Below are 47,232 nucleotides of genomic sequence, written 5' to 3'. Positions count from 1 at the left end.
TAACAGGTGGTTATCGTTTTAATGAGAAGTGACCTGTTAATTCTTTGTTTAATCCTGTTTTTGGATCTATATACTCTGCCTTGAACCAGTAGTCGGTTGATGGTAATGGTTGGCCGTTGAAGGTTCCGTCCCATCCTGCGCCTGCAGGGCTTAACTGTTTTATCAGTTTTCCAAAGCGGTCAAAGATATAAATCTTCGTATCTGGCTGATTCTTTAACGACCAGATATTCCATGTATCGTTATAACCGTCGTTATTCGGTGTAAAGAATTTAGGATAATCCATTACCGTGATTACTTTACTTGACTCACATGACAAAGCATCTTTTGCACGTACGTAAACTGTATGCTCTCCTGGGGTTACATTTAAGAATATGTTTGAATCCTGCCATGCGCCGTTATCTAACTTATATTCTAATAATACCCCTGCTCCTGCATAAGCCATTACTTCGATTGCATTAGTGTCGCCAAAACTGTCGGTTAACTTCACTTCATCAATTGTAATACTTGTTGCTTGTTGTACTACCGCACTACGTGTAGTAGTACATCCGTTAGTACCTGTTACTGTTACTGTGTAAGTTCCAGGCGTTCTAACATATAATCTGCGTCCACCGTCTAGTACATCAGCATCATTTGCTCCTAAAGCCCCTCCGTTTTTAGTCCATATAAAGGTATAGTTTACATCTAAAGGAATACCGGTTTCTAAATAATGACCTGTGATTAATCTTTGCGAATCGCGGTACTCGTAACAAATTACTCCGTCTACTAGTGGTTTTACTTCCGGAGCATCTTTTAAACGTACAGTAAATTCAACACTACTAGTACATAAGATAGCCGGATTATTATTACGAACTATGGCACGTATTACTTCTCCATTATATACTTGCACACTATTTGCAGGGTTTGGTATCGATGTTCTATCCCAACGCTCATATGTTACTACTAAATCTGGCGTTAATGGTTGGTTTCCTATAATTTCAGTGTCTAATACTGTTAAATCTATTAACGATACACCGTCGTTTACATAATCTGTTTCACAGAACTCTGTATCACTTGGGGTAAATGCATATACTGCTTGTTCTATCTGTAAAGCGAAACTTGCAACATCAAAACATCCTGTATCTTTATTCTCTACACGCACCCAGATTACCTGTTGTCTTGCAGTGGTATTCATGTATGTATAAGGAAGCGGGTTTACATTGTCTTCTGCGTTTGCCTGACTTAAGAAATATCGTACTATGAAATCTGCCGGGTTGCCTCCTGCCACTGCTTCTAAATCTTTATCATGTAAATTAAATGTTGTGAAATCTACAGGAGTATCCATACAAGCTAACAGTGCTGTCATTGGTCCTACTGTTGGCCATGGATTCACTATCAATTCTAAAGGCACAACTACATAACATCTCTGATTGGTATCGGTAAATGAATTTTCTACACGCACATAAACTGTTGAGCTGCCGCTAAAGAAATTTGTAGGTGTATTGATAAAACTTATATCACTAGGCCCAATATGTGCCCCTACTTCAGAAACATAGTAACTATATGTATAGTTTGAAAAGTTACTTAAATTAGGTTGCGCTAAAGTTAAATCGAATGTTGCCATTCCTGATCCTAATGTTTCTTCACACAGTTCCAGTGGTGTTGGTGTCATGTTTGGCTCCGGCAATGGCAATACACGTACTGTTAATGACACAATACTTCTACATCCATATTGGTTTACTACTGCTACATAAACTGTTTGTGGATTTACTGTATTATAGAACTGTTTTGGGTTACCTATGTTATTAAATCCGTTTTGTGCATCCTGTTCTGTTCGGTAGTAAGTTACTACGGCTCCAAATGGTGGCTGTCCTCCAAATATCTGCTGCTCTCTTACAGTTAAATCAATTTCCATTTTACCATCGTTTGGTAGTTCTGTATCACACAATACAATTGGTAATGGCTGGCTTAATACCAATGGTGCATTAACTTCTATTACAAAGCTCATTATTCGTGCACAACTTCCCGGTTTTGAAGTATCTTCTATACGTACCCAGATTGTTTGAGGGTTTACCGTATTTTGGAACTGCGTTGGACTTACAATCCAGTTGATATTACTACTAGCTAAAGCTTGTGTAGTAAAGTAACGGATTTGATAGGTACCTTGAGTTGTTTGCGCTGCCAATAATAAAGGATTTTGAACTGTTAGATCAAAAACTCCCAAGCCGTCTTGTGTTCCTCCTAAGGTATCACATACTGTTACTTTTGGTAAACTTGCAGGTAATTTTGGAGGGACTACCAATTGGAATGAAATTGGGTACACAGAAGAACATCCTGACACTGGATCTTGGATTCTGATCCAAATAGTTGAATTTCCTGGCGTTAAATTGTTATATGCTACTGGGTTTGAAATAATATTGATGTTATTCTCTGCATCTGACTTTGTTTCAAAAAACTGGAATGTATAATTTTGACCGGTTGCATCTACTAATGCTTTTCCGTATAAATAGATATTGATGGTTCCAAAACCTGAATCGCTACAAATAACATACGGGGTACTTGGTAAAATAATTACTGGGTTTGCTTTTACTTCTAATTTTAAAGTACTCACAACATAACAGTCTGAACTTGCATTAAACACACGTACATAAATGGTTTGTACGTTAGCAGATACATTTTGGTATTGGTTTGCTAATGGGTTTGCTCCCGTTTGGGCATCGGCATTAGTATAATGGAATGTTACATCCAATCCTTGCTGTGTTCCAACAATACCTGCTTTTAAACTTGCTAAATCAAATATCTCGAAGCCGTTACCGTCTGTATCACATTTGTAATAAGTTGGTAATGGATTAGCTACTACAGGCATTGCTATTAATTCTAAATCTATTCTGTTTATCGCAAAACACCCTGTTACATTATCGGTTACACGAACAAACACTACTTTTGAAACATTCGTTGAAAAACTTGTCGGGTTACCAATAACACCTGTTCCTGCCATCGCTGCTGATGAACTTATGTGATAAGTTATTGTATAGTTCGCCGCATTTAAGCCAGTTAACATTACAGATTCTTTACTACGTAAGTTTACCATCTCTACTCCATCGTTATTGATATCACATACTTTTAAACTGCGAATCGGGGTGATTGACGGAGTTTTATTCACTTTCAACAACAACGTTACTGTATTATAACAACTTGAATTAGTAAAACCTACACGTACATATATTGTTTGCTGGTCTTTTACTTTGTTGATGTATACTCCTGTGTTAACAATAGCATTTACATTTGCATCTGCATCGTTTTGTGTTTCATGGAACGTAACTACTGAATTTGCAGGCATCGGATTTCCTGCAATCAATACACGGGTTACATCTAAATTGAACTCACCGAAACCGTCATTGTTTAAATCACAATAGGTTAACGGCGCCAAACTGTTTGCAGTTGGCGTATTGATAATTTGTAACTGCAAAGGAACTACCTTGAAACAATCTCCATCTAAATTACGTACACGTACATATATAGTACCTGCAGCTCCCGTATAATTCACAGGCAACATTAAAGCAGTATTTCCTAAAAGAGCATCCTGCTGGGTGCTGTAAAATTCTAAAGATACACCTACAGCACTTACTGGTACAGTAGTATAAGCTATATTCAGATTAAAATCCGCCAAACCTGTATTACCTTTTTCACATGCTGTCACAGGTAAAATATTCGTTTGAGTTAATGGTAACAGATTTCTGAATAAATAAAAAGATGTTACCCCAAATGACAACGGATTAGTGTTACTTGTTACACGTACCCAAATACGCTGACCATTAGTACCGTTATAAGTTGCAAGATTACCCGCAGGTATAGGGCTTTGATTAGTGTCTGCATCCGGTTTACTTAAATGATAACTTACCGTATAACCTGCAGCATTATTGTATACTAAAGGTGTCTGTACTGTTAAGTCAAATGTCTGAACACTTTCCCCTTCACAGATCGATAAGTCTGCCAGTGGATTTAATGCTAATGTACAATTCAGGAAACTCAATGTAAACGATGCTATATAAGGACATGGATTATTCAACTCATACGCACGAACCCAAATTGTTACAGGCGTTACTGCATTGTTTGCTAAAGTATACAAATCAGGTATCGAATTGGTATCATTCTGCGCATCCTGTTGGCTTGTATAAAAACTATATAAAATATTTGGATTTGTTGTTTTACCAACTAAAGCATCTTTTAAATCAAAACGGGTCGTAGCTCCTGCACTAGGACATACTGACAAATTCTGGGGTGCTAATATACTTACATAATCGAAAAACTCTACTCGTACTGGGTTTGCTGTAAAATCACAATTTACATTAGGAACAAAAGCTTTTACATAATAATCACCTGTTGTAGTAACTACTAAGTTTGGGCCGGTTTGTCCAGGAATCTTTATTCCGTCTTTAAACCATTCGAAAGTAAATAATAATGGATCTAAACCTGCTTCTAATGTATAGCTATCACCTACACATAAACCATTTCCTTCTCCAATTAACACAGGATCTCCTAAATCTAAATTACCTATATTAAAACTTCCTCCTTCAATAAATACGGATGAATCAAGAGCTGCATCTCCTCTGTCCTGAATAACCATTTTTATATGGTATTTTGTAAAAGGAACCACGGGAGATTGAGCCGTCATTTTTACTGTTTGCCCATTAAAATTTATGGCATTAGTAGTACTACCTGCATTGTAACTTCCAAAAAACTGCTGATTAACAGAAGCACAATTTGCATTATTGACAGCGTCTCGTATTGTTACAACAGAAATAGGGTCAGTAGTATTTGGCACTAATGCTAGATTTGTAGTAGTATTAGCAACTGTATTTGTTAGAAAAAATGCAAATGCATCTGAAAAATCACATTGGTAAGTACCATACTCTTCAGAAGCAAAGATAAAATTAAAACTCATGTCCGCAGTAAAAGGCACAAAATCAAATTCTAATATCGTTGCATTGTGATATCTATCTGTATTTCCCAACACATTATTCATATAAGTTGTTAGCTGGGGATCATGAGGCCATGAATCTTGAGTACCACTACTTGAACCTCCATTTAAACCACGTGGTCCTGGGGCATCAATAGCTTTTCCTGTGCTAAGTACGATACCATCAGCCATATCAAAAGCTGGATTGGTATTTTGAAAATAACCAATACCATTTGATTGATCCCCTGTTGGAAAACTATTTCCTGTTGACCAGCTTATATTGGTAATTTGTGCACAAGGCGTTTTAATTAAAACATCTCTTACTAGCTGATCTACCGTATAAGTTGTTGTACTCACAGTTATAGGTTGACTAAAACCATACAAGCAAATGAATAGAAAAAGTACCGTAAACCAACTAGTTCTTTTTAAATGTAAATTCCTTTTCATATTTTAGAATATAAATTTCACACAAATATTCTTTTTAGAATATTTTCAGTGCAATATACATCATTACATTTTAAAATTAATAAAATTTTATGAAAATATTTAAAACGTAAAAAGAGGAAGCAGTTGCTTCCTCTTTTGTTTGGTTATTATCTAACAGGTGGTTATCGTTTTAATGAGAAGTGACCTGTTAATTCTTTGTTTAATCCTGTTTTTGGATCTATATACTCTGCCTTGAACCAGTAGTCGGTTGATGGTAATGGTTGGCCGTTGAAGGTTCCGTCCCATCCTGCGCCTGCAGGGCTTAACTGTTTTATCAGTTTTCCAAAGCGGTCAAAGATATAAATCTTCGTATCTGGCTGATTCTTTAACGACCAGATATTCCATGTATCGTTATAACCGTCGTTATTCGGTGTAAAGAATTTAGGATAATCCATTACCGTGATTACTTTACTTGACTCACATGACAAAGCATCTTTTGCACGTACGTAAACTGTATGCTCTCCTGGGGTTACATTTAAGAATATGTTTGAATCCTGCCATGCGCCGTTATCTAACTTATATTCTAATAATACCCCTGCTCCTGCATAAGCCATTACTTCGATTGCATTAGTGTCGCCAAAACTGTCGGTTAACTTCACTTCATCAATTGTAATACTTGTTGCTTGTTGTACTACCGCACTACGTGTAGTAGTACATCCGTTAGTACCTGTTACTGTTACTGTGTAAGTTCCAGGCGTTCTAACATATAATCTGCGTCCACCGTCTAGTACATCAGCATCATTTGCTCCTAAAGCCCCTCCGTTTTTAGTCCATATAAAGGTATAGTTTACATCTAAAGGAATACCGGTTTCTAAATAATGACCTGTGATTAATCTTTGCGAATCGCGGTACTCGTAACAAATTACTCCGTCTACTAGTGGTTTTACTTCCGGAGCATCTTTTAAACGTACAGTAAATTCAACACTACTAGTACATAAGATAGCCGGATTATTATTACGAACTATGGCACGTATTACTTCTCCATTATATACTTGCACACTATTTGCAGGGTTTGGTATCGATGTTCTATCCCAACGCTCATATGTTACTACTAAATCTGGCGTTAATGGTTGGTTTCCTATAATTTCAGTGTCTAATACTGTTAAATCTATTAACGATACACCGTCGTTTACATAATCTGTTTCACAGAACTCTGTATCACTTGGGGTAAATGCATATACTGCTTGTTCTATCTGTAAAGCGAAACTTGCAACATCAAAACATCCTGTATCTTTATTCTCTACACGCACCCAGATTACCTGTTGTCTTGCAGTGGTATTCATGTATGTATAAGGAAGCGGGTTTACATTGTCTTCTGCGTTTGCCTGACTTAAGAAATATCGTACTATGAAATCTGCCGGGTTGCCTCCTGCCACTGCTTCTAAATCTTTATCATGTAAATTAAATGTTGTGAAATCTACAGGAGTATCCATACAAGCTAACAGTGCTGTCATTGGTCCTACTGTTGGCCATGGATTCACTATCAATTCTAAAGGCACAACTACATAACATCTCTGATTGGTATCGGTAAATGAATTTTCTACACGCACATAAACTGTTGAGCTGCCGCTAAAGAAATTTGTAGGTGTATTGATAAAACTTATATCACTAGGCCCAATATGTGCCCCTACTTCAGAAACATAGTAACTATATGTATAGTTTGAAAAGTTACTTAAATTAGGTTGCGCTAAAGTTAAATCGAATGTTGCCATTCCTGATCCTAATGTTTCTTCACACAGTTCCAGTGGTGTTGGTGTCATGTTTGGCTCCGGCAATGGCAATACACGTACTGTTAATGACACAATACTTCTACATCCATATTGGTTTACTACTGCTACATAAACTGTTTGTGGATTTACTGTATTATAGAACTGTTTTGGGTTACCTATGTTATTAAATCCGTTTTGTGCATCCTGTTCTGTTCGGTAGTAAGTTACTACGGCTCCAAATGGTGGCTGTCCTCCAAATATCTGCTGCTCTCTTACAGTTAAATCAATTTCCATTTTACCATCGTTTGGTAGTTCTGTATCACACAATACAATTGGTAATGGCTGGCTTAATACCAATGGTGCATTAACTTCTATTACAAAGCTCATTATTCGTGCACAACTTCCCGGTTTTGAAGTATCTTCTATACGTACCCAGATTGTTTGAGGGTTTACCGTATTTTGGAACTGCGTTGGACTTACAATCCAGTTGATATTACTACTAGCTAAAGCTTGTGTAGTAAAGTAACGGATTTGATAGGTACCTTGAGTTGTTTGCGCTGCCAATAATAAAGGATTTTGAACTGTTAGATCAAAAACTCCCAAGCCGTCTTGTGTTCCTCCTAAGGTATCACATACTGTTACTTTTGGTAAACTTGCAGGTAATTTTGGAGGGACTACCAATTGGAATGAAATTGGGTACACAGAAGAACATCCTGACACTGGATCTTGGATTCTGATCCAAATAGTTGAATTTCCTGGCGTTAAATTGTTATATGCTACTGGGTTTGAAATAATATTGATGTTATTCTCTGCATCTGACTTTGTTTCAAAAAACTGGAATGTATAATTTTGACCGGTTGCATCTACTAATGCTTTTCCGTATAAATAGATATTGATGGTTCCAAAACCTGAATCGCTACAAATAACATACGGGGTACTTGGTAAAATAATTACTGGGTTTGCTTTTACTTCTAATTTTAAAGTACTCACAACATAACAGTCTGAACTTGCATTAAACACACGTACATAAATGGTTTGTACGTTAGCAGATACATTTTGGTATTGGTTTGCTAATGGGTTTGCTCCCGTTTGGGCATCGGCATTAGTATAATGGAATGTTACATCCAATCCTTGCTGTGTTCCAACAATACCTGCTTTTAAACTTGCTAAATCAAATATCTCGAAGCCGTTACCGTCTGTATCACATTTGTAATAAGTTGGTAATGGATTAGCTACTACAGGCATTGCTATTAATTCTAAATCTATTCTGTTTATCGCAAAACACCCTGTTACATTATCGGTTACACGAACAAACACTACTTTTGAAACATTCGTTGAAAAACTTGTCGGGTTACCAATAACACCTGTTCCTGCCATCGCTGCTGATGAACTTATGTGATAAGTTATTGTATAGTTCGCCGCATTTAAGCCAGTTAACATTACAGATTCTTTACTACGTAAGTTTACCATCTCTACTCCATCGTTATTGATATCACATACTTTTAAACTGCGAATCGGGGTGATTGACGGAGTTTTATTCACTTTCAACAACAACGTTACTGTATTATAACAACTTGAATTAGTAAAACCTACACGTACATATATTGTTTGCTGGTCTTTTACTTTGTTGATGTATACTCCTGTGTTAACAATAGCATTTACATTTGCATCTGCATCGTTTTGTGTTTCATGGAACGTAACTACTGAATTTGCAGGCATCGGATTTCCTGCAATCAATACACGGGTTACATCTAAATTGAACTCACCGAAACCGTCATTGTTTAAATCACAATAGGTTAACGGCGCCAAACTGTTTGCAGTTGGCGTATTGATAATTTGTAACTGCAAAGGAACTACCTTGAAACAATCTCCATCTAAATTACGTACACGTACATATATAGTACCTGCAGCTCCCGTATAATTCACAGGCAACATTAAAGCAGTATTTCCTAAAAGAGCATCCTGCTGGGTGCTGTAAAATTCTAAAGATACACCTACAGCACTTACTGGTACAGTAGTATAAGCTATATTCAGATTAAAATCCGCCAAACCTGTATTACCTTTTTCACATGCTGTCACAGGTAAAATATTCGTTTGAGTTAATGGTAACAGATTTCTGAATAAATAAAAAGATGTTACCCCAAATGACAACGGATTAGTGTTACTTGTTACACGTACCCAAATACGCTGACCATTAGTACCGTTATAAGTTGCAAGATTACCCGCAGGTATAGGGCTTTGATTAGTGTCTGCATCCGGTTTACTTAAATGATAACTTACCGTATAACCTGCAGCATTATTGTATACTAAAGGTGTCTGTACTGTTAAGTCAAATGTCTGAACACTTTCCCCTTCACAGATCGATAAGTCTGCCAGTGGATTTAATGCTAATGTACAATTCAGGAAACTCAATGTAAACGATGCTATATAAGGACATGGATTATTCAACTCATACGCACGAACCCAAATTGTTACAGGCGTTACTGCATTGTTTGCTAAAGTATACAAATCAGGTATCGAATTGGTATCATTCTGCGCATCCTGTTGGCTTGTATAAAAACTATATAAAATATTTGGATTTGTTGTTTTACCAACTAAAGCATCTTTTAAATCAAAACGGGTCGTAGCTCCTGCACTAGGACATACTGACAAATTCTGGGGTGCTAATATACTTACATAATCGAAAAACTCTACTCGTACTGGATCCGATTCCATTATACAACTTGTTACAGTCGGTATGAATGCCTTTACATGATAATCACCTGTTGTAGTAACTACTAAGTTTGGGCCGGTTTGTCCAGGAATCTTTATTCCGTCTTTAAACCATTCGAAAGTAAACAAAATTGGATCTAAGCCTGATTCTAATGTATGAGTATCACCTACGCATAAGCCATCACCCGCACCAATTAACACAGGATCTCCTAAATCTAAATTACCAATATCGAAACTTCCTGCTTTGAAAAAAGCAGCACTACTATGAGAATCATTTGGACAAAAGTCAACAACAGCTAATTTAATCGTATACTTTCTACCAACAATAACATTTGCTGTTAATGAAGTCATAGGTACTGTATGCCCAATATAGTTGATCGGAGCAGATAGAGCCGGAACCGTTGATGGAGCAGCATACACATTTCCCATGAACTGCGGATTAATACTTGCACAAGTCCCCCCTGACTTGGTAACATCCCGAACTGTATTAATAGAAATTGGGTCAGTAGTATTTGGCACTAATGCTAAATTTTGCCCTATTCCAGTAGTAGTATCAATTAACCACGCTGCAAACATAGCTCCATTTGCACACCACTCACCACATTGATTATGATAACTATTTGAAGCAAATAAATAATCAAAAGTAACACTACTTTGAACCGGAATAAAGTCAAACTGCAACTGAGTCGATCTATAAGTAGGTTGTGAACCCCCACCAGCATCATTAATAGCATCATTCAAATCCTTATCGCCCCCCCAACGTTGGCCATTTACTCCGGTAGTCCCTCTAAGCGAAGGTCCTGGTATTTCCTGCGGGGAATCCGTACATAAAACCACCCCGTCTTCAAACGGAAAAGTCGAACCATTTTTATTGAAATACGCTAAATTGTAAAATTGCTGTGCTTGTACCGAACCATCTCCATTTTGATACTTTACATTAGATACCAAATCACATTTTGATCGAACCAAGACATTCTTAACAAGATTATCTGCTGTATAAGTAGGATCAACAGAAACATAATTGTACTGCTGACTGAACCCTAAAATACCAGTTAACAAAAACAGTATTAATAAATATTTGTTTCTCATAGTTAGTTAATATAAATTTTTATGAGTTAAATAAAGCATAAAACGCCTTAAGTTTAAAAAGCGAAATTTACATAAAATTAAGAAACTATTAAGTTTTTTTTGTAAAAAAATTTAAACAACTTAAACTTTAACACATAAGGGTTATATACACGTATATATAATGTAGATATAATAAGGACATATTAACTAATGAAATTGCTAATAAAAACAGTTTATTTAGTGCATTTCATTATATTTGCACCTTATTATTTTTTAAATAAATACTATTAAATTATGTGTAAATCAGACGCGTTACACGAAGATATGGGTGACAACCATATAGGAACAAGCGATTATACGCCGTTAAAAGCTGATGCTTTTTCTATTTCTGACGATGAAAAAATCGAATTGATCAAAAAAGATGTCGAAAATATATTGAACACTTTGGGTATGGATCTAACAGACGACAGTTTAAAAGGCACTCCAAACCGTGTGGCTAAAATGTTTGTTAAGGAAATTTTTGGGGGATTAAATCCTGCTAAAAAACCTTCTTCATCAACTTTTGACAATAAATATAAGTATAATGAAATGTTGGTTGAAAAAAACATTGTGGTTTATTCAACCTGTGAACATCACTTATTACCTATAGTTGGTCGTGCACATGTGGCATATATATCAAACGGAAAAGTAGTTGGTTTATCTAAAATGAACCGAATTGTAGATTATTATGCAAAACGTCCGCAGGTACAAGAGCGTTTAACTATTCAAATTGTTGAAGAGTTAAAACGTGTATTGGGAACCGATGATGTTGCCTGTGTAATTGATGCCAAACATTTATGTGTAAATTCTCGTGGAATTCGCGATATTGAAAGTTCAACTGTTACTGCAGAGTTCAGCGGAGCTTTTAAAAACGATGTTACCCGCAGAGAATTTTTGGATTACATTAAATTAGATACACAGTTTTAGTTTAACGCGAATTTGCTAATTCGCAATTGCGCAACAATTATGAAATCAAACCTAAAAATATACAATTCCTTAACGGGAGAGAAAGAGCTTTTTAAACCTTTACACGAAGAAAAAGTAGGAATGTACGTTTGCGGACCTACTGTTTATAGCAACGTGCATTTGGGAAATGTGCGTACGTTTCTTTCGTTTGATTTTATTTTCAGAAGCCTTCAGTATCTAGGTTTCAAAGTGCGTTATGTAAGAAACATTACCGATGCTGGACATTTAACCGATGATGGCGATGTGAATAACGACCGTTTTGTAAAACAATCTCGTTTAGAGAAGTTGGAACCAATGGAAATTGTTCAGAAATATACGGTTGATTTTCATAACGTATTAAAGTTGTTCAACCTGCTTCCTCCTACTATCGAACCAACTGCAACCGGTCATATTATCGAGCAATTAGAGCTTACTCAAAAACTGATCGATAAAGGTTTTGCTTATGAAAGTAACGGTTCGGTTTATTTTGATGTGTTAGAATATAACAAACGTGGTTTGAATTACGGCGAACTTTCGCGTAGAAATATCGAAGAACTTTTTGAAAACACCCGCGATTTAGACGGACAAAATGAAAAGAAGAATCCGCAGGATTTTGCTTTGTGGAAAAAAGCTTCTCCGCAACATATCATGCGTTGGTCGTCTCCTTGGGGCGATGGTTTTCCGGGTTGGCATTTAGAATGTACGGCAATGAGCACAAAATATTTGGGCGATCAGTTTGATATTCACGGCGGCGGAATGGATTTAAAATTCCCGCACCACGAATGTGAGATCGCACAAGGAAAAGCTTGTAATGGCACATCGCCTGTTAAATATTGGATGCACGCAAACATGTTGACCATGAACGGACAACGTATGAGCAAATCTACCGGAAACTACATTTTACCGATGCAGTTAATCACTGGTGAAAACGATTTCTTTGAAAAACCTTTTACACCAGGCGTATTACGTTTCTGTTTTTTACAGGCACATTACCGTAGTGTTTTAGATATATCGAACGAAGCAATGTTGGCATCTGAAAAAGGTTTTGATAGATTGATGGATGCGATAAAATCACTTGCAGATTTAAACACGTCGGCAACATCAACCTTTAATTTATCAGAATGGAAACAGAAATGTTTAGATGCTTTATTGGATGATTTTAATAGTCCGATTTTAATTGCAACGATTTTTGAAGCAGTTAAATTCATTAATTCTGTTAAAGAAAACAAAGCAACAATTTCGGCAGCCGATTTAGATCTTTTAAAAGAAACATTAAACGCTTTGGTTTTTGATGTGTTGGGATTATACGCAAGTGAAAACACCAACAATAACGCTAAATTAGAAGAAGTTGTAAATATGTTAATCAACATGCGCAATTTGGCTCGTGCAAACAAAGATTTCGCCCAGTCCGATCTAATTCGCGACCAGTTGGCAGCAATCGGTATCGAACTAAAAGACGCAAAAGACGGCACAACTTTTACACTATAATTTTTTACAAAAAAAAGCTACTTAAACGGTATCTTTTTTTATCTTTGATACTTATGGAACAACTCAAAAAAATCCTAATTTTTCCCTTTGTTGTACTAATACGTTTTTATCAGCTGGTAATTTCGCCCTTAACACCGCCGTCGTGCAGGTTCACTCCTACATGTTCGCATTACACGTTAGAAGCGTTAAAAAAACACGGCTTGTTTAAAGGCAGTTGGTTAGGCATAAAACGCATTGCAAAATGTCATCCGTGGGGAAAATCGGGTTACGATCCTGTTCCTTAAAAACTAAAAATATTTTATATGATCTGGAATCCTTCCGAAGGAATTACCATTGCAGGTTTTACCTTACGTTTTTACAGCTTAATGTTTGTTATTGCATTTGCATTGGGTTATTATATTATGAAAAAAGTGTACGAACGTGAAAACCGTTCGCAAGACGAATTAGACAAACTTTTTTTTTACACTTTTATTGCCACATTGTTAGGTGCCCGTTTAGGTCACGTTTTCTTCTACGATTGGGATTATTATCAAAATCATTTATCGGAAATTTTACTACCGTTTAGATTAAATCCGTTTGAATTTACAGGTTTTGCAGGATTGGCAAGTCATGGTGCAGCTGTCGGAATTCTTTTAGCGATGTTCTATTACAGCAGAATGATCAAAAAGCCTTTTTTATGGATTTTAGACCGTGTGGTTTTATCGATAACGATTGGCGGTGTTTTTGTTCGATTTGGAAACTTTTTCAATTCTGAAATTTATGGTCATATTGCTGATAAATCGATGCCTTTCGGAGTGAAATTTATACGCGAAGAAGAATTTTGGCAAACACAGAATCTTTTAGGAATAACACAGGCTGCCAATAAAAATGAAGCTTACAAACTGATACAAACCGATCCTAGATTTTCAACGATATTAGAAGCCATTCCGTTTCGTCACCCAACACAATTATACGAAGCATTCGGATACGTAATTTTATTCATCGTTTTAATGTTTATGTATTGGAAAACAGACGCACGCAACTATTTAGGAAAAATTTTCGGAGTATTTTTAGTTTTCTTATGGCTGATTCGTTTTGTGGTTGAATACGTTAAAGAAAGCCAAGGCGGATTTGAATCTTCATTGGGATTATTATCAACAGGTCAGTGGTTAAGTATTCCGTTTATAATTGCCGGAATTTACATTTGGGCAACTGCCAAAAACAGACCCGTAACATATTAAACCTTTTGTTCTAAAATACATGAAAAAGTCAAGCTTAAAGCCTTGACTTTTTTAATACGCTCTATTTCCTTTTATAGTTAATGTATGAGGCGTTTTTATCGATGGGCAACAACGTCCGTCCGTTTCCGCATATTCTAATTTCGTAACATGTATTTTACCATCGCGTATCGTATCAAATGCGAATAAATATTCAGGATCATAACCAGCTATTACTTTCACGTTTTGTCCGGTATTTTGATACAAACTTAATCCTTGACTAATAATTGCATTACCGCCATCTTTCGGAACCAAATTAAAATAAATAGCAACATCTTCTACTCCATCGCCCGTAAAATCACCTACATTCGGAATCTGTAAATCAATCCCAGCATCAGAGTTTTCAGCCAAAATAGTTGGCAAATAAGCATCAAACTGTTTCATTGCCAATTGCACAGCTTCTTGTGTAGAAATAGTCTTTTGCTGTACAGTTTTCTTCTCAAAATCAACTGAATCTGAATCTTTAGTTATACTTTTTATTTGTTTTTTTTCAATTGATTTATCCATACAACTACAAAACATTAAACAACAAACAATAACGAGTACATTTTTCATAATCACTTTTATTTAAAGATATAACGATGCGTTAAAAATTCAGAGATATTTAACATTACTTTCCTAAAAAATTTCGACATTCGTTGCATGAAAATAAAACGAAAAAAATTAATGACAGGTACGCTTATATTTATTGGGCTTATAATTGTAGGCACTCTTATTTTTCTGCAACATCCGCTGTTCGGAAAAGAGCCTTCGGGCGATCGTTTGGAACGAATTAAAAAATCGAAAAACTATAAAGACGGTCAGTTTCAAAATTTATCAAACACACCTGCTCTTTCAGAAGACACTAATTATTACAGTGTTATGAAAGAACTGCTATTTTCTAAAATTGAACACACCAAACCAACCGACAGCATTCCTTGTGTTAATACGAATTTGTTAGAAAAAACCATTGATGAAGATTTTATGGTTTGGTTTGGGCATTCGTCTTACTACATGAAAATCGATGGACAATCGTTTTTAATTGATCCGGTTTTAAGCAAAAATGCATCGCCTTTATATGGAACTAACACCGCCTTCGCTGGTGCCGACCTATTTACTTGTGAAGCTCTTCCTAAAATTGATGTTTTAATTTTAACGCACGATCATTACGATCATTTAGATTATTCTTCTTTTAAGAATATTAAAGATAAAGTAAGTAAAATTATTTGTCCGTTGGGTGTCGGCGAACATTTAGAATATTGGGGATTTCCGAAAGAAAACATTACCGAATTAGATTGGTATGAAGATACGTCTGTAACCGACTCTATAAAAATAATAGCAACGCCAGCACGCCATTTTTCGGGCAGAAGTTTTAAACGAAACACCACTTTATGGGCATCGTACGTGTTGCAGACTAAAAATTTGAAGTTGTATTTAGGCGGCGATAGTGGTTACGATACCCATTTTAAAGAGATCGGCACAAAATACGGTCCGTTTGATTTAGCGATTTTAGAAAACGGACAGTACGACAAAAAATGGAAATACATTCACATGATGCCCGAAGAAGTTGTACAGGCAAGCAACGATTTACAGGCAAAAAGATTTTTCCCGGTACACAGTTCTAAATTTAAACTGGCAAACCATCCGTGGAAAGAACCTTTGGAACGCGTAAGTCTTGCAAGTACAAAACAAACCACATCACAATTAATTACTCCTAAAATTGGCGAGGTAATTTACTTAAACCAACAAGATCAGGTTTTTGAAAAATGGTGGGAACAGGTTAACTAACATAATAAAAAAAGTCGCTTTGAAAGCGACTTTTTTTCATTTCAGACTTAATCTGAAAACTTAATATTTTTGTATGAGAAGCTGAACCAAGTTCAGCTTGACAAAACAGGAAATCTTTACTTATTCATACTGTTGAACCAATTCCATTATTTTCTTTTCTTTTTCTAATAAAATCAAACGAGTTCCTTCTAATTTATAATGTGTAACTTTTTCTAAAGCATCGGTAAAAATCTTTTCGTTTACGCCGTCGCAAAACATTTTAGTAGATGTAATGTGGTTAAACTTCATGGTATTTTGGAACATCAACAATTGTCCGTTAATCGCATTACAAGCACTATTTCCTGAAAATACTGGCTGATTGATATCGATCTTAATAAAAGGCTTTTTGTACGGATACAAATCGGCAGCTTTAATTTTTCCGACATAAATCTTATCCAAATACCAGTTTCCGTTTAAAGTTACCTTATGAAATTTCATTTCACCGGTTTCAGACTTTAAAATCAATACATTATTTTTTAATTCGTACGATTTTACATGTGTAAGACTACTCTTAAAATCTTCACTCTTCACTTTATTACACGCCATCATGGTCGAAATAAAATCGGTAGGAAAACTAATTTCCTGATTTTTCTTTAACACAGCCTTTCCGTTAATTCTGTTGCAGCCATCGTATCCGTAAACCGTTAAATTTTCGGCACTTTCAAAAGTCAGCGTTGGCAAGCCCTCTTTAAAATCTTTCGACAAATCTTTACTAAAACTCGCATTAGCAAGTTCCCAGTTTCCGTTTAACAGTGTTTGATCTTCTTTAATTTCTTTCTTTGCGGCACACGAAACAATAAGTGTTGTTGCAGCTAAAAGTAAAAATATCTTTTTCATATACATTTTAATTTCGATAAAAATAAAAAAAGCTCCGCAAAACGCGAAGCTTTTAACTATTCGTTATGTAAAAAAGCTTGTCTTTCTAATAAAAGCTCTTCGCTTTCCACATGGTCATCGTCTGGCACGCAACAATCAACCGGACAAACGGCTGCACATTGCGGCTCTTCGTGAAAACCTTTACATTCGGTACATTTTCCCGGAACAATGTAATAAATATCGTCAGAAATCGGTGTTTGCGCGTCATCAGAATCAATTTCCGTTCCATCTGGCAAAACAATTTTTCCGCTTAATTTTGTACCGTCTTTCCAGCGCCAGTCATCGGCACCTTCATAAATTGCTGTATTTGGGCATTCTGGTTCACATGCGCCGCAATTTATGCATTCATCGGTTATTATAATTGCCATAGCAAGTATTTTTATTTAATTAATGTAACTTTGTACAAAAGTACTGCATAAACAATTTACAAACAAATCTATATGATTTTAGAAGATAAAAAAGACGCATTTGTACAGTTAGGTGCGTTTTTAAAACAGTTTACCCAACAACCTTACCAGCAAAACCCGAGTGTGTTGTTTAATGATGTGTTTTTTGAGCCTTTTGTTTCGATGATAGATCAATTGCACGAAAGCAACAGCTGGTTTAAGCGCGAACAGTTGCATTTTGCTTTTAAATCATGGAGCGATGCTTTAACAAACGATAATTTAACCAAATGGTTGTCTGCATACAATTTAACCGAAGATAAATTAAAAACGATTGGATTAATATTGGCAGGAAACATACCAATGGTAGGTTTTCACGATATTTTATCAGTTTTACTGTCAGGAAATAAAGCGTTGATTAAACTTTCATCGAACGATAAATTGTTGATTCCTGTTCTTTTGAATTACATTAGCATGGTTGAACCACAATTTAAAGATCGCTACGAAATCACAAAAGATAAATTGGAAAATTTTGATGCCGTAATTGCTACAGGAAGCGACAATACGGCTCGTTATTTTAATTATTATTTTGGGAAATATCCAAACATTATCCGTAAAAACCGAAATTCGGTTGCTATATTAAATGGTAGCGAATCGAAAGAAGATTTAATGGCTTTGGGCGAAGATATTTTTAGATATTACGGTTTGGGTTGCAGAAATGTATCGAAACTTTTTGTTCCGAAAGATTATAATTTCGACAACTTTTTTGGAGGTTTATTTCAGTTTAAAGATGTTTTAGATGATGATAAATACACCAATAATTACGATTATAACAAGGCTGTTTTTTTAATGAGTAATTTTAAATTGTTAGACAACGGTTTCTTTACAATTAAAGAAGATGCGTCTTACGCTTCGCCAATTTCGTCTGCTTTTTATGAATATTATACGGATATAAATGAGGTTAATGAGAAATTAAAAGCCGATGCTGACAAGATTCAATGTATTGTTTCTAATGATTTAGTATCGAACAGCATTGCTTTTGGATCTACCCAAAAACCTGAACTTTGGGATTATGCAGATAATGTTGACACAATTGATTTTTTATTATCTTTATAAAAAATTTATAAAAAAATGATGGATCAAATTCAGCAGATTGTAAATCAGCTAACAGAGAAAGAAGTAGTGGGCAACAACAACATTTCTAACAATTTGGCAGGTGATGTAGCTAAAGAAACAGGTAGTTCTTTAATGGAAGGATTGCAAAATGCAGTTTCGGGCGGTAACATGGGCGAGTTGATGAATATGTTTAGCGGAAGCGATGCAAATTCGTTAACATCAAACCCAATTGTTAAAAGTATTATTGAATCGTTGACATCTAAATTAGGCGCAAATGTTGGTTTAGATGCAGGTACATCGGGCAGTTTTGCAAGCAGTATTATCCCACAGATTTTAAGCATGATTATGGGCAAAGCTAAAAGTGGTGATTTCAACATTACCGATATTTTAGGATCGTTAACTGGTGGAAATGCAACTGCAATGTTAGACCAAAACGGCGACGGTAAATTAGGTATCGATGATGCTTTAAGTGCAGTTAAAAACGGTAACCTTGGAGACCTTTTAGGCGGATTTTTTAAGAAGTAATATTTATTTAGATAAAAGAGAATAGATGAAAGACGAAAGATTGATATCTATATGTTTTATCTAAAAGTATAATTAAAAAGCTCAACATAATGTTGGGCTTTTTTTGTCCATATATTTAAAAATTATGCGCAATTACAGCAAATGCATCGCATAAAAAACTGCCTTCTATGGTTATACGAAGTTTTTGTATAAAAAAAGAATAATTGCGTATATTTGAGTGTTAGCTGTAATTTCAAAAAACTCTACAATAAAATATGTTTGACAAAATATTTATTAGTTATGCAAAAGAAGATTTAATTTTTGCTGATAAATTATATGATTTTTTAGAAAATTATGGATTTAAGCCTTGGTTAGATAAACGAAAGTTATTACCTGGACAATTATGGAAATTAGAAATTCAAAAAGCACTAAAAGATGCAAACTATGTAATTCTTCTTTTATCTGAAATATCCGTTCAAAAAAGAGGATATGTACAAAGAGAATTTAAATATGCTTTAGAATATTTTGAAGAAAAATTAGAAGATGATATCTATTTAATTCCAATTAAAATTAATAAATGTGAAGCTCCTGAAAGTCTCTCTAAATTTCAATGGATAGAATTCAAAGATACAGAAACGTTTGAGCAAATTCTTCAATCATTAAAAATACAGCAAGAAAAGTATCTTTCATACGAGAGAAAGAAAATTGGTTGTAATGAAAAATATGAGACAGAGGAACTTACAAATGTTGAAAAAATAAATGCTAAATTTTTTACTGGTGAAATTACAACTGCGAAAATTAATTTTAAAGACACAACAAATAATTCATTAATTGAGATAAATAATATAATAAATGGTGAAATATCTGAATATATTGTTAACTCTCGTAGAACTATTTTTGATCATGACTTTGAAAATGAAATTGGACAAGAGCTGGATAATTGGAGTTTTGATACTTCAATAAGTTCAAATTTTACGAATTCAAAAATTGCAAGTTTGATCCAAAATTTTTATGAATATACTGGTGGAGCTCATGGTAATTATGGTGTTGTTGGATTAAACTTTTATCTAAATCCTACAATCAAAATTGAACTTCAAAGTTTATTTAAATATGAAGATCAAGAAAATATACTAAAATTCATTTCAAATTATTGCTTAGAAGATATTTGTAGAAATCATATTGAAGATGAAAGCGAGATAGAAAAATATAAAACAAGTAGTGAATCCTCATTCTTTGAAAATTCTTTAGATTCGAATTGGGAGAATTTTGAAAATTTTTTAATTTCGAAAAATTCAATTGATATAATTTTTAACCCATATCAAATTTTACCCTATGCATTTGGAGCACCAATTGTTTCAATTCCTATAGAGAAGATATTGGAAAAGCTTCAATTTAAATCGAAAATCGAAAATCTTATTACAGCTATTGACTCCTAAATAAAGAAACTACAGCTAACAAGGGTTTGACAAGATTGCGAATTTTGTAGTAAATACACGTTTACATTTCGCAAGAAATTTTATCTTTAACAGAAAATAATCGGTCCCGAACTTCGCAACCTCGCCAAGCGCCGGAACGTTAGCTGTAATTTTACAGAATTTATCTATAAAAAAACTCAACGTAATGTTGGGCTTTTTTGTTACCCCGACATTTTCTCGCCATCACCTTTTTTAAGTTTGGTAAACGTTAAGCTTGATAATGCCGTTAAAACCGCCAATGTTATTAAGGTTAAATGAAAAGCAGTTACTAAATCGCCGTGGTAAAAATCCATTTTGTCTTTATAGAAAGCTAAAACCAACGCCGCAATAGATATTCCAAAACTTATAGATAATTGTTGCATAATTGCCAGCAAACTATTTCCGCCACTTGCCTGATCGTCGTTTAAATCAGCTAACGAAATGGTGTTCATCGCCGTCATTTGTATCGATGTAAATGCTCCGTAAGCAATCATCAGCAAAATATAATACATTAGCGGTGTCTCTTTTTGCATAAAACTAAAAACAAAGATAATTACTGCTAAAAACAAGGTGTTGCTTATTAAAATGTTTCGATAACCGAAATGCCTTACCAAACGAACAATCCATGGTTTTATTGCAATAGTTGTTAATGCCGATGGCAACAGCATCATTCCTGCCTTTGAAGCCGAAAAACCAAAGCCAACCTGCATCATTAACGGCAACAGAAATGGCAATCCGCTTATTCCGAAACGGGTAATTAAACTGCCCAATAAACCAATTCGTAGTGTTCTTATTTTAAAAAGATTTAAGTCAATAATTGGTTTTGGTGTTTTTTTGAAATGTTTGTAATACAAGACAAACAATAAAACTGCTGCTGCAACCAATCCTAAAACCAACGAATAATGATCGATACCCACGCTGCTTACTTCTAACGCAAAGGTTACAAATACCAATGCCGTGCTAAAATAGATCAAGCCTAAAATATCAAATTTACCAACGGTATTTTTAAAGTTCGGCATAATTTTGAAGGCTAAAATAATTCCTACAACACCTACAGGTAGATTTACTAAAAAGATCCAATGCCAAGAGAAGTTATCAGATAAAAATCCGCCTAAACTTGGACCAACAACCAAACCTAACAAACCCGGAATGGTAATATAATTCATAATTTTTAATAATTGATTTCTTGGATACTGATATAAAATCGCCAATCGGGCAATGGGAACCATCATAGATCCGCCGATAGCCTGAAGAATGCGTGATAAATTCAATGTAAGCAGATCGACAGATATCGCACAAAAGAAAGATCCTAACGTAAATAAAAACACTGCAAACATAAACATTCGTTTGGTTCCGAATTTATCCGAAAGCCAACCCGAAAGCGGTATAAACAACGCCAACGTTAGCGTATAACTTACAATTACCGACTGCATTTCTAACGGCGAATAATTCATATCGGCAGCGATGCTTGGTAATGATGTATTAAGTATGGTACCGTCTAACGACTGCATAAACATGGCTACGGCGGCAACCAACGGCAGGTATTTTTCGTAAGGCGATGAATCTTCTTTTATCATATCTAAAGAATCTATCTAATATTATAGATTTATTTAAGTTTGTCATTCCGAACTTGATTCGGAATCTCAAAAGTATGAAATGTATTATGGGAAGCTGAATCAAGTTCAGCTTGACACGTGTTATTGTTATTGCGCAATTGAAAGATTCTTTCTTTTAAATTGATAAAGATTCTTCACTTCGTTCAGAATGACACACAAATTGCAATTTTACTGTAACATGACAGATTAAAAAAGTCTGCTTTTCAGCAGACTTAATTTATAAATTTATACTTGAATAACACCTAAATTAAACTGTTTTTCAATTGGTGCGTGGTTCGCTGCTTCAATTCCCATAGAAATCCATTTGCGGGTATCTAACGGATCAATAATAGCATCAGTCCATAAACGAGCTGCTGCGTAGTAAGGCGATGTTTGCGCATCGTATTTTGCCTTGATTTTATCGAACAATTCTGCTTCTTTTTCCGGAGTTAACTCCTCACCTTTTGCTTTTAATGATGATGCTTCGATCTGTAATAAAACTTTTGCTGCCTGTGCGCCACCCATTACCGCTAATTCTGCACTTGGCCAAGCCAAAAAGAAACGTGGATCATACGCTTTTCCGCACATTGCATAATTTCCTGCACCGTAAGAATTTCCCATAATAATGGTAAATTTAGGCACAACAGAATTACTTACTGCATTCACCATTTTAGCTCCGTCTTTAATGATACCGCCGTGTTCAGATTTAGATCCAACCATAAAACCGGTAACATCTTGCAAGAAAACTAACGGAATTTTCTTTTGATTACAGTTTGCAATGAAACGAGTCGCTTTATCGGCAGAATCGGAATAAATTACACCACCAAACTGCATTTCGCTCGGCTTGGTTTTCGCTCCGGTAGTTTTCACCACTTTACGCTGATTGGCAACAATACCAACTGCCCAACCGTCAATGCGCGCATAACCGGTAATAATTGTTTGTCCGTAACCTGCTTTGTATTCATCGAATTCAGAATCATCAACCAAACGTTTAATGATTTCCATAGTATCGTACTGTTCCCCGCGAGATTTTGGCAAAATTCCGTAAATTTCGTTTGGATCTAATGCCGGTTTTTTAGAATCAATTCTGTTAAATCCTGCTTTATCAAAATCACCCATTTTACCAACAATGTTACGAATGGTCTCTAAACAATCTTTATCGTCTTTTGATTTATAATCGGTAACACCTGAAATTTCGGTATGTGTTGTAGCACCACCCAACGTTTCATTATCAATAGATTCGCCAATTGCTGCTTTTACCAAATAAGATCCTGCTAAAAAGATCGATCCCGTTTTATCAACAATCAATGCTTCATCACTCATAATCGGCAAATAAGCTCCACCGGCAACACAACTTCCCATTACGGCTGCAATCTGGGTAATTCCCATAGACGACATAATGGCATTGTTACGGAAAATACGTCCGAAATTTTCTTTATCCGGAAAAATTTCATCTTGCATTGGCAGATAAACTCCGGCAGAATCAACCAAATAAATAATAGGCAAACGGTTTTCAATGGAAATTTCCTGCGCACGCAGATTCTTTTTTCCTGTAATTGGGAACCATGCACCAGCTTTCACAGTAGCATCATTTGCAACAACAATTACCTGTTTGCCATTAACGTAGCCGATTTTCACCACAACGCCGCCCGATGGACAACCGCCGTGTTCCTGATACATACCATCGCCAACAAAAGCACCGATTTCGATTGATTTAGAATCTTTATCAAACAAAAAATCAATACGCTCGCGAGCGGTCATCTTTCCTTGTTCGTGTAATTTTGCGATTCTTTTTTCGCCTCCGCCCAGTTTAACTTTGGCAAATTTTTCTTTTAATTCTGATAACAGTAATTTATTATGATCTTCGTTTTTATTGAAGTTTAAATCCATTTCGCGATAAAATTTCGTTTAAGTTCTTTGAATTCTGCTAAAATACAAATATTCCTGCTAATTTAGAGAAACGGCTTTTGAAAAAATTTTACACTAAAACATAAACTTAATGTTAAGTTAACATTAGAATATTACTTTCGCAGTGCGAAAAAATTAATAAACACATGTCATTAAATTCAATTTTTCAATTTTTAGTTCCAAAGGATAAAACGTTTTACCCTTTATTTGAACAAGCTGCCGGTAAAATTAAATTATTATCGGAAACATTGCACGAAGCGGTAAACTTACCTGCTAACGACAGAGAAAAATTATTACGTGAAGTAGAAGTTTTAAAATCGGAAATAGAAGCGATTGCACAAACTACACGTGTAGAATTAGGAAGAAACTTTATTACCCCTTTTGATAGAGAAGATATAAACAACTTAATGACTGCGGTTGACGAAATTGCCGATCATTTAAGTGATGCTGCATCGCGTATGCGTTTATATCAAATAGACAGAGTTACCAAACCGTTGCGCAAACTTACCGAAGCTAATTTGGAAGCTTGTACGCAGGTTGCACAAAGTTTATTAGATTTAAAGGATATGAAAAATCTTAAAGCAATTGCAGAGGGCTGTAAAGTTATTTTACGTTTAGAACGTAAGGCTGATAAAGTTTTTGATAAAGCAGTTGCCGATATCTTTGAAAACGAAACAAACATTATAGAAATTATCAAGTATAAAGAAGTAATGGATGCTTTAGAAACGGCTACCGACAGTTGTCGTCGTGTAGCAAACGTACTTGAAACAATTACGGTTAAATACGCATAATTTTTTAGAAGATAAAGTTTTATGGAACTATTTGACTTATTTGCAAACCTTGATGTTAGCGGTGCCTGGCTATTACTTGTAATTATAGTTTTAGCGTTGGGATTTGACTACATTAACGGTTTTCACGATGCTGCAAACTCTATTGCTACCATTGTAACAACACGCGTTTTAACTCCGTTTCAGGCGGTTTTATGGGCTGCTGCTTTTAACTTTGCCGCTTACTTTATATCGTTATATATTATTGGCGAATTTAAAATTGGTAACACCATAGCCAAATCGGTGAACGAACAATTTATTACACTTGAAGTTATTTTTGCCGGATTAATTGCTGCTATTCTTTGGAATTTGGCAACATGGAAACTGGGAATACCATCATCATCATCACATACCTTAATTGGTGGTTTTATGGGTGCTGCTATTGCTCACGCCGGTGGTTTGAATATTAATGGAGAAGATGTAATTGTTTACGCAAAGGTTGTACCGATCTTTTTGTTTATTTTCGGAGCTCCTTTACTGGGAATGATCTTGGCATATTTTATAACTGTTGGTATTATGTGGATTTGCCGCAAAGCACAGCCACACCGTGCAGAACAATGGTTTAAAAGATTGCAGTTAGTATCTTCTGCTTTGTTCAGTTTGGGTCACGGTGGTAACGATGCCCAAAAAGTAATGGGTATTATTGGTGCTGCTGTTATTAGTTTTCACATGGGATTGCCTGATAATTTAAACCCATATTTAGCAATTGAAAACGCTGATCGTTTCAGTTATTTTGTTGACCATTGGGGTTGGGTTCCTTTAGCATCGTTTCTTTTTATAGGTTTAGGAACCATGAGCGGTGGTTGGAAGATCGTTAAAACAATGGGATCTAAAATTACAAAGGTAACTCCGTTAGAAGGTGTTGCTGCAGAAACAGCCGGTGCCGTTGCTTTATATGTTACAGAACACATGGGAATACCGGTTTCTACAACACACACCATTACAGGATCTATTATTGGTGTTGGTATTACCAAACGTATATCGGCAGTTCGCTGGGGTGTAACCATCTCGCTATTATGGGCATGGATTTTAACTATACCAGTATCTGCATTAGTCGCAATGGGTGTTTACCACTTGGTGCACTTGTTTATTTAAGATTGATATCATTACAAAATAAGAAAAGTCGCTCTAGTAGCGACTTTTTTGTTATTTTTAATTTATGAAACAAGCTGTTAGATATATTTATTGGGTTTTAGTTATGATTTATTTTATTTCCGTTGTAATATTCTTCTTTAAGATGGATATTAGCAACTATATAATGGATTACGACCCAATCATGGCAGATATTAAAGGTCTTACTTATGAAGAGTATAAAAATTCCATTAAAGCACAAGAATTAGTACCGAAAATTTATATGTGGTGTATGTACTATTCTTTTGCAATGACTCTAATTACATTTATAGCACTTTACTGTAAAATAGATGATTCAAGTAAAACTTTAAAAAGAATATTTTTCATTAGTCTATTTTGGACTATATTTTTATTCATTGTAGACAGTATTCATTTCATTCCGACACGCGGTCTTTAAGTCTACTGAAACTTAATCGATTTTACCGGAGAAATTTTGGTTATAAGAATTGATGGTATCAGCATAATTAAATAGCTTAAAACAACTAAAGCTACATTTATTAAAATGATATAAACCGGCGAAATATAGACAGGCGCTACTTTTACGTAATATTGTGTTGGATCTAATGTAATAATTCCGAAATACCTTTGTATCAATAACAAGCCCAAACCTATTGCGTTACCGATTAATAATCCGATTAAAACGATATACGTTGCATTGTAAACAAAAATCTTACGGATGCTCCAATTACTTGCGCCTAATGCTTTTAAAATACCGATCATCTGGGTTCTTTCTAAAATAAGCACCAATAAAGCAACAATCATATTGATAACGGCAACTAAAATCATTAACCCGACAATGATGTAAATATTTAAATCGAATACCTTTAGCCAGTCAAAAATATTATAGTATTTGGTTGTTATTGGCTCGCTGTTCAACGTTGATGGAATATGGCTATACACTTTATCTGCAATGGAATCGATCTTTGTAAAATCGTTCACAAAAAGTTCAAATCCGCCAACTTCGTCTTTTTCCCACTTGTTTAAACGCTGAATATGCTTTAAATCGCCAATTACAAAAGTTTCATCGAACTGCGGAAAACCCGAATCGTAAATTCCCGAAATGGTAAAAGCGCGCACGTTTGGCAAACCTTCACCATCGTTCTTTAAAAAATAAGTATCCAGCTTATCGCCTACTTTCAGTTCTAAACGGTTGGCTAAATAGCCCGAAACAATCACTTCATTGGTCATTCCTTCCGCTTTATATTCCGGCAATTTTCCTTCAACTAAATAATCTTGTAAATAATTCCACTGATAATTTTTATCGACCCCTTTAAAAACAATTCCTTCAAACGATTTATCGGTTCTAACAACTCCGGCTTTTGTAGCAAACGGATGCACCGCAGTAACTTCGGGCACTTCGGTAAACTTCGGATAGAAATTCTGCTGGGTAGAAATAGGCTCTAAAGTAACTTCGGACTGGTTGTTATCAAAATTAGATATCACCACATGCCCGTTGAACGATGTAATTTTATCGCGTATTTTTTTCTGCAAACCCAAGCCTGTTGCAATAGAAACCAGCATCATAACAACGCTGATAGCAACCGCAGCAATAGCGATTTTTATAATTGGCGCAGAAACACTATTTTTATACTTTTTAGAAGTTGCTAAACGTTTAGCTATAAAATAAGATAAATTCAAACCTATGAAATCTATAATTCACTCCAAAAATACATTTTTATTTTTCTTTGTAACAGTATTTACAGGGTTAAGTTTTGTTTGTAATGCGCAAAGTAAGTCGAAAGCAGAAAGTCAAAAGTCAATCGCTTTTGAAAAATATCTCAAAACTGGAGCAGATCAACCGGAGATTTATCTTTCGTTATTAAAAGATAAAAAAGTAGGAGTTTTAACGAATCAGACTGGGATTGTTAATTTTGATCTAAAGTATGAAGATGAAGGAATTCATCCACATGATTTGAAAACAGCCACAATAAATTATAAACAAATGCATTTGATTGATTTTCTATATTATAACAAAATCAACCTTAAAAAAATCTATGCACCCGAACATGGTTTTCGTGGAACTGCCGATGCCGGTGAACTGATTAAAGACGGAAAAGATACCAAGACCGGTTTGCCAATTATTTCTTTGTACGGAAACAACAAAAAGCCGACAAAAGAACAGCTTGCCGAGATTGATGTAATGATTTTTGATTTGCAAGATGTAGGCGCGCGATTTTACACCTATATTTCGTCGTTACATTATTTAATGGAAGCTTGTGCCGAAAATAATATTCCTGTGATTGTTTTGGATCGACCAAATCCGAAAGGTGCAACGATTGACGGACCTGTTTTAGATATGAAAAACAAAAGTTTTGTAGGCATGCACCCAATTCCTGTTTTACATGGAATGACCATTGGCGAATATGCCCAAATGATTAACGGCGAAAAATGGTTGAAGAATGGAGCTCAGGCAAAATTGACAATTATTCCCGTTAAAAATTATAATAAAAGCATGCGGTATTCATTGCCTGTAAAACCATCGCCAAATTTACCAAACGATACATCAATAAACCTCTACACCAGCTTGTGTTTTTTTGAAGGAACCAATGTAAGTATGGGTCGCGGAACCGAAAAGCAGTTTCAAATTTACGGATCGCCCTCTTTAAAGAATATGGGTTTTACCTTTACACCAAAACCGAATGAAGGTGCAAAAGATCCGGTGCACAATGGTGTAAAATGTTTTGGCGAAGATTTATCGACTCATAAAACAATCGACGGTTTATCGTTAGAATGGCTTTTAAAAGCATATAAAAACACAGAGAACAAAGAAAAATTCTTTAATACCTTTTTTATCAAGCTTGCCGGAACCGATCAACTGCAAAAGCAAATTGAAAAAGGTTTAACCGAAAAAGAGATCAGATCAACCTGGAAAGCCGGTATTGAAGATTTTAAAGAAACACGTAAAAAGTACTTACTTTACACCGATTTTTAACTTCAATTTATCATTACAAACCTTACAAATCACAAGTTTTTTATTATATTTGATTAAAAGTTAAAAAAAGTAATTTGTTATGAATACAACAAACGCTATAATTTCTATCATTGATCGTTTTCAATCTCTTTATGAGTGGTTTCTTCGTATTTTAGGTCGTGTGGTTGACTTATTTGAACGATTTAAAGAGTTTATTTTAAATTTGGTTGAATACGTTATAAATAATTTTGATACTGAAGAAGACGCAAGCAATTTCTTAAAGAACTATTTAGACAACGAACATAGTTTCATATAAAACTTAAATGCCTTTTTTATAAAGGCATTTTCTTTTTCATTTCTTCAACAACTGCAAACGCAGCCGGACAAATTTCAACATTTTTTAGGGTAAGATTACTTATCTGCTGAAACTTTTTTCTATCGGTATGCGGAAATTCTCTGCAGGCTTTCGGGCGAACATCATAAATCATACAGTAATTTTCGTGATCTAAAAACGTACACGGCACACTTTGCAGCACATAATCGTTATCCTCATCAATTCGTAAATATTGGCTTATAAACTGTTGTGGCTTTTGGCGCAAATGCTTTGCAACACGCTCAATATCTGCCAAAGTAAATAAAGGTCCGGTAGTTTTACAGCAATTTGCACACTTTAAACAATCGGTCTTTTTAAAAACATCGTCATGAATAAGCTGCATTTTGTAATCTAAATCTTTAGGTGTTTTTTTCTTTAGCTTATCGAAATACTTCTTGTTTTCTGTATGCTTATCTTTTGCTAACTTTGGCAATTGTTTTAAATACTGTTCCATTGCAATTTTAAAATGCAAAATTACAAATAATCAAACTATGTTTAAAGATCTTTTTGGCAAAGCAATGCTGGATTATGTACAAAATAATCAGCCCGAAAATTTAATTACCGAAACAAACATCAGCGAAGCCGATGAAATGGACGTTTCTTATTTTTTTCGATCGTTTAAAGATATGCCTAAATTAGAGCAAAAGGCATTAAAACTTGCAAAAGGAAACATTCTGGATGTTGGTTGTGGTGCAGGAAGTCATGCATTGTATTTACAGGAAAAAGGATTGAATGTTTTGGCAATTGATATATCTGCAAATGCTGTTGAAACCTGTAAAATTCGCGGTGTTGAAAAAACTATGCAGATTGATATTTTACAAGTTGATGATTCGGAAAAATTCAATACGATTCTGCTTTTGATGAATGGTACCGGAATTTTTGGTAGATTGAAAAACATTGATCAATACCTATCGAAATTAAAGACTTTACTGACAGATAACGGACAGATTTTAATTGATAGTTCAGACATTATTTATATGTTCGACGAAGACGATGATGGTGGAAAATGGATTCCTATCTATGGCGATTACTATGGCGAACTAACATTCAATGTCTCATACAAGGGTGATAAAGAAGAACCTTTTAATTGGCTTTATTTAGATTTTAATACACTTCAAAATGCCTGTATAGCTCAAAATTTAAAATGTGAGTTGGTTTTAGAAGGATCTAATTTTGATTATCTGGCTAGAATTACAAAATAAAAAAGAGAAGCAGTTGCTTCTCTTTTTACATCATATATTTCATTATAATACCTTGTATTTCGCTTTTAAAATCTTCAGATTTATTGCTTAAAACCGTAGCATAATTTTGCTTGATCATCATGAATTTTTTTGCCAATGGTGTCTGATAAAATTCAATCAAGTTTTCAACTTCGCTTTGTGATAAGTTTTGCGAATAATAAGCAATTAAACTCTTTTTTTGTTTCGCAATTAAAGGCTCCATATCCTTTTTAAAACTTTCACGATTGTTCACAGAAAGTTGTTTTGAAATTTCATCGGTAATATTGTAGAATTCAGCTACTTCGCCCGATAATTCAACCAACTTCATTACATCAGCTTTATTCGCCTGTGCAAAGCTATTTGCTGCTGCAAATAAAAACACGAACAGTATTATTTTCTTCATAACTTTTTTAAGGTAAAATTAAAATATTTTAAGGAATATCCAAATATTTATGAGTTTGTGTAGAAATCGCCCATTTAGGATTATTTTTTACATAATCAATAACCAATGGCAGCATTTCATCCTTCTTACCCCACTCTACCTGCAAATACAATTTAGCATTCTTGTTCACTCTGGCAGCCTGTTCTTCGGCAAATTTAAAATCGTGATGATTGTAAATAATGCATTTTAATTCATTGGCAGCATCGTAAACACTTTGTGTCGGCAATTTCTTTTTCTTTGGCGACAAACAGATCCAATCCCAAAAACCAGACAGTTCATAAGCTCCGGATGTTTCTATATTTGTTTGGATTCCCTTTTCTTTTAATTTTGAGGTAAGATGATCTAAATTCCACATTAAAGGCTCACCGCCAGTAATTACAACCAGTTTTCCGTTCTCTTCGGCTTGCGAAACAATATCGTTTACCAAAACTTTAGGATGCAGGTTTTCGTCCCAGCTTTCTTTAACATCGCACCAATGGCAACCAACATCGCATCCTGCCAAACGTATAAAATACGCAGCGTGACCGGTGTAAAAACCTTCTCCTTGAATGGTATAAAAAGCCTCCATTAAAGGTAACGATTCAACTATTGTTTCTGCTGTTGTCATTTTTTATTTTTTTTGCAAAGATACGATAGTTATCCCAAAAAGTTTTCATAAAAAAAAGAGCAACCGTTAAGTTGCTCTTCTGTTATTTATTTAGCGCTTTGTACTTGTTTTCTTGCGTATTCGTTACTAGAATCTAATCGTAGTACTTTTTGGAAAGAACTTGTTGCTTTAGCTTTGTTTGCAGTTTGGTTGTAATTACCAATCATGGTGTAAGCTTCAATTAACGCGTCTTTAAAAGCTGCATCGTTTGCAAATCCTTTTTGAGTTAACAAATCGATAAACCCTTCGTAATCTTTTTCCATTTTAGCTAAAGACGTAGGCGTATTCAAGTTTCTGTTAACACGCGCACTAATCAGGTAAGCTTCAAATGTAGGCGTCTTTTTCAAAGAGCTATCCAAGTTGTCTTTTGCTTTCTGTAACTGATCGTTAAACATAGGCTTATCGCTTGCCATGTAAAGTGCATTACCTTTGTAATACATATCGTACACGTAATAAGGCGATTTTTCATCTTTAGAAGCTAAATCGAAAACGAAATAAGCTTGTTCAAAATGTTCGTCTTTAAACAAATCCATTCCCAATTCGTGTAAAGCAACTCCCAATTTAGGATTTTCTTTAACCGCTTTAGCCATTTCATCGATTGATTTTTTGTAAACCGCTTCGTTAAAAGTTCCGTCTTCTTTACGTGACGCTTCTAATTCAGACAAGCCTTTGTATAAATAATCGATAGGCAATAATTGATCTTTCTTATCTTGAACATCAAAATACATGTTGATGTTTTCTTTAGCATCTAAAAATTTACCGTTTTGGAAATCGGCAATTGCACGGTAACGGTACATAAAGAAGTTATCTCCACGTGTGTACCATTTTGTTCTAACCAAATCTCCTAAAGCCTTGTAATCTTTATTTTTGATTAAGTATGCAGCCAATTCGTTATCAACATCCATACTTTCACCAATCATTCCATGGTATTTGAAATAGTTTTCTACACCAGGCTGTAAAAGTGCTTTATCGTCTTTAAAACGAGCATAATCAGCATGCGTTAATGCTAATTGCTTGTAAACATCAGCATAAGCCGGATCTTTAGAAACAATGGTATCATATACTTTAATTGCATCTTCAAATTCGTTACCAGCGCGTAAAACATCAGCCAGTTTCATTTTTGGTAAATGACTGTTTGGGAATCTTTTCGATGTTTCGTAATACACTCTGCGCGCATCAACAAACTGCTTTTCTGCAAAGTAAATATCTCCCCGAGCAATGTGTGGTTCCGGTTCTTCTAATTCTAGAAACAATGCTTTGTTTACAAACTCTAAAGCCAAATCGTAATCAGGTTTTGGAGCGAATGTATAAGCATTTGCAATATCCAAATAGATTTGATAATCTTTTGGACCCATATTTAAAGTTGCTGCATTAAATTTTGATTTTGCTTCTTTATCTTTCTGTGTAAGCAAACCTAATTTACCTAACCCAAGATTGTTGATATCAACATCTTTAACGGCTCTTAAACCTTGCTTGAAGTAGTAACTTGCCGAATCCTGGTTATTTTCGTTTAAATGAATTACCCCTAAACGATAAAAGTTTTTACCTTGGTTTGGTTGTGATCTAACAAGCTTGTATAATTCTTTTTTTGCAACATCGTAACGACCGTACTTAATTGCCGTATCAATATCATTAGCACCACTCTGTGCGTTTGCGCTAAAAATGAATGATAATAAAGCTAAACTTAGGGTAATTTTTTTATTCATAATTTACAATTATATTGAAAAACCTTGATTATTCTACTATGTTAATTTCTCGTTTTGGTAAAGTAACCGGCATTAAACCCGATTTTAAAACAATTCGCTGTCCTTTATCTGAAGCGGCAAAGCTAGCAAAACCTGTACCTAAACCTGTTTTTCCCTGAACGTCTATAATATTTATTGTTCTTATTAAAGGATAGGTATTATCTGCAATGGTACTTTGCGATGGTGCATAATAATTCTTTAGTGAATCGTTATAAACCAACATGGAGCGCAACTGCTTTATACCTTCTTTTATTTTTGCATCGGGTTGTAACATCCAGTTGATACCAACAACACCTACTGCATTTTTATTTTTATTGATGTATGATACAATTTCTTCAACCGTTTTTGCATAATAAACATTCTTGCTTAATTCGCTTACACCGGCATCTGTCTTAATTTTTTCGACGATGTTTGAATTAGCATCATGAAATACAAATACTTTTTCTGATTTTTTAGCTCCTTTAAAAACAGCTATTACATCGTTGTAATTAATTAAAGTATCTGTTGCGTTTTTCTGCGTTATAAACAACACTGCGTCTTTAGCAATCGGCGTTATTTTAGGTACAACGCGACCTTTGAAAGCTTCTAATTCTTTTGCCGAAAACGTCTTTGGCATTATTACCAAACGATTAGAATCTTTATAAACCGCATTTAAAATCTCGTTCTGCGAAAGCATTTTTAATTTTATATCGGCATCGTTGTAATAAGTTTTAAATACCTCGTTAATATCTTCAACTATAGGATAAACCGACGATTCTACGTACATTTCTGTTGTTCCTCTGTCGTATGCTTCTTTCACTTCAGCAGTTGATGCTGCTGGTTCTTTTTTACACGAAATTAGCAGGCTTAACCCTAACACAGACCAAATTATCTGCTTCATAATTTTAGATATTAATTGATTGCTAAATCTACTAATTTTTTTTTTAATAAACTTTACAAATTTTGCATTTTTAACAAACAAAAATTATTGATGCCTTAAATATGATTTTACCTTACGTTAAATTGCAAATAATATGTTTATAAAAAACGAGAAACCCGCTTTTAAATAGCGGGCTTCTTTTAGTTGTTTACTTTTACTTTAATTGGCAAGGTAAATTGAGATCTTACCGTTCTGCCGTTATGTTGTGCTGCTTTCCATTTAGGCATTGATTTTAAGACTCGAATTGCTTCGTTACCCAAACCGTGTTTATCTTCAACAATTTTTATGTCTGTAAACGATCCGTCTTTTTCAACAACAAACTTCAGTTTCACTACCATTTCTGTTGCGCTTCCACCAAGATCTTTTGCAGAAAATTTTCTGATGTACGATTCAAAGAATTTTTCAAAACCTTCGGTAGGTGCTGCTTTTTTTTGAACCAACTTAACTATTTCGTTACCTTTAATATTTTTCTCTCCATCATTTGAACCAGAACCCGTAGTATCATTACCCTTTTCTGTATTTTCAGTACCCGATTTGCTTCCATCAGTATTCAAAGTTCCCTTTTTATTAGCATTTAGATTTTCACTACTTGAATTAGTATGATCGTTAAACTCGCTTTGAGCTGTTAAATCATCTTTTTTTACTTTGTCATCTTCTGTTATGTTCACATTGGTTAACTTTTTGTTGTCCATAACATCCGTTTTCGTCGCGTTTGCTTTAGTTGCATCATCTTCTGTACCTTTCGCTTTTTCAACAATTGGTTCTACTTTTATTAAATCGGCTTCAATTATTGTAATAGGTTCTACAGGTTCTAACTCAGAAACAGGACAACTAATAATTACCTCTTTTGAATTAGAAGCATATAAATATGAACTTCCAAAAATCATACTTAAAGTTCCTATACCAATAGCCAAGGCCATAAAAGTTGTTTTAGCACTTTCTTGGCGTAGTTTGTAAGCTCCGTAAAGCTTATTGCGGTTTTCAAACACTATGTTTCCCCACTCTTTTCCAAATAAATTTAAACTGCTCATGATTAAAATGTTTTTAAGTTAAAGCGTAAAAATCAGACCATATAAAAATGTTTTAACTAAATATACAAAATATAAACACTCATTTACAGATTAACGTAAATATATTTTATTTAGTATCTGCTAAAAACAAAAAAAGACAAGAAATTAATCTTGTCTTATGTTTATTATTCTAAAAAATCTGAAAATACTGTACACTATAAGCAGTATACCAAAGAGCAGCCTGCGGTTGTACGATAATTCCAAAGGAATGGTTTTCCAAAAAATAAACATACATCCCAATACAAAATACAGTATCAGGAAAAGCAAGCCAATAAAGAACAAAAATCGCTGTAAAAGCGATTTTTGTTTAAAATTATTTATAAAGTTTTCTAACATATTAGTTATTTACTTTAATTGTAATTGGTAATGTAAAACTAGAACGTACAGTTTTACCGTTGTGTTGCGCAGGTTTCCATTGCGGCATTGCTTTTAACACACGCTTTGCCTCGTTACCCACACCTTGTTTGTCATCTAAAACCTGTAAATCTGTAAAAGATCCATCTTTTTCAACAACAAACTTTAAACGCACTTTAATTTCAGTAACGTTTCCGCCAACATCTGGTGCATTAAATTTACGCGCATAGTTTTGCATAAATTTAGCTAAACCTTCATTAGGCGCAGCTTTTTGCTGAACAAAACTGTGAACTTTATTTTCGTCATCAGATTTTTTATCTCCGGTTCCTGTACCTTTTGATCCTTTTTCAGCACCACCGGTTTGTTTACCATCAAATTTAGTATCACCGTCTTTATCACCCTCGCGATTTTCACGACCAGAAGTTTTTGTATCATCAAAATCTTTCTGAGTAGTTTTTTGCTCGTCTTTTACATCTTTATCTTTCTTAACTTCTGTTTCCAAGAATTTTACTTCTTCTTGTACAGATTTAGATGCATCTGCCTGCTCGACAACTGGTTCCGGCTCTGGTTCTTCAATTACTTCTGGTTCTGGTTCTGGTTCTGGTAAAGGCATTACAATTTCCGTTACCTCAACTTCTTTTTCATCTTTATCAGACGAGAATCTCTCACCAAATACAGATTTATAAGCTATTGATCCACCAAAAGCCAAACCAATACAAACAATCCCCAACAATAATGCTAGTAATGTTGTTTTAGGATTTTCCTGACGCAATTTGTAGGCACCGTAAGCTTTGTTACGACCTTCAAACACAACGTTTGTCCAATCCTTTCCAAATAAATTAATATTAGCCATAGTAGTTTATTTTTTATTTATGCTACTGCATAACTGCTTTTTCCTCTTCTGTCATGTCTTGTATCGCATAGATCTCAACTCCTGTAATTGCCATTTCATCTAAAATATCAATCATATCAGTATAAGTAGCTTCTTCTATTGCTTTAATCAACACAACAACTCCATCTTTTCCAACTTGTCCACTAGCTTTCAAATTAGCCATTTTCTGCAAGATGATTTTACGAATACCATTTTGCCCATAAGTTGAATCTGTTGGCCCAACTCCTTGGTAAGGTTCTTTTAAAATCCCCATATAATATTTTAATTTACGGTCTTTACCAATTAAAATAGTCATAGTTTTAGATTCTTTAGCCTCTTGTGGTTTTGTTGTTGGATCCTTAATTTTATCCGGCATAGTCAAATCCATAGACTGCGGTTTAGATAAGGAAGTGGTTAACATAAAGAACGTAATCAATAAGAATGCCAAATCTACCATGGCCGTTAAATCAACCCCGGCATTTTGTTTTTTACTTCTTACTTTTTTACCGCCTTTTTTGCCTTCGCCACCACCTGTATTTAATTCTGCCATTTCTTTTTAAATTTTAGTGATTAAAAGTCGTCAGATCTTAAACCTGTAACAAGGTAAAAGCGGTTTTGACGTTGTTCTTGTAAAATATTCATTATCTCTTTAATTGTACCAAACTGCTCGTTTGCATCACCTTTAATCGCAACTTTTAAAAACGACTCTTTACGTTGCCAAGATGATTCACGTGCATTACGTACCCAAGAAGATAACTGATTGTTTAAAGAATCTTTATAAGGAATACCCTTATGAAACTCTTCCTGCATACGGTCACCTGGTGACTTAGCCAACAAGGTCTTCATTTCACGAATATCAGCACCAAAGTTTTCTAATCCAGCAAAAGCGTTTTTCTCTGCTTCTGTGAACTCAATTTTATATTCCTGCCCCATTCTTGTTAAGATATCTTTACGATCTTCTTTACCTGCGATACCAATATACACGTTTTCTTGACCAACGGTTATTGATAAAATATCATCTGAAGGAATTTTAGTTTCCTTTGTAGACACAGGCAAATCAACAGGGTGAACTTCTGGTGTTTTTGCTGTAGAGGTTAAAACGAAGAATGTTAGCAATAAGAATGATACGTCACACATTGCGGTCATATCTATCCTTGTACTTGATTTTTTCATTTTTGCCATATTCTCTCTTCTTTTTTAACCAGATTTAATCTGGAATTATACACTTTTATACGAATTACAATAAATTATTATTTATTGTGTCTTCTGTAAGATTGTGTAATTGCGAATCCAGCTTCGTCGATAAAATGTGTTAATTTATCGATTTTAGTTGTGAATACGTTATAGAAAACAATAGCTAATGTAGATGTACCAATACCTGTAGCAGTATTCATTAATGCTTCAGAGATACCTGTTGCTAATGCAGATGAATCAGGAGAACCAGCTGTAGATAAAGCAGAGAATGCTTTAATCATACCTGTTACTGTACCTAATAAACCTACTAATGTACCAATAGATACTAATGTTGCTAAAATGATCATGTTTTTCTCTAACATTGGCATTTCTAATACAGTAGCTTCTTCAATTTCTTTTTGAATAGTTTCTGTTGCTTTATCTGCATCAAAACCTTCACGTTTAACTTCTTTCAATTTAATCAACGCTGATTTTACAACATTTGCAACCGAACCTTTTTGTTTGTCAGAAAGTTCAATAGCTTCGTCAATTTGATTAGCGTTAACTAAAGATTGTACTTTACCAACATACGCTTTTACATCTCCTGCACCAGCAGCTTTGCTAATAACAATCCATCTTTCGATACCGAATACAATAGTTGTTGTCATTAATCCAATTAATACAGCAATAACGTAACCTCCTTTGTACATCATCCCCATTAAGTCTCCTGGATTTGGATCTCCATTACGGTCACCATTCATAAAGTTACCTGGTGCTCCTAATACAAATCTCCATATTACCCAACCAAAAACTAAACATGCAATAATTGTAATCGCCGCAGCCACGTTTGATAATCCTGAACCACTTGGATTTTTCTCAACTGTTTGTGTCATCTTAATAAAATTTAAATTTAATGTTTACTCAATTTTTAAAATTAGTTTGCTTTCATTGAAGCAAGGCAAATTTAGTTTTTTAGTTGATATAAAAAAATAAAATTTCGCCTGTTATTATTTAAGAATTTAAAATTAACGAAAAAGAAACAATTAATTTACTTTTTAATATTTTTTTATCAAATCCTTAATCATTAAACGTTTCACTTTCATTATTATTGCTTTTTGACTTCAAATATTTCTTAACAATTACTTAACCTGCGGTTTTATTGCATTTTTTTAGTTGAAAGAAGTTTATATCTTTATCAAAAATAGAATTATTGTTTAAATGGATCGAGAAAATTTCACACAAAAAATAAAGGACGGTTATACTTTTAAATCCGACTATATAACGATTGGCGGTGCAATGATTGACAATGAGCCAATTGCAGACCTTTTTATTAATATTCCTTTAAAAACACTAAACCGCCACGGCTTAATTGCGGGTGCTACAGGAACGGGTAAAACAAAGACGATTCAGGTGTTATCTGAACAACTCTCGAGCAAAGGCATTCCTGTTTTAATGATGGATATTAAAGGTGATTTCAGCGGAATTGCGCAACAAGGCGTGAAAAACGCTTTTATAGAGGAACGCCATGCAAAAATGAATTTACATTTTGAACCTAAAGCGTTTCCTGTAGAATTACTAACCATTTCTAAACAAAACGGCGTTCGATTAAGAGCAACCATTTCTGAATTCGGACCTGTATTGTTATCACGTATTTTAGATTTGAACGATACCCAAAGTGGTGTAATGTCGTTAATTTTTAAATACTGCGATGATCACCAACTGCCTTTGTTAGATTTAAAGGATCTAAAAAAAGTAATTCAGTTTATAACAAATGAAGGTAAAGAAGACATCGAAAAAGAATACGGACGTGTTTCTACAGCATCAACTGGAGCAATTCTGCGTAAATTGATAGAACTGGAACAACAAGATGCCGATTTATTTTTCGGAGAAACATCATTTGATATTAAAGACTTGATGCGAATCGACGAAAACGGTAAAGCTTTTGTAAATATTTTACGTTTAAACGATATACAAGATAAACCAAAATTGTTTTCAACTTTTATGTTGTGTCTTTTGGCGGAAGTTTACAATACCATGCCCGAACAAGGCGACAGCGGACAGCCAGAACTGGTTATTTTTATTGACGAAGCCCATTTAATCTTTAAAGAAGCTAGCAAAGCACTTTTAGATCAAATTGAAACCATTGTAAAACTAATTCGATCTAAAGGAATTGGTCTGTATTTTATCACACAAAATCCAACCGATGTGCCCGACGGTGTTTTAGCTCAATTAGGATTAAAAATTCAACATGCGTTGCGAGCTTTCACCGATAAAGATCGAAAAGCTATTAAACTGGCATCGGAAAATTTTCCTACAACCGAATTTTACAAAACCAACGAAATTATTACACAGCTTGGTACAGGCGAAGCTTTGGTAACGGTTTTAAACGAAAAAGGGATCCCAACACCACTTGCTGTTTGTATGATGCAGGCACCAATGAGCCGAATGGATGTTTTATCGCCTACTGAAATTGACGGGCTGATACAGCAATCGAACCTTAAAAACAAATACAATAATGTGGTTGACCGTGAAAGTGCTTACGAAATTCTGAACCATAAACTAACTACCGAAAAACCAACAGAAACGGCAATTGTTAAAGAATCGAAAAACAGTACTGCACCAAAGAAAAAAGAAGAAAGTTATTTTACCAAACAGGTTATTAAAGTATTAACCAGCGCAACGTTTATACGGGGAGCTTTTGGTGTACTTACCAAGATATTTAAAAAGTAATATAAAGCAAAAAGCAGACTATATGTCTGCTTTATTTTTATCTAACAAATCTAAAATGTGTTTTTCAACTTCTTTTGTCTGCCAGTTTTCATGAATATCCGGCAACTGCATTACGTCTTCCATTACTTTTTTCTGTAAATCGCCAATTGCCAAAGCATCTTGGTAAGGATTTAAGCTAAAAGTAACACGATCGTACAACGGAAGCCACTTATCTGGGTGCTGTTTGGTAAACCATGCTTCGATTTTTTTCTGCAACAAGAAATCAACATCAGCCGTTTTTGTACTCATTTCAATAAAATTTCGATACGATAATTCGGCAATAGCATCGGCATTCGGTTTACGTATCTCCTGATATTTTTCGAAAACAGTTTCAATATCGTCCGGAAATTCATCTAACAAATCACTAATTTCAGTAATATCTTCAAAACCAGCATTCATTCCCTGTCCGTAAAAAGGAACAATTGCATGAGCAGAATCGCCAATTAACGCGACTTTATCTTTATACGTCCACGGATAGCACTGCATGGTAACCAGCGAAGATGTTGGATTTGAAAAATAATCTTCTTTAAGATTTACAATTAAATCTTTTGTGTCAGAAAAATATTCGTTGAAAAACGCCGTAACTTTCTCGTCTGTATTGATTTCTTCAAAAGAATTTGCTCCTTCAAAAGGCATAAAAAGTGTACAGGTAAAAGATCCATCGTCGTTAGAAAGCGCAATCAGCATGAACTCACCACGAGGCCAGATATGAAAAGAATTAGGATCGATTTTATGCGAACCGTCTTCATTTGCAGGAATGGTTAATTCTTTATAGCCGATATTTAGAAAAAACTGCGAATAGTTAAATCTGTTCTGACGTTGCATGCGGTGACGGATACGAGAAAAAGCACCATCTGCACCAAAAATGTGATCGAATTGACGCTGTTCAAAAGGCCCGTGTTCGTTTTCACCTATATATAAGGTTGCGGTATCTAAATTTACGTCCCAAATTTTCTGATTGAACTCAAAATTTACTCCAGCTTTTTCCGCAAGATCAATCATCATTCTATTTAATCCGCCACGAGAAATCGAATAAATAGCTTCTCCGTTGATTCCGTAAGGCTGAAAAGATAAAGAACCGTCTTTTAAATGAATGGCTCTTTTATCCATTGGAATAGCAATTTTTCTGATTTCATCGCCAATACCAACTTCATCTAAAGCATACCATCCGCGAGTAGACATTGCCAAATTTATAGATCTACCTGAAAATTTAACCTTGCGAATGTCTTCACTGCGATCAAAAATAGTTACGTTGTAGTTTTTCTTTTTAAGATAGATACTCAAAAGTGTGCCTACCAAACCAGCACCTGCAATTGCAATATCTTTATTTTTTGTAAGCATGTTATAGCTTTTTGTTTACTTATAATTGTATGTTGATAAAAGTACAAAATTGTGCGGTAGCCACCAAAGTTTGCAAAAAATATAAAAGTTAAAGTAGGATTAACATATTTTTTTATTAACTTTAGGATACTAATTTTTAAAACTAGTATGCTATGAGAGATTTAATTTGGCTTATTGCCGTAGTACTAATTATTTTATGGGCTGTGGGATATTTTGGTTTCGCAGACGCCGTAGGAAGTTTTATACACGTTTTATTGGTGTTAGCAGTTATTGCTATTCTATACCGATTAATTACTGGAAACAGACCTTAAAAATAAAAACTCCTAAAGAAATTTAGGAGTTTTTTATTTATGATTTCTCTACGACCGGAGAAGCATTTACTTTTCTGCTTAAATCTAAAGAGATTGCTGCTTTTTCCATTTTAATTTTTCCTGCCATTGTTTCTACAACCATTGTTGTTTCTGCAAGTTCAGAAATTCTTCCGTGGATACCGGCTTTTGTGACAATTTTATCGCCTACTTTTAAGCTACCCTCAAATTCTTTTTCTTTTTTAACTCTTGTTTGTTGTGGGCGTATCATTAAAAAATACATTGCCGCCATAATTAAAACAAAAGGTAAAAACTGTTGTATATTTTCCATTTTAAATTATTCTGTTACGTTTGCTTTTACAGTTAACACTTCGCTACCAGCTTCGGTATTGGTTGTTAATGTTATGTTTTTACTTTGTAAACCTGCACTATTTGCAGAAAATACAACTTTCATTTTTGCCGATTTACCTGGTTTGATTGGTTCGGTTGGTTTTTCTGGAACCGTACAACCGCAAGATGCTTTAGCATCGATAATTACTAGATCTACAGTTCCTTCGTTTCTAATTTCGAATTCAACTTCACCTTTAGATCCTTTTTTTAATTCGCCGAAATCGTGTGTTGTTTCGTTGAATGCAATTTTAGGAAAACCTGTTTGTGTACTTGTTGAACTTGTAGTTTCGGTAACACCATTTGCAGTGGTAGCCGTTGTAGTAGTTTCAGTTGTTGTTGAAGCACCATCTTTGATAAGTGACGAAGCATCTTCTTTTTTATTACAAGCCATTAAGCTTAATGCAGCGAAACCTGCTGCAAACATTAATTTTTTCATAATTATTCGATTAATCCTCTTCCTATTTTGTTTAATTTATTCTCTTCGCGGTATTCTTTAACTAAAGCGTCTAAAATTCCGTTGATAAATATACTGCTTTTTGGTGTTGAATATTCTTTTGCAAGTTCTAAATATTCGTTAATTGTTACTTTTACAGGAATAGATGGAAATTTTTGCAGTTCGCAAACACCCAAATTCAAAATAATAGTATCAATTTCTGCAATACGGTCTAATTCCCAATTACGGGTTTTGTCTTCATATTCCTTAACAAAAACATCTGCATTCAACGCTGTTTTTCTAAACAACTGCTTTGCAAATTCTTTATCTTCATCGTCTTTAAAAACCTTGTTCAGTTTAAAATAGCTGGTTTCGTTCTTCAATCCTTCCAACTGTTTTAAAATAGCTGTGTTTACAACCGGAATATCATCAATCCAAGAAATTTTATAATCTTCTAAAAACTCGTATATTTTTTCGTTCGGAGCAATAAAATCGGTAAATAACTTAATTAAAAAGTCTTTATCTTCTTCAAAAGTATTCACGCCGTTACGCATATAATGCTTGTATAATTCACTTGATTTAATTTCTTGCAACAACGTTTTTATGTAGTGATCGTTTACATGAAACTGATTGATATGCAATTCTTCCAGCCAATTATTCAATGTTTCGGAATTACTTAAAATTTGAAGCGCCAAATTATTGACAAACTTTTTATTGGGAGTTTTTTCTTGTGGTGTAGCTAAATGTTTTTGCGCCGATACTTCTAGAAAATTATTCTCTACTTTCTGCAATTCAATTAACGAAGACAACATTAAAAGATACAGTTCGCGGATGTTTTCTAAACTGCTGAAAAGATATTTTTCATAAACATCTAATTGATCGGATTGGTTTTGAGTCATTGCATATATTGCCTGCAATACTTTTGAACGGATATGACGTCTGTTTACCATGCTACTAAGAACTTGTTTTTATAAAGAAAGCGAAAATCGGAGTGATTTTCGCTTTGCAAAACTAAAAAATTAATTTTAATTTTTATTTATTTTCTTGCTTTTTCTTTTCGATACGCTGCTCTGCCATTTTCATAGCCGCTTGGTTTGGCGTAATGTTTTGTTCTTTTGCTAGATTTAAAATATCTAATGTAGTGTTGTAGATATTTTCTGTTCTACGGATTGCTTCGTCTGAACCATATTTAGCAATTTCGCCAAAAACATTAATGATTCCACCTGCGTTAATCAAGAAATCAGGAGCATAAACAATACCTTTATCCTGTAACATTTTACCGTGAATTGCTTCTTCTGCCAACTGATTATTTGCAGCACCGGCAATTACCTGCGCTTTTAATTTGCTGACAGAATCGTTGTTCACTGTAGCACCCAAAGCACATGGTGCGTAAATATCAACATCTAAAGAATATAAATCTTCGCCCATGTAAATAGCCGTGTTGTATTTTTTAGCTACCTCTTCAACTCTGTCTTTGCTAATATCTGTAATTGTAACCAAAGCACCTGCGTTTACCAAGTGTTTTACCAAGGTTTCACCTACATTTCCAATTCCCTGAACCAAAACTCTTTTACCATTTAAATCGTCAGATCCGTATTTGAATTTTGTTGCAGCTTTTAATCCCATGTAAACACCGTAAGCTGTAACTGGTGATGGATTTCCAGATCCGCCTAAACTTTCTGAAATACCTGTTACGTGTGGCGTAATTGTATGAATTAAATCCATATCAGGTGTTGTAGTACCAACATCTTCTGCTGTAATATAACGTCCGCTTAATGAATCAACATATTTAGCAAATGCTTTAATTAATTCAGGATTTTTGTCTTTTTTAGAATCACCGATAATCACCGCTTTTCCACCGCCTAAATCTAATCCTGAAATTGCTGATTTATAAGTCATTCCGCGCGATAAACGTAAAACATCGTTCAAAGCCTCCCATTCAGAAGTATAATTCCACATACGCGTACCTCCTAATGCCGGACCTAATACTGTATTATGTATACCAATAATTGCTTTTAAACCAGTATCTTTGTCGTGGCAAAAAACAACTTGTTCGTGATGATCAAAGGAAATCTGACCAAAGACTGGGTCAACTTTTTTTAACTCGTCTGGAGTATATACGTTTGTTGTCATAATTTTAATAATTTGGATAGATTCAAATATAAAACAATTTATTTTATTATTATTTTTTGATTACATTATTATTAAATCAATAATCATATAATCAATTGTTAAAAAAGTTAACAACAAACGCACCGCGTTTTTTAATATTTAAAAGAAATAGAAGATAAGTAATGAAAGAACTTCAAAAACTTAATAAATACTTTATAAAATACAAATACCGCTTTTTACTTGGTATTGTTATTACCATTGCATCGCAGATATTTACCGTTTTTACACCACAATATATTGGTGATGCTATTACCGTTTTGCAGCATTTTTTAACAGGCGAAGTAACCGCCGAAGCCACCAAACAGGCTTTATGGCACAATATGCTTTTAATTGTTGGTACCACATTACTGGCGGGTTTTCTTACTTTTTTAATGCGTCAGACAATTATTGTAATGTCGCGCCATATAGAGTTCGATATTAAAAACGAAATTTACGAGCATTACCAAAAATTGAGTTTAGATTTTTACAAACGTCAGCGTACCGGCGATTTAATGAGTCGTATTTCAGAAGATGTTGCCAAAGTGCGTCAATATGTTGGTCCCGCGGTAATGTATTCCATAAATACAATATTCAGAATGGCGGTAGTAATTGTGCAAATGTATATCATATCCCCAACGCTAACCTGGTATTCTTTGATTCCGGTGCCATTTTTGGCAATTTTAATGTATAAGTTGAGTACCGAAATCAACAACCGAAGCTTTGCTTATCAACAGAATTTATCAAAACTTTCGTCTTTTTCGCAAGAAATTTTTTCGGGAATACGCGTAATCAAAGCATACACTTTAGAAGATAAGCAGAATAAAGCGTACGACGAAGCTACAACCGAAAGTAAAACTAAATTTATGCGTTTAACGTACACCAACGCATTAATTGGTCCGCTAATGATTTTTCTAATCGGGATAAGTAACATACTGGTAATTTACATTGGCGCACGCATGTACATTAACGGTACCATAACCGAAATTGGCGTTATTGCACAGTTTATTTTATACATTAATATGTTAACGTGGCCAATTGCGTCGTTAGGTTGGGTATCATCAATGGTTCAAGAAGCCGATTCATCACAAAAACGTATTAACGAATTTTTAAACGAAGTTCCATCTATCCAATCAACAACATTAGAAAAGCACGATTTAAAAGGAAAGATTGAATTCAACAACGTTCATTTTATTTACGAAGACACAAAAATTCACGCCTTAAACAATATATCCTTCACTATTAACGAAGGCGAAACTGTTGCGTTTTTAGGAAAAACCGGATCGGGAAAATCAACCATATTACAGCTTATTTCAAGAATGTACGATGTTTCTTCCGGATCGATTTCTATTGATAATATCGATATTAAAAACTGGAATGTTGAAAATCTGCGCGATCAAATCGCTGTTGTTCCGCAAGATGCTTTTCTATTTTCTGATACCATTAAAAACAACATTCAGTTTGGTAAAGAAAATGCTTTGCAAGAAGAAATTGAACATTTTGCAAAAATTGCCGATGTTCACAAAAACATTATGCGTTTTGAAAAAGGTTACGAAACCATTTTGGGTGAACGCGGAATTACCTTATCGGGCGGACAAAAACAGCGTGTTTCCATTGCTCGCGCATTAATTAAAGATGCTCTTGTTTTGTTGTTAGACGATTGTTTATCTGCAGTTGATACCGAAACTGAAGAACGTATCCTTAATAATTTAAAAGACATTTCGGCTAAAAAAACCACCATTATTGTAACACACCGAGTTTCATCTGCTAAAAATGCCGATAAGATTATTATTTTGAACGATGGCGAAATTATAGAGCAAGGTACTCATAATCAACTATTAAACCAAAAAGGATATTACAACAATTTATATAATAAACAA

General features: G+C 34.5%; 40 protein-coding genes (1 of these 40 cut by a window edge). 17 read left to right on the top strand and 23 right to left on the bottom strand.

Annotated features, from left to right (window positions below):
- Nucleotides 1-10 precede the first annotated feature (10 nt).
- Both F0460_RS01935 and F0460_RS01930 read right to left on the bottom strand, forming a co-directional pair.
- Nucleotides 11-5,293, bottom strand: a complete 5,283-nt coding sequence (locus tag F0460_RS01935) for a T9SS type B sorting domain-containing protein (RefSeq protein ID WP_190304066.1) — start codon at nt 5,291-5,293, stop codon at nt 11-13.
- A gap of 251 nt (nt 5,294-5,544) precedes the next feature.
- Entirely contained in the window at nt 5,545-10,932 is a 5,388-nt protein-coding gene (locus F0460_RS01930) for a T9SS type B sorting domain-containing protein (RefSeq protein ID WP_150009714.1), read from the bottom strand.
- Nucleotides 10,933-11,235: 303 nt separating this feature from the next.
- On the opposite strand from F0460_RS01930, the gene folE reads away from it, so the two are divergent.
- The 4 genes from folE to lgt are packed head-to-tail and all read left to right on the top strand — an operon-like array spanning nt 11,236 to nt 14,603.
- On the top strand, nt 11,236-11,877 hold the full coding sequence (gene folE / locus F0460_RS01925) for a GTP cyclohydrolase I FolE (protein ID WP_397361803.1): 642 nt from the start codon (nt 11,236-11,238) through the stop codon (nt 11,875-11,877).
- Nucleotides 11,878-11,916: 39 nt separating this feature from the next.
- Entirely contained in the window at nt 11,917-13,383 is a 1,467-nt protein-coding gene (cysS, locus tag F0460_RS01920) for a cysteine--tRNA ligase (protein ID WP_150009710.1), read from the top strand.
- Between the two features lie 53 nt (nt 13,384-13,436).
- Nucleotides 13,437-13,667: a membrane protein insertion efficiency factor YidD gene (gene yidD / locus F0460_RS01915; protein WP_124900319.1), complete on the top strand. Its 231-nt coding sequence runs from the start codon at nt 13,437-13,439 to the stop codon at nt 13,665-13,667.
- Nucleotides 13,668-13,685: 18 nt separating this feature from the next.
- Nucleotides 13,686-14,603, top strand: a complete 918-nt coding sequence (gene lgt / locus F0460_RS01910) for a prolipoprotein diacylglyceryl transferase (RefSeq protein WP_150009708.1) — start codon at nt 13,686-13,688, stop codon at nt 14,601-14,603.
- A gap of 51 nt (nt 14,604-14,654) precedes the next feature.
- Here lgt and F0460_RS01905 read toward each other — a convergent pair whose 3' ends face one another.
- The gene (locus tag F0460_RS01905; RefSeq protein WP_223810744.1) at nt 14,655-15,146 is read right to left on the bottom strand and encodes a hypothetical protein; all 492 of its coding nucleotides are present in this window, start codon (nt 15,144-15,146) and stop codon (nt 14,655-14,657) included.
- A 159-nt stretch (nt 15,147-15,305) separates the two neighbouring features.
- Here F0460_RS01905 and F0460_RS01900 point away from each other — a divergent pair, with 159 nt between their 5' ends.
- Nucleotides 15,306-16,406 carry an MBL fold metallo-hydrolase gene (locus F0460_RS01900; RefSeq protein WP_150009926.1) on the top strand — a complete coding sequence of 367 codons (1,101 nt, stop codon included), beginning with the start codon at nt 15,306-15,308 and terminating at the stop codon, nt 16,404-16,406.
- Between the two features lie 120 nt (nt 16,407-16,526).
- On the opposite strand, the gene F0460_RS01895 is transcribed toward F0460_RS01900, so the two are convergent.
- Entirely contained in the window at nt 16,527-17,282 is a 756-nt protein-coding gene (locus F0460_RS01895; RefSeq protein WP_190304065.1) for an META domain-containing protein, read from the bottom strand.
- A 56-nt stretch (nt 17,283-17,338) separates the two neighbouring features.
- Nucleotides 17,339-17,689, bottom strand: coding sequence for a 4Fe-4S dicluster domain-containing protein (locus tag F0460_RS01890; RefSeq protein ID WP_150009702.1), 351 nt, complete (start codon nt 17,687-17,689; stop codon nt 17,339-17,341).
- A 72-nt stretch (nt 17,690-17,761) separates the two neighbouring features.
- Between F0460_RS01890 and F0460_RS01885 the strand changes: the two genes are divergently transcribed.
- From F0460_RS01885 to F0460_RS01875, 3 genes are all read left to right on the top strand, one after another.
- Nucleotides 17,762-18,820 carry an acyl-CoA reductase gene (locus tag F0460_RS01885; RefSeq protein WP_150009700.1) on the top strand — a complete coding sequence of 353 codons (1,059 nt, stop codon included), beginning with the start codon at nt 17,762-17,764 and terminating at the stop codon, nt 18,818-18,820.
- A gap of 15 nt (nt 18,821-18,835) precedes the next feature.
- Nucleotides 18,836-19,345, top strand: a complete 510-nt coding sequence (locus F0460_RS01880) for a hypothetical protein (protein WP_150009698.1) — start codon at nt 18,836-18,838, stop codon at nt 19,343-19,345.
- Between the two features lie 254 nt (nt 19,346-19,599).
- The gene (locus tag F0460_RS01875) at nt 19,600-20,760 is read left to right on the top strand and encodes a TIR domain-containing protein (protein WP_150009696.1); all 1,161 of its coding nucleotides are present in this window, start codon (nt 19,600-19,602) and stop codon (nt 20,758-20,760) included.
- Between the two features lie 200 nt (nt 20,761-20,960).
- Here F0460_RS01875 and F0460_RS01870 read toward each other — a convergent pair whose 3' ends face one another.
- Nucleotides 20,961-22,355 carry a DHA2 family efflux MFS transporter permease subunit gene (locus F0460_RS01870; protein ID WP_150009694.1) on the bottom strand — a complete coding sequence of 465 codons (1,395 nt, stop codon included), beginning with the start codon at nt 22,353-22,355 and terminating at the stop codon, nt 20,961-20,963.
- Nucleotides 22,356-22,619: 264 nt separating this feature from the next.
- Nucleotides 22,620-24,263: an acyl-CoA carboxylase subunit beta gene (locus tag F0460_RS01865; RefSeq protein WP_150009692.1), complete on the bottom strand. Its 1,644-nt coding sequence runs from the start codon at nt 24,261-24,263 to the stop codon at nt 22,620-22,622.
- A 164-nt stretch (nt 24,264-24,427) separates the two neighbouring features.
- Between F0460_RS01865 and F0460_RS01860 the strand changes: the two genes are divergently transcribed.
- The 3 genes from F0460_RS01860 to F0460_RS01850 all read left to right on the top strand — a co-directional run bounded on the left by F0460_RS01860 (nt 24,428) and on the right by F0460_RS01850 (nt 26,636).
- Complete coding sequence (locus F0460_RS01860; protein WP_150009690.1) at nt 24,428-25,072, top strand: DUF47 domain-containing protein; 645 nt, start codon at nt 24,428-24,430, stop codon at nt 25,070-25,072.
- A 21-nt stretch (nt 25,073-25,093) separates the two neighbouring features.
- Nucleotides 25,094-26,203 carry an inorganic phosphate transporter gene (locus F0460_RS01855; RefSeq protein ID WP_150009688.1) on the top strand — a complete coding sequence of 370 codons (1,110 nt, stop codon included), beginning with the start codon at nt 25,094-25,096 and terminating at the stop codon, nt 26,201-26,203.
- A 64-nt stretch (nt 26,204-26,267) separates the two neighbouring features.
- A complete protein-coding gene (locus tag F0460_RS01850) occupies nt 26,268-26,636 on the top strand; it encodes a hypothetical protein (RefSeq protein WP_150009686.1) in 369 nt (122 codons plus the stop codon).
- 2 nt (nt 26,637-26,638) lie between these two features.
- On the opposite strand, the gene F0460_RS01845 is transcribed toward F0460_RS01850, so the two are convergent.
- Nucleotides 26,639-27,877 carry an ABC transporter permease gene (locus F0460_RS01845; RefSeq protein ID WP_150009684.1) on the bottom strand — a complete coding sequence of 413 codons (1,239 nt, stop codon included), beginning with the start codon at nt 27,875-27,877 and terminating at the stop codon, nt 26,639-26,641.
- A 4-nt stretch (nt 27,878-27,881) separates the two neighbouring features.
- Here F0460_RS01845 and F0460_RS01840 point away from each other — a divergent pair, with 4 nt between their 5' ends.
- A complete protein-coding gene (locus tag F0460_RS01840) occupies nt 27,882-29,171 on the top strand; it encodes an exo-beta-N-acetylmuramidase NamZ family protein (protein WP_150009682.1) in 1,290 nt (429 codons plus the stop codon).
- Nucleotides 29,172-29,250: 79 nt separating this feature from the next.
- Nucleotides 29,251-29,466, top strand: a complete 216-nt coding sequence (locus F0460_RS01835; protein WP_150009680.1) for a hypothetical protein — start codon at nt 29,251-29,253, stop codon at nt 29,464-29,466.
- A 16-nt stretch (nt 29,467-29,482) separates the two neighbouring features.
- Here the strand turns inward: F0460_RS01835 and F0460_RS01830 are convergent, their stop codons facing one another.
- Nucleotides 29,483-29,977: a YkgJ family cysteine cluster protein gene (locus F0460_RS01830; protein WP_150009678.1), complete on the bottom strand. Its 495-nt coding sequence runs from the start codon at nt 29,975-29,977 to the stop codon at nt 29,483-29,485.
- Between the two features lie 37 nt (nt 29,978-30,014).
- Here F0460_RS01830 and F0460_RS01825 point away from each other — a divergent pair, with 37 nt between their 5' ends.
- Nucleotides 30,015-30,725: a class I SAM-dependent methyltransferase gene (locus tag F0460_RS01825; RefSeq protein ID WP_150009676.1), complete on the top strand. Its 711-nt coding sequence runs from the start codon at nt 30,015-30,017 to the stop codon at nt 30,723-30,725.
- Between the two features lie 25 nt (nt 30,726-30,750).
- Here the strand turns inward: F0460_RS01825 and F0460_RS01820 are convergent, their stop codons facing one another.
- From F0460_RS01820 to F0460_RS01775, 9 genes are all read right to left on the bottom strand, one after another.
- Nucleotides 30,751-31,146, bottom strand: coding sequence for a DUF2059 domain-containing protein (locus F0460_RS01820; protein WP_150009674.1), 396 nt, complete (start codon nt 31,144-31,146; stop codon nt 30,751-30,753).
- 28 nt (nt 31,147-31,174) lie between these two features.
- Nucleotides 31,175-31,792, bottom strand: a complete 618-nt coding sequence (locus tag F0460_RS01815) for a 7-carboxy-7-deazaguanine synthase QueE (RefSeq protein WP_150009672.1) — start codon at nt 31,790-31,792, stop codon at nt 31,175-31,177.
- Nucleotides 31,793-31,878: 86 nt separating this feature from the next.
- Nucleotides 31,879-33,537 carry a tetratricopeptide repeat protein gene (locus F0460_RS01810; RefSeq protein WP_150009670.1) on the bottom strand — a complete coding sequence of 553 codons (1,659 nt, stop codon included), beginning with the start codon at nt 33,535-33,537 and terminating at the stop codon, nt 31,879-31,881.
- Between the two features lie 28 nt (nt 33,538-33,565).
- A complete protein-coding gene (locus F0460_RS01805) occupies nt 33,566-34,456 on the bottom strand; it encodes a PstS family phosphate ABC transporter substrate-binding protein (protein ID WP_150009668.1) in 891 nt (296 codons plus the stop codon).
- A gap of 179 nt (nt 34,457-34,635) precedes the next feature.
- The gene (locus F0460_RS01800; RefSeq protein ID WP_150009666.1) at nt 34,636-35,526 is read right to left on the bottom strand and encodes an energy transducer TonB; all 891 of its coding nucleotides are present in this window, start codon (nt 35,524-35,526) and stop codon (nt 34,636-34,638) included.
- A 376-nt stretch (nt 35,527-35,902) separates the two neighbouring features.
- Nucleotides 35,903-36,772: an energy transducer TonB gene (locus F0460_RS01790; RefSeq protein WP_150009662.1), complete on the bottom strand. Its 870-nt coding sequence runs from the start codon at nt 36,770-36,772 to the stop codon at nt 35,903-35,905.
- Nucleotides 36,773-36,794: 22 nt separating this feature from the next.
- A complete protein-coding gene (locus F0460_RS01785; RefSeq protein WP_150009660.1) occupies nt 36,795-37,340 on the bottom strand; it encodes an ExbD/TolR family protein in 546 nt (181 codons plus the stop codon).
- Between the two features lie 20 nt (nt 37,341-37,360).
- Nucleotides 37,361-37,963 carry an ExbD/TolR family protein gene (locus F0460_RS01780; protein WP_317132129.1) on the bottom strand — a complete coding sequence of 201 codons (603 nt, stop codon included), beginning with the start codon at nt 37,961-37,963 and terminating at the stop codon, nt 37,361-37,363.
- Between the two features lie 77 nt (nt 37,964-38,040).
- On the bottom strand, nt 38,041-38,856 hold the full coding sequence (locus F0460_RS01775) for a MotA/TolQ/ExbB proton channel family protein (RefSeq protein WP_150009656.1): 816 nt from the start codon (nt 38,854-38,856) through the stop codon (nt 38,041-38,043).
- 325 nt (nt 38,857-39,181) lie between these two features.
- On the opposite strand from F0460_RS01775, the gene F0460_RS01770 reads away from it, so the two are divergent.
- Nucleotides 39,182-40,693 (top strand): helicase HerA-like domain-containing protein, encoded by a 1,512-nt coding sequence (locus F0460_RS01770; protein WP_150009654.1) that lies wholly within the window; start codon nt 39,182-39,184, stop codon nt 40,691-40,693.
- Between the two features lie 18 nt (nt 40,694-40,711).
- Here the strand turns inward: F0460_RS01770 and F0460_RS01765 are convergent, their stop codons facing one another.
- Nucleotides 40,712-42,073 carry an FAD-dependent oxidoreductase gene (locus F0460_RS01765; protein ID WP_150009652.1) on the bottom strand — a complete coding sequence of 454 codons (1,362 nt, stop codon included), beginning with the start codon at nt 42,071-42,073 and terminating at the stop codon, nt 40,712-40,714.
- A 152-nt stretch (nt 42,074-42,225) separates the two neighbouring features.
- Between F0460_RS01765 and F0460_RS01760 the strand changes: the two genes are divergently transcribed.
- Entirely contained in the window at nt 42,226-42,384 is a 159-nt protein-coding gene (locus F0460_RS01760; RefSeq protein ID WP_124899743.1) for a lmo0937 family membrane protein, read from the top strand.
- Nucleotides 42,385-42,421: 37 nt separating this feature from the next.
- On the opposite strand, the gene yajC is transcribed toward F0460_RS01760, so the two are convergent.
- From yajC to F0460_RS01740, 4 genes are all read right to left on the bottom strand, one after another.
- Nucleotides 42,422-42,712 (bottom strand): preprotein translocase subunit YajC, encoded by a 291-nt coding sequence (gene yajC, locus F0460_RS01755; protein ID WP_150009650.1) that lies wholly within the window; start codon nt 42,710-42,712, stop codon nt 42,422-42,424.
- 6 nt (nt 42,713-42,718) lie between these two features.
- Nucleotides 42,719-43,207, bottom strand: coding sequence for a DUF1573 domain-containing protein (locus F0460_RS01750; protein ID WP_150009648.1), 489 nt, complete (start codon nt 43,205-43,207; stop codon nt 42,719-42,721).
- A gap of 2 nt (nt 43,208-43,209) precedes the next feature.
- Nucleotides 43,210-44,154, bottom strand: coding sequence for a transcription antitermination factor NusB (gene nusB / locus F0460_RS01745; RefSeq protein ID WP_150009646.1), 945 nt, complete (start codon nt 44,152-44,154; stop codon nt 43,210-43,212).
- Between the two features lie 82 nt (nt 44,155-44,236).
- The gene (locus F0460_RS01740) at nt 44,237-45,337 is read right to left on the bottom strand and encodes a Glu/Leu/Phe/Val dehydrogenase dimerization domain-containing protein (protein WP_150009644.1); all 1,101 of its coding nucleotides are present in this window, start codon (nt 45,335-45,337) and stop codon (nt 44,237-44,239) included.
- 161 nt (nt 45,338-45,498) lie between these two features.
- Between F0460_RS01740 and F0460_RS01735 the strand changes: the two genes are divergently transcribed.
- Nucleotides 45,499-47,232 carry the 5' portion of an ABC transporter ATP-binding protein gene (locus tag F0460_RS01735; RefSeq protein WP_150009642.1) on the top strand. Its footprint extends 24 nt past the window's final position, so only the first 1,734 of its 1,758 coding nucleotides appear in the window; its start codon is at nt 45,499-45,501; its stop codon lies beyond the right edge, outside the window.

It is taken from the genome of Paenimyroides baculatum (genome assembly GCF_008629655.1).
GTDB lineage: Bacteria > Bacteroidota > Bacteroidia > Flavobacteriales > Flavobacteriaceae > Flavobacterium > Flavobacterium baculatum.
Note: the sequence above shows the minus strand (reverse complement) of the source record. Positions and strands in the feature narration are given on the sequence as shown.

Excerpts from the sequence above, each read along its gene's own strand:
- F0460_RS01930 (WP_150009714.1), bottom strand. The coding sequence starts at position 10,932 with ATGAGAAACAAATATTTATTAATACTGTTTTTGTTAACTGGTATTTTA.
- folE (WP_397361803.1), top strand. The coding sequence starts at position 11,236 with ATGGGTGACAACCATATAGGAACAAGCGATTATACGCCGTTAAAAGCT.
- cysS (WP_150009710.1), top strand. The coding sequence starts at position 11,917 with ATGAAATCAAACCTAAAAATATACAATTCCTTAACGGGAGAGAAAGAG.
- yidD (WP_124900319.1), top strand. The coding sequence starts at position 13,437 with ATGGAACAACTCAAAAAAATCCTAATTTTTCCCTTTGTTGTACTAATA.
- lgt (WP_150009708.1), top strand. The coding sequence starts at position 13,686 with ATGATCTGGAATCCTTCCGAAGGAATTACCATTGCAGGTTTTACCTTA.
- F0460_RS01905 (WP_223810744.1), bottom strand. The coding sequence starts at position 15,146 with ATGGATAAATCAATTGAAAAAAAACAAATAAAAAGTATAACTAAAGAT.
- F0460_RS01900 (WP_150009926.1), top strand. The coding sequence starts at position 15,306 with ATGACAGGTACGCTTATATTTATTGGGCTTATAATTGTAGGCACTCTT.
- F0460_RS01895 (WP_190304065.1), bottom strand. The coding sequence starts at position 17,282 with ATGAAAAAGATATTTTTACTTTTAGCTGCAACAACACTTATTGTTTCG.
- F0460_RS01890 (WP_150009702.1), bottom strand. The coding sequence starts at position 17,689 with ATGGCAATTATAATAACCGATGAATGCATAAATTGCGGCGCATGTGAA.
- F0460_RS01885 (WP_150009700.1), top strand. The coding sequence starts at position 17,762 with ATGATTTTAGAAGATAAAAAAGACGCATTTGTACAGTTAGGTGCGTTT.
- F0460_RS01880 (WP_150009698.1), top strand. The coding sequence starts at position 18,836 with ATGATGGATCAAATTCAGCAGATTGTAAATCAGCTAACAGAGAAAGAA.
- F0460_RS01875 (WP_150009696.1), top strand. The coding sequence starts at position 19,600 with ATGTTTGACAAAATATTTATTAGTTATGCAAAAGAAGATTTAATTTTT.
- F0460_RS01870 (WP_150009694.1), bottom strand. The coding sequence starts at position 22,355 with ATGATAAAAGAAGATTCATCGCCTTACGAAAAATACCTGCCGTTGGTT.
- F0460_RS01865 (WP_150009692.1), bottom strand. The coding sequence starts at position 24,263 with ATGGATTTAAACTTCAATAAAAACGAAGATCATAATAAATTACTGTTA.
- F0460_RS01860 (WP_150009690.1), top strand. The coding sequence starts at position 24,428 with ATGTCATTAAATTCAATTTTTCAATTTTTAGTTCCAAAGGATAAAACG.
- F0460_RS01855 (WP_150009688.1), top strand. The coding sequence starts at position 25,094 with ATGGAACTATTTGACTTATTTGCAAACCTTGATGTTAGCGGTGCCTGG.
- F0460_RS01850 (WP_150009686.1), top strand. The coding sequence starts at position 26,268 with ATGAAACAAGCTGTTAGATATATTTATTGGGTTTTAGTTATGATTTAT.
- F0460_RS01840 (WP_150009682.1), top strand. The coding sequence starts at position 27,882 with ATGAAATCTATAATTCACTCCAAAAATACATTTTTATTTTTCTTTGTA.
- F0460_RS01835 (WP_150009680.1), top strand. The coding sequence starts at position 29,251 with ATGAATACAACAAACGCTATAATTTCTATCATTGATCGTTTTCAATCT.
- F0460_RS01830 (WP_150009678.1), bottom strand. The coding sequence starts at position 29,977 with ATGGAACAGTATTTAAAACAATTGCCAAAGTTAGCAAAAGATAAGCAT.
- F0460_RS01825 (WP_150009676.1), top strand. The coding sequence starts at position 30,015 with ATGTTTAAAGATCTTTTTGGCAAAGCAATGCTGGATTATGTACAAAAT.
- F0460_RS01820 (WP_150009674.1), bottom strand. The coding sequence starts at position 31,146 with ATGAAGAAAATAATACTGTTCGTGTTTTTATTTGCAGCAGCAAATAGC.
- F0460_RS01815 (WP_150009672.1), bottom strand. The coding sequence starts at position 31,792 with ATGACAACAGCAGAAACAATAGTTGAATCGTTACCTTTAATGGAGGCT.
- F0460_RS01810 (WP_150009670.1), bottom strand. The coding sequence starts at position 33,537 with ATGAATAAAAAAATTACCCTAAGTTTAGCTTTATTATCATTCATTTTT.
- F0460_RS01805 (WP_150009668.1), bottom strand. The coding sequence starts at position 34,456 with ATGAAGCAGATAATTTGGTCTGTGTTAGGGTTAAGCCTGCTAATTTCG.
- F0460_RS01800 (WP_150009666.1), bottom strand. The coding sequence starts at position 35,526 with ATGAGCAGTTTAAATTTATTTGGAAAAGAGTGGGGAAACATAGTGTTT.
- F0460_RS01790 (WP_150009662.1), bottom strand. The coding sequence starts at position 36,772 with ATGGCTAATATTAATTTATTTGGAAAGGATTGGACAAACGTTGTGTTT.
- F0460_RS01785 (WP_150009660.1), bottom strand. The coding sequence starts at position 37,340 with ATGGCAGAATTAAATACAGGTGGTGGCGAAGGCAAAAAAGGCGGTAAA.
- F0460_RS01780 (WP_317132129.1), bottom strand. The coding sequence starts at position 37,963 with ATGAAAAAATCAAGTACAAGGATAGATATGACCGCAATGTGTGACGTA.
- F0460_RS01775 (WP_150009656.1), bottom strand. The coding sequence starts at position 38,856 with ATGACACAAACAGTTGAGAAAAATCCAAGTGGTTCAGGATTATCAAAC.
- F0460_RS01770 (WP_150009654.1), top strand. The coding sequence starts at position 39,182 with ATGGATCGAGAAAATTTCACACAAAAAATAAAGGACGGTTATACTTTT.
- F0460_RS01765 (WP_150009652.1), bottom strand. The coding sequence starts at position 42,073 with ATGCTTACAAAAAATAAAGATATTGCAATTGCAGGTGCTGGTTTGGTA.
- F0460_RS01760 (WP_124899743.1), top strand. The coding sequence starts at position 42,226 with ATGAGAGATTTAATTTGGCTTATTGCCGTAGTACTAATTATTTTATGG.
- yajC (WP_150009650.1), bottom strand. The coding sequence starts at position 42,712 with ATGGAAAATATACAACAGTTTTTACCTTTTGTTTTAATTATGGCGGCA.
- F0460_RS01750 (WP_150009648.1), bottom strand. The coding sequence starts at position 43,207 with ATGAAAAAATTAATGTTTGCAGCAGGTTTCGCTGCATTAAGCTTAATG.
- nusB (WP_150009646.1), bottom strand. The coding sequence starts at position 44,154 with ATGGTAAACAGACGTCATATCCGTTCAAAAGTATTGCAGGCAATATAT.
- F0460_RS01740 (WP_150009644.1), bottom strand. The coding sequence starts at position 45,337 with ATGACAACAAACGTATATACTCCAGACGAGTTAAAAAAAGTTGACCCA.